Source organism: Rhodococcus sp. JS3073 (assembly GCF_026810085.1).
GTDB lineage: Bacteria > Actinomycetota > Actinomycetes > Mycobacteriales > Mycobacteriaceae > Rhodococcus_F > Rhodococcus_F wratislaviensis.
The window spans coordinates 172552-229747 of sequence record NZ_CP113951.1 but is presented as its reverse complement, the minus strand read 5'-3'; the positions used below and the strand labels follow the sequence as shown (position 1 = coordinate 229747).

General features: G+C 64.3%; 55 protein-coding genes and 3 pseudogenes (2 of these 58 running past the window's edge). 32 read left to right on the top strand and 26 right to left on the bottom strand.

Annotation, left to right across the window (positions count from 1 at the left end; all coding sequences use genetic code 11):
• The 6 genes in view from OYT95_RS01080 to OYT95_RS01055 are tightly spaced (each overlapping or abutting the next) and all read left to right on the top strand, a layout consistent with a single transcriptional unit that may run on beyond the window.
• On the top strand, positions 1-931 hold the 3' portion of the coding sequence (locus tag OYT95_RS01080) for a KamA family radical SAM protein (protein ID WP_268790660.1). 530 nt of this gene lie to the left of the window's left edge; only the last 931 of its 1461 coding nucleotides appear in the window; its start codon lies off the left edge, out of view; it ends in the stop codon at positions 929-931.
• Positions 928-1296, top strand: a complete 369-nt coding sequence (locus OYT95_RS01075) for a cupin domain-containing protein (RefSeq protein ID WP_037239283.1) — start codon at positions 928-930, stop codon at positions 1294-1296. Before OYT95_RS01080 ends, OYT95_RS01075 begins: the two co-directional genes overlap by 4 nt.
• A complete protein-coding gene (locus OYT95_RS01070) occupies positions 1293-2393 on the top strand; it encodes a MupA/Atu3671 family FMN-dependent luciferase-like monooxygenase (RefSeq protein WP_268790658.1) in 1101 nt (366 codons plus the stop codon). Before OYT95_RS01075 ends, OYT95_RS01070 begins: the two co-directional genes overlap by 4 nt.
• Entirely contained in the window at positions 2377-3720 is a 1344-nt protein-coding gene (locus OYT95_RS01065; RefSeq protein ID WP_112302356.1) for a lysine N(6)-hydroxylase/L-ornithine N(5)-oxygenase family protein, read from the top strand. Before OYT95_RS01070 ends, OYT95_RS01065 begins: the two co-directional genes overlap by 17 nt.
• A complete protein-coding gene (locus OYT95_RS01060) occupies positions 3717-5222 on the top strand; it encodes a class I tRNA ligase family protein (RefSeq protein ID WP_268790657.1) in 1506 nt (501 codons plus the stop codon). The genes OYT95_RS01065 and OYT95_RS01060 overlap by 4 nt, the downstream gene beginning before the upstream one ends.
• On the top strand, positions 5219-6439 hold the full coding sequence (locus OYT95_RS01055; RefSeq protein WP_268790656.1) for a saccharopine dehydrogenase family protein: 1221 nt from the start codon (positions 5219-5221) through the stop codon (positions 6437-6439). The genes OYT95_RS01060 and OYT95_RS01055 overlap by 4 nt, the downstream gene beginning before the upstream one ends.
• On the opposite strand, the gene OYT95_RS01050 is transcribed toward OYT95_RS01055, so the two are convergent.
• Positions 6377-7069, bottom strand: a complete 693-nt coding sequence (locus OYT95_RS01050; RefSeq protein ID WP_442972540.1) for a thioesterase II family protein — start codon at positions 7067-7069, stop codon at positions 6377-6379. The genes OYT95_RS01055 and OYT95_RS01050 overlap by 63 nt on opposite strands.
• A 58-nt stretch (positions 7070-7127) precedes the next feature.
• On the opposite strand from OYT95_RS01050, the gene OYT95_RS01045 reads away from it, so the two are divergent.
• Positions 7128-8351 carry an ATP-grasp domain-containing protein gene (locus tag OYT95_RS01045; protein ID WP_255221687.1) on the top strand — a complete coding sequence of 408 codons (1224 nt, stop codon included), beginning with the start codon at positions 7128-7130 and terminating at the stop codon, positions 8349-8351.
• Entirely contained in the window at positions 8352-9710 is a 1359-nt protein-coding gene (locus OYT95_RS01040) for a GNAT family N-acetyltransferase (protein WP_268790655.1), read from the top strand.
• A 398-nt stretch (positions 9711-10108) separates the two neighbouring features.
• Here the strand turns inward: OYT95_RS01040 and OYT95_RS01035 are convergent, their stop codons facing one another.
• Both OYT95_RS01035 and OYT95_RS01030 read right to left on the bottom strand, forming a co-directional pair.
• The gene (locus OYT95_RS01035; protein WP_268790654.1) at positions 10109-10429 is read right to left on the bottom strand and encodes a hypothetical protein; all 321 of its coding nucleotides are present in this window, start codon (positions 10427-10429) and stop codon (positions 10109-10111) included.
• A 9-nt stretch (positions 10430-10438) separates the two neighbouring features.
• Positions 10439-13942 (bottom strand): serine/threonine-protein kinase, encoded by a 3504-nt coding sequence (locus OYT95_RS01030; RefSeq protein ID WP_268790653.1) that lies wholly within the window; start codon positions 13940-13942, stop codon positions 10439-10441.
• A 456-nt stretch (positions 13943-14398) separates the two neighbouring features.
• Here OYT95_RS01030 and OYT95_RS01025 point away from each other — a divergent pair, with 456 nt between their 5' ends.
• The 7 genes and pseudogenes from OYT95_RS01025 (at position 14399) to OYT95_RS00995 (ending at position 20299) form a co-directional block, all read left to right on the top strand.
• The gene (locus OYT95_RS01025) at positions 14399-14797 is read left to right on the top strand and encodes a hypothetical protein (RefSeq protein ID WP_037239253.1); all 399 of its coding nucleotides are present in this window, start codon (positions 14399-14401) and stop codon (positions 14795-14797) included.
• Between the two features lie 352 nt (positions 14798-15149).
• A pseudogene (locus OYT95_RS01020) lies at positions 15150-15347 on the top strand (TerD family protein); the annotation flags it as partial.
• Positions 15348-15421: 74 nt separating this feature from the next.
• Entirely contained in the window at positions 15422-15877 is a 456-nt protein-coding gene (locus OYT95_RS01015) for a helix-turn-helix domain-containing protein (RefSeq protein ID WP_442972539.1), read from the top strand.
• A gap of 7 nt (positions 15878-15884) precedes the next feature.
• Positions 15885-17075, top strand: a complete 1191-nt coding sequence (locus OYT95_RS01010) for a PIN domain-containing protein (protein WP_268790651.1) — start codon at positions 15885-15887, stop codon at positions 17073-17075.
• A gap of 485 nt (positions 17076-17560) precedes the next feature.
• On the top strand, positions 17561-17734 hold the full coding sequence (locus OYT95_RS01005; RefSeq protein WP_156046727.1) for a hypothetical protein: 174 nt from the start codon (positions 17561-17563) through the stop codon (positions 17732-17734).
• 1366 nt (positions 17735-19100) lie between these two features.
• On the top strand, positions 19101-19244 hold the full coding sequence (locus OYT95_RS01000) for a hypothetical protein (RefSeq protein WP_268790650.1): 144 nt from the start codon (positions 19101-19103) through the stop codon (positions 19242-19244).
• A complete protein-coding gene (locus OYT95_RS00995) occupies positions 19232-20299 on the top strand; it encodes a DUF2207 family protein (RefSeq protein WP_268790649.1) in 1068 nt (355 codons plus the stop codon). Before OYT95_RS01000 ends, OYT95_RS00995 begins: the two co-directional genes overlap by 13 nt.
• Here the strand turns inward: OYT95_RS00995 and OYT95_RS00990 are convergent.
• Positions 20293-20499 (bottom strand): hypothetical protein, encoded by a 207-nt coding sequence (locus tag OYT95_RS00990; RefSeq protein ID WP_037239242.1) that lies wholly within the window; start codon positions 20497-20499, stop codon positions 20293-20295. The two genes, OYT95_RS00995 and OYT95_RS00990, sit on opposite strands and share 7 nt — an antisense overlap.
• Before the next feature lie 581 nt (positions 20500-21080).
• On the opposite strand from OYT95_RS00990, the gene OYT95_RS00985 reads away from it, so the two are divergent.
• The 7 genes from OYT95_RS00985 to OYT95_RS00955 all read left to right on the top strand — a co-directional run bounded on the left by OYT95_RS00985 (position 21081) and on the right by OYT95_RS00955 (position 25224).
• Positions 21081-21494 (top strand): hypothetical protein, encoded by a 414-nt coding sequence (locus OYT95_RS00985; RefSeq protein WP_037239240.1) that lies wholly within the window; start codon positions 21081-21083, stop codon positions 21492-21494.
• 104 nt (positions 21495-21598) lie between these two features.
• Positions 21599-22054: a hypothetical protein gene (locus OYT95_RS00980; protein WP_037239238.1), complete on the top strand. Its 456-nt coding sequence runs from the start codon at positions 21599-21601 to the stop codon at positions 22052-22054.
• The gene (locus tag OYT95_RS00975) at positions 22051-22695 is read left to right on the top strand and encodes a hypothetical protein (protein ID WP_268790648.1); all 645 of its coding nucleotides are present in this window, start codon (positions 22051-22053) and stop codon (positions 22693-22695) included. Before OYT95_RS00980 ends, OYT95_RS00975 begins: the two co-directional genes overlap by 4 nt.
• Before the next feature lie 10 nt (positions 22696-22705).
• On the top strand, positions 22706-23239 hold the full coding sequence (locus OYT95_RS00970) for a hypothetical protein (protein ID WP_037239232.1): 534 nt from the start codon (positions 22706-22708) through the stop codon (positions 23237-23239).
• Positions 23240-23291: 52 nt separating this feature from the next.
• Entirely contained in the window at positions 23292-23996 is a 705-nt protein-coding gene (locus tag OYT95_RS00965) for a hypothetical protein (protein WP_268790647.1), read from the top strand.
• Positions 23996-24643 carry a hypothetical protein gene (locus OYT95_RS00960; RefSeq protein ID WP_268790646.1) on the top strand — a complete coding sequence of 216 codons (648 nt, stop codon included), beginning with the start codon at positions 23996-23998 and terminating at the stop codon, positions 24641-24643. Before OYT95_RS00965 ends, OYT95_RS00960 begins: the two co-directional genes overlap by 1 nt.
• Before the next feature lie 56 nt (positions 24644-24699).
• Positions 24700-25224 carry a hypothetical protein gene (locus tag OYT95_RS00955; protein ID WP_037239225.1) on the top strand — a complete coding sequence of 175 codons (525 nt, stop codon included), beginning with the start codon at positions 24700-24702 and terminating at the stop codon, positions 25222-25224.
• Between the two features lie 92 nt (positions 25225-25316).
• Here the strand turns inward: OYT95_RS00955 and OYT95_RS00950 are convergent, their stop codons facing one another.
• Positions 25317-26201, bottom strand: coding sequence for a phytanoyl-CoA dioxygenase family protein (locus tag OYT95_RS00950; protein WP_268790645.1), 885 nt, complete (start codon positions 26199-26201; stop codon positions 25317-25319).
• 633 nt (positions 26202-26834) lie between these two features.
• Here OYT95_RS00950 and OYT95_RS00945 point away from each other — a divergent pair.
• Complete coding sequence (locus OYT95_RS00945) at positions 26835-27212, top strand: hypothetical protein (RefSeq protein WP_268790644.1); 378 nt, start codon at positions 26835-26837, stop codon at positions 27210-27212.
• A gap of 619 nt (positions 27213-27831) precedes the next feature.
• On the opposite strand, the gene OYT95_RS00940 is transcribed toward OYT95_RS00945, so the two are convergent.
• From OYT95_RS00940 to OYT95_RS00870, 15 genes are all read right to left on the bottom strand, one after another.
• A complete protein-coding gene (locus OYT95_RS00940; protein WP_268790643.1) occupies positions 27832-28740 on the bottom strand; it encodes a helix-turn-helix domain-containing protein in 909 nt (302 codons plus the stop codon).
• Positions 28741-28877: 137 nt separating this feature from the next.
• Positions 28878-30305, bottom strand: coding sequence for an FAD-dependent oxidoreductase (locus OYT95_RS00935; RefSeq protein ID WP_268790642.1), 1428 nt, complete (start codon positions 30303-30305; stop codon positions 28878-28880).
• A complete protein-coding gene (gshB, locus tag OYT95_RS00930) occupies positions 30302-31351 on the bottom strand; it encodes a glutathione synthase (RefSeq protein WP_156046726.1) in 1050 nt (349 codons plus the stop codon). Before gshB (OYT95_RS00930) ends, OYT95_RS00935 begins: the two co-directional genes overlap by 4 nt.
• A complete protein-coding gene (locus OYT95_RS00925; RefSeq protein ID WP_268790641.1) occupies positions 31348-32730 on the bottom strand; it encodes an aldehyde dehydrogenase family protein in 1383 nt (460 codons plus the stop codon). Before OYT95_RS00925 ends, gshB (OYT95_RS00930) begins: the two co-directional genes overlap by 4 nt.
• A gap of 35 nt (positions 32731-32765) precedes the next feature.
• A complete protein-coding gene (gene isoF, locus OYT95_RS00920) occupies positions 32766-33803 on the bottom strand; it encodes an isoprene monooxygenase reductase (RefSeq protein WP_268790640.1) in 1038 nt (345 codons plus the stop codon).
• Positions 33804-33814: 11 nt separating this feature from the next.
• Positions 33815-34837, bottom strand: coding sequence for an isoprene monooxygenase oxygenase subunit beta (gene isoE, locus OYT95_RS00915; protein ID WP_037239215.1), 1023 nt, complete (start codon positions 34835-34837; stop codon positions 33815-33817).
• Positions 34834-35166: an isoprene monooxygenase effector protein gene (gene isoD / locus OYT95_RS00910; RefSeq protein ID WP_052033556.1), complete on the bottom strand. Its 333-nt coding sequence runs from the start codon at positions 35164-35166 to the stop codon at positions 34834-34836. Before isoD ends, isoE begins: the two co-directional genes overlap by 4 nt.
• Positions 35167-35184: 18 nt before the next feature.
• A complete protein-coding gene (gene isoC / locus OYT95_RS00905; protein ID WP_268790639.1) occupies positions 35185-35529 on the bottom strand; it encodes an isoprene monooxygenase ferredoxin in 345 nt (114 codons plus the stop codon).
• Positions 35522-35806, bottom strand: coding sequence for an isoprene monooxygenase oxygenase subunit gamma (isoB, locus tag OYT95_RS00900; protein ID WP_037239209.1), 285 nt, complete (start codon positions 35804-35806; stop codon positions 35522-35524). Before isoB ends, isoC begins: the two co-directional genes overlap by 8 nt.
• A 35-nt stretch (positions 35807-35841) precedes the next feature.
• Positions 35842-37365: an isoprene monooxygenase oxygenase subunit alpha gene (gene isoA, locus OYT95_RS00895; RefSeq protein ID WP_037239206.1), complete on the bottom strand. Its 1524-nt coding sequence runs from the start codon at positions 37363-37365 to the stop codon at positions 35842-35844.
• 61 nt (positions 37366-37426) lie between these two features.
• A complete protein-coding gene (gene tadD, locus OYT95_RS00890; protein ID WP_268792322.1) occupies positions 37427-38782 on the bottom strand; it encodes a non-phosphorylative glyceraldehyde 3-phosphate dehydrogenase TadD in 1356 nt (451 codons plus the stop codon).
• A 77-nt stretch (positions 38783-38859) separates the two neighbouring features.
• Positions 38860-39561: a glutathione S-transferase family protein gene (locus tag OYT95_RS00885; protein ID WP_037239200.1), complete on the bottom strand. Its 702-nt coding sequence runs from the start codon at positions 39559-39561 to the stop codon at positions 38860-38862.
• A gap of 34 nt (positions 39562-39595) precedes the next feature.
• A complete protein-coding gene (gene isoI / locus OYT95_RS00880; RefSeq protein WP_037239197.1) occupies positions 39596-40312 on the bottom strand; it encodes an iIsoprene-epoxide--glutathione S-transferase in 717 nt (238 codons plus the stop codon).
• Positions 40313-40377: 65 nt separating this feature from the next.
• On the bottom strand, positions 40378-41058 hold the full coding sequence (gene isoH / locus OYT95_RS00875) for a 1-hydroxy-2-glutathionyl-2-methyl-3-butene dehydrogenase (RefSeq protein ID WP_268790634.1): 681 nt from the start codon (positions 41056-41058) through the stop codon (positions 40378-40380).
• 16 nt (positions 41059-41074) lie between these two features.
• The gene (locus OYT95_RS00870) at positions 41075-42292 is read right to left on the bottom strand and encodes a CaiB/BaiF CoA transferase family protein (protein WP_268790638.1); all 1218 of its coding nucleotides are present in this window, start codon (positions 42290-42292) and stop codon (positions 41075-41077) included.
• Between the two features lie 171 nt (positions 42293-42463).
• Between OYT95_RS00870 and OYT95_RS00865 the strand changes: the two genes are divergently transcribed.
• Complete coding sequence (locus OYT95_RS00865) at positions 42464-43684, top strand: glutamate-cysteine ligase family protein (RefSeq protein ID WP_255221819.1); 1221 nt, start codon at positions 42464-42466, stop codon at positions 43682-43684.
• 401 nt (positions 43685-44085) lie between these two features.
• Here the strand turns inward: OYT95_RS00865 and OYT95_RS00860 are convergent, their stop codons facing one another.
• From OYT95_RS00860 to OYT95_RS00850, 3 genes and pseudogenes are all read right to left on the bottom strand, one after another.
• The gene (locus OYT95_RS00860) at positions 44086-44529 is read right to left on the bottom strand and encodes a MarR family winged helix-turn-helix transcriptional regulator (protein WP_268790637.1); all 444 of its coding nucleotides are present in this window, start codon (positions 44527-44529) and stop codon (positions 44086-44088) included.
• 522 nt (positions 44530-45051) lie between these two features.
• Positions 45052-45484, bottom strand: a pseudogene (locus OYT95_RS00855) (hypothetical protein).
• Positions 45481-46504: pseudogene (locus tag OYT95_RS00850) on the bottom strand (acetyl-CoA C-acyltransferase). Before OYT95_RS00850 ends, OYT95_RS00855 begins: the two co-directional pseudogenes overlap by 4 nt.
• Positions 46505-47137: 633 nt before the next feature.
• Between OYT95_RS00850 and OYT95_RS00845 the strand changes: the two are divergent.
• The 8 genes from OYT95_RS00845 to OYT95_RS00810 all read left to right on the top strand — a co-directional run bounded on the left by OYT95_RS00845 (position 47138) and on the right by OYT95_RS00810 (position 55627).
• Positions 47138-47674, top strand: a complete 537-nt coding sequence (locus OYT95_RS00845; RefSeq protein WP_268790636.1) for a MarR family winged helix-turn-helix transcriptional regulator — start codon at positions 47138-47140, stop codon at positions 47672-47674.
• Positions 47675-48177: 503 nt separating this feature from the next.
• Positions 48178-49395 carry a CaiB/BaiF CoA transferase family protein gene (locus OYT95_RS00840; RefSeq protein WP_268790635.1) on the top strand — a complete coding sequence of 406 codons (1218 nt, stop codon included), beginning with the start codon at positions 48178-48180 and terminating at the stop codon, positions 49393-49395.
• A gap of 14 nt (positions 49396-49409) precedes the next feature.
• Positions 49410-50090 (top strand): 1-hydroxy-2-glutathionyl-2-methyl-3-butene dehydrogenase, encoded by a 681-nt coding sequence (gene isoH, locus OYT95_RS00835; protein ID WP_268790634.1) that lies wholly within the window; start codon positions 49410-49412, stop codon positions 50088-50090.
• A 55-nt stretch (positions 50091-50145) separates the two neighbouring features.
• Complete coding sequence (gene isoI / locus OYT95_RS00830; protein WP_268790633.1) at positions 50146-50862, top strand: iIsoprene-epoxide--glutathione S-transferase; 717 nt, start codon at positions 50146-50148, stop codon at positions 50860-50862.
• 18 nt (positions 50863-50880) lie between these two features.
• On the top strand, positions 50881-51597 hold the full coding sequence (locus OYT95_RS00825) for a glutathione S-transferase family protein (protein WP_268790632.1): 717 nt from the start codon (positions 50881-50883) through the stop codon (positions 51595-51597).
• Positions 51594-53027 carry a non-phosphorylative glyceraldehyde 3-phosphate dehydrogenase TadD gene (gene tadD, locus OYT95_RS00820; protein ID WP_268792321.1) on the top strand — a complete coding sequence of 478 codons (1434 nt, stop codon included), beginning with the start codon at positions 51594-51596 and terminating at the stop codon, positions 53025-53027. Before OYT95_RS00825 ends, tadD (OYT95_RS00820) begins: the two co-directional genes overlap by 4 nt.
• Before the next feature lie 144 nt (positions 53028-53171).
• Entirely contained in the window at positions 53172-54206 is a 1035-nt protein-coding gene (gshB, locus tag OYT95_RS00815) for a glutathione synthase (RefSeq protein ID WP_268790631.1), read from the top strand.
• On the top strand, positions 54206-55627 hold the full coding sequence (locus OYT95_RS00810; protein ID WP_268792320.1) for an FAD-dependent oxidoreductase: 1422 nt from the start codon (positions 54206-54208) through the stop codon (positions 55625-55627). The genes gshB (OYT95_RS00815) and OYT95_RS00810 overlap by 1 nt, the downstream gene beginning before the upstream one ends.
• Positions 55628-55687: 60 nt before the next feature.
• Here OYT95_RS00810 and OYT95_RS00805 read toward each other — a convergent pair whose 3' ends face one another.
• From OYT95_RS00805 to OYT95_RS00795, 3 genes are all read right to left on the bottom strand, one after another.
• Positions 55688-56059 carry a YybH family protein gene (locus OYT95_RS00805; RefSeq protein WP_268790630.1) on the bottom strand — a complete coding sequence of 124 codons (372 nt, stop codon included), beginning with the start codon at positions 56057-56059 and terminating at the stop codon, positions 55688-55690.
• A 19-nt stretch (positions 56060-56078) separates the two neighbouring features.
• Positions 56079-56792 carry an SDR family NAD(P)-dependent oxidoreductase gene (locus OYT95_RS00800; protein WP_268790629.1) on the bottom strand — a complete coding sequence of 238 codons (714 nt, stop codon included), beginning with the start codon at positions 56790-56792 and terminating at the stop codon, positions 56079-56081.
• 179 nt (positions 56793-56971) lie between these two features.
• Positions 56972-57196, bottom strand: the 3' end of a protein-coding gene (locus OYT95_RS00795; protein ID WP_268790628.1) for a LysR family transcriptional regulator. Its footprint extends 687 nt past the window's final position; 225 of the gene's 912 nt are visible here — the last part of the coding sequence; the start codon falls outside the window, past its right edge; it ends in the stop codon at positions 56972-56974.

The window sequence follows — 57196 nt, the reverse complement described above, 5'->3', positions numbered from 1 at the left end:
GCTTCTGGTATTTCCATCCCAGGGTCAGACGTGTCACTCGTACTGCGCGTACTGCTTTCGTTGGGCGCAATTCGTCGGTGATGCGGACCTGAAGTTCGCAGCACCGGGTCCCGGTCAGATGACCGATTACCTCCGTGGCCACCGGGAGGTCACCGACGTGCTGCTCACCGGCGGCGATCCGCTGATCATGTCGACTCCGGTGCTGGCCCGGTGGGTCACGCCGTTGTTGGCGCCTGATCTGGAGCATGTGACGAACATCCGCCTCGGCACCAAGGCTTTGGTGCAGTGGCCGTACCGCGTCACGTCCGGACCTGATGCCGACGAGCTGCTGCGGCTGATCGAGGCGTGCGCTACCGCGGGAAAGAGCGTCGCGATCATGCTGCACGTCTCGCACCCACGCGAGCTCGAAAGCGAGGCGGCAGCGGCCGCCGTAGCAAGGCTGCGTTCAGCGGGGGCCATAGTCCGAGCGCAGGCGCCGATTATTCGCCACGTGAACGACTCACCGCACGCGTGGGCAACGATGTGGCGGCACATGGTGCGGCTCGGCATCCAGCCCTACTACACCTTCGTCGAGCGCGACACCGGCGCGAGCTCGTTCTTCGAGGTTCCGCTAGCCCGTGCGCTGACCATTTTCCTGCAGGCGCAGCGTGCTGTTTCCGGTCTGGCTCGCACTGCTCGTGGCCCGGTCATGTCAGCGACCCCCGGCAAGATCGCCATAGATGGCGAGACGGTCGTGAACGGCGAGCGGTTGTTCGTACTGCGTCTGTTGCAGGCACGTGATGAAGCGCTGGCCGGCACGCTTTTCTTCGCCGGACACAGCGAGAGCGCCGTCTGGATCGACCAATTGACCCCTGCTCTGTCCCCGTCATGGCCGTGGGAATCATCTCGCGATCGCACCCGACCCGAACCCATTGAAGGAGTTAGTCGATGACCACAGACTCGGTCACCCAGGGCATCGTCCACAGTGTCAACGGAAGACTGCCGGAGCTGGCATTCGAGAACAGGCCTTCGGGCGCGAAACTCGGAATCTTCGATCTGCCGAAGATCGAGGCCTCCGTAGCGCCATTCACGCTGGCACACATCCGTGTGCCCGCGGGCGTCACCACCGTCGAGGATCACCATGAGGTGCGGGAGATTTGGCTTGTGCAGTCCGGGTCGGGGATTCTGACCCTGGACGGCGTCCGGTCGAGGGTGCGGGCCGGCGACACGTTGTACTACGAGAGCTATCGACGCCACCAACTGCACAACGACGGCGACATTCCGGTCGAGATCGTGTCGATCTGGTGGCGTCCGTGAACGCCAGGCCAAGCTTGAGCGTGATGTTCTTCGCCGGTTCGGTGCCGGCGGACCGCACCGACCGCTACCGCTTGGTTCACGACGCCGCTGCGGCCGCCGACCGTCTCGGCTACGAGGCGATCTGGTTGCCCGAACGTCATTTCGACGTCTTCGGCGGGCTGTTCCCGAACCCGTCCGTTCTGGCCGCCGCACTTGCGGGCACAACGACGCGGTGTCACCTGCGCGCCGGGAGTGTCGTTGCGCCGTTGCATGATCCGATAAGGATCGCCGAGGAATGGTCGGTGGTGGACAATCTGTCCGGTGGTGGCCGCGTCGGGCTGTCGATCGGTTCCGGATGGAATACGAACGACTTCGTGTTGGCGCCCGACCGGTACGAGACCAGGGTGGCCGATTCGCGGGCCTCCATAGCAGAGCTTCGCGCGCTGTGGTCCGGACGGCGGGTCGCCCGGCGTAACGGCTCGGGCCGGACGGTCGAGGTGGCTATCCAGCCGCCACCACTTTCCAGTGAGCTGCCACTGTGGTTGACCGCCTCGGGAAATCCCGACACGTTCATTGCGGCAGGACGATTGGGAACCAATCTGCTGACGCACCTGCTGGGCCAGGACCTGGGCGAGCTGGCCGGCAAGATCAAACTTTACCGTGACGCGCGAGCGACGGCCGGCCACGACCCCGGCTCCGGCCGGGTCACCCTGATGCTGCATACGCTGGCAACGGCCGACGACGCGCAGGCGTGGACGGCAGCTCGCGCACCGTTGCGGTCGTACCTGCGATCGGCGCTGGAGCTGGAGCTGCGTGCGTCGGCTGGTGGTGGCCGGGTGAGCGGCGGCAGACGACTTGCGTTGCCCGCGTTGTCCGAGGCGGTTGTGGAGGAATTGCTCGACGAACGCACGCGCCGCTTCTTCGACGACGCCAGCTTGCTCGGCGCCGTGCCCAAGTGCCTGGCAATGCTCGAGGCGGTCGCCGCCGCCGGAGTGGACGAGGTCGCCTGCCTGATCGACTTCGGTCCTTCGAGGCAGTTCGTACTGGACAGCCTGAATCGTCTCGCACCGCTTGCCCGTCCCGAAGTCGAGGGAGCAGTCAATGTTGGAACACCTTGATCTGGTTGGTATCGGTGCAGGTCCGTCCAATCTGAGCGTCGCAGCGCTTTCCGCGCCGATCGGTCGGCTGCGGTGCAAGTTCTTGGACCGGCAACCGACACAACGTTGGTACCCCGGTCTGATGCTGTCCGCCGCGGTGCTGCAGGTTTCGCACCTGAAGGACCTCGTAACCTTGGTCGATCCGACGAGTCGCTACACCTTCCTGAACTTCCTCGCGCGCACGGGTCGGCTCCACCGCTTCGCCAGTTTGCATACCCCGCTGATCGCTCGCCGAGAATACGAGAGCTATCTGCGCTGGGTCAGCGACCAGTTGGATGAGGTGCAGTTCGGGTGTGCGGTCGAGGAAGTAACATTCGACGGGCAGGCGTTCAGGGTGGAATCCACCCGAGGTGCGTATGCGGCACAACACCTGTCGATCGGGGTCGGCCCGCGGCCGTACGTGCCGGAGGTCGCCACCGGCAAGCTCGGTGAGGATGTGTTCCACTCATCTGACTTCGGCTACCACACCGATTCGCTCGCTGGCCGCGACGTCGTGGTAGTCGGTGGTGGGCAGAGCGGCGCCGAGGTGGTGGAACACCTTCTGCAGCTCTCTGGCCGGGATGCCGTCGGCTCGCTCACCTGGGCGAGCAGGCGGATCGGGTTCCAGCCGCTCGACGAGTCGCCGTTCACCAACGAGTGGTTCCACCCGGACTATGTTCGGTATTTCCACGGCCTATCGCAGAGCCGTCGTAGCCAGTTGCTCAATGCCCAGCAGCTCGCCAGCGACGGCATTTCGAAGGGGCTGCTGGAATCGATCTACCGCAGGCTGTATCACAACGATTTCGTCGATTCGGATCGCATTCGGACCACCCTACTGCCTGGCCGTGAAGTGACCGGACTCTGCCGTGGGCCGGGTGGCAGGGGCTGGCGGATGAGCCTGACGCACATCGATACCGGCGAAATCGATTCGGTCGGTGCCGATATCGTGGTCCTCGCCACCGGGTACCATTTCCCCCTTCCCGAGTTCCTCCACCCCCTCGGGGGTCGTATCGCGCGTACCAATTGCGGCCTGCCACAGCTTGCAGCGGACTACTCGGTTTCATGGGCGGGCCCAGCCGGAAACAAGATGTTCTTCCTCAACGCCGGAAAGCTCAGTCACGGCATCGCGGATCCCAATCTCAGCCTCGCCTCGTGGCGTGCGGCCACTGTATTGAACACGATCACCGAGACCCCGTTGTATCCCGATCTGCGTAGCTCGACGTGTTCATGGGACGTCGCGGATCGTGCTGCCACCCATCCGCCGGTGGATTCCGGCGTCGACCTGCTGACGGAAAGTAGCCGACCATGACCCAGCACCTCATCGTGCCGAGCAATCCCACGCCGAACGGGGACCTGCACATCGGGCACATCGCTGGACCGTACATCGGTGCGGACGCACTACGGCGTGCTGCCATCGCCCGGGGTGAAGACGCCGCTGTCCTGCTCGGCACCGCCTGGCAGCAAACGCATGTGCTGTTGGCCGCCCGCCGGCAGGGTCGCGATGTCCTTGCTGTCGCGAGCGAGTTCGCCGCCCAGATCGAGGAGTCCTTCGCCGCAGCCGATATCGGGTACGACGTGATGCTTCGACACGAGGACATGCCGTCGATCGAGCAGATGACCCGGCGCGCATGGTCGACGCTGCGCGAGCTCGGCATGATCGTGGTGCGGGATTCCGTCGCACACTACTGCTCGCCATGCCGAGCGTGGCGCTTCCAGGGACTCGTTGCCGGTCGCTGCCCGCGTTGCGGGTCGTCTGACGCGTACGGCATCGACTGTGAACAGTGCGGTCTGTACCACGACGACGCCGAACTGCTCGACGCCGTGTGCACCGTGTGCCACGAGCCGACAGAACTTCGGCCCCTGCGCCGTGCGTTCCTCGAGCTGGAACCACAGCGTGCCTGGTTCGAGCAATACCTGGGCAGCATCACACTCGGCGACCCGGTCCGCGAATACGCGGAGTCCGTGCTGTCGGAGGCGCTGCCGTCCGTTGCCGTCACGGTACTCGGCGGACCGGGCATCCCGGCCTTGGACGAGGAGTTGCCAGGTCAGACCATCTACCCGGCATTCGAGTTGGCACCCCGCTATGTCGTCATGACTGCGCGACACCGCGCTGGTAGTGCCTACGAACCCGCACGCACCAGGACCACCATGGTGTTCGGTGTCGACAACGCGTTCGAGCGAGTATTCCTTTTCCCCGCAGTGCTGCGCGGGCTGACCGAAACGCACGCTCCCTTTCCGGACGTCATGCACTCGACCTACTTCTACATGCTCGACGGGGCCAAATTCTCCACGTCCCGCCGACACATCGTCGGCGTCGCAGAACTTGTCGGAGTGGCGGGAGCCGATGCGGCCCGCCTGTACCTCGCTGCGAACCGGCCCGAGCGTTCGCCGACCAACTTCACCCGATCGGCATTCGAGGAGTCGGCAGAGGTCTCCGCGGTACGTCGGCTGCGAGCGTGGGCGGATACCGGCGAGGTTCCACCCGGTGATGCGGATACCGGCGAGGTTCCACCTGGTGATGAGGACTCTTCCAGAGATCCCTGCATCGAGCTCGAGCACGCGGCCTCCGAACTTGCCGATGCGCTGCGGCCCGAGAGCCTGTCCTGCCAGAACGCGGCTCGGGCGGTGCTCACCCTGACCGGGTTGGCCGGGGCATCCCACGGTGACAGGTTTCGGGACGCGGTCCTGAAGGTCCTGGTCAATGGGGCAGTGCTTGTCCCGGACACCGCGGCCCGGTTGGCCAGCGCCTTCGCGGTGCCGCGAACGCGCTTCGATGGTGCCGCACAGCGCACGAGTGGAGGACGAGGATGAGCGATCCCGTCAGGTGCGCGCTGATCGGCTGTGGTCCGATGGGCGCCGCCGCTGCCCGCGAGCTGGTGCTTTCCTGGCCCCGCCAGGGGGAGCCGTTGCAGCTGACTCTGGTCGACCGCGACGCGAGACGGCTGCGTGCGCTCGCAGCGGCCCTACCGGCATCGGCCGGCGTTGCGGTCGAAGCGCACCACGGCGACGCGGCACACCATCCCACCCAGCAACTACTCGCGGAGCAAACGGTGTTGGCCACCGCCCTGTCGTGGGTCGATGCCGCACCGGCGCTCGATCTCACGCTGGAGCACGGACTTCGGCTGGTGGGTATCGGTCGCCCTCCAGCAGATCCCCGAACAGAACTGGCTGGTCGCGCATCGGTATCCGGTGCTTCGATCGTTGTCGGCGCCGGTCTCGAGCCCGGTTTGACCGAAATCCTCGCGCGGCGATTGGCACGTGACCTCGATGTGGGCGGAACCGTGCACTCATACTGTGGCGGGGTCCCACGGGCACCGCGACCGCCGATGCATCACGTGTCCTGGTACGGCACGCGCATGACGATCGACGCGCGACCGACCTACCAGTTTCGCGGCGGCGTGCTCCGTCAGGTCGAACGATTCAGTGGGGTCGAAATGGTCGACGTCCCCGGCCTCGGCTCGCTGGAAGCGTTCCACGACGGTCTGTCGCCCTACGTCGGCGCCGATGCCGTGCTCGGCTCGCTGGCCGATTACACGGCCAAAACGCTGCGGTGGCGGGGCTATGCCGATCGTGTCCGGCTACTCGCCGAGATTGGCCTGCTAGGGGAGCTGCCGGTCCAGACCATCGACGGCCCGGTCCGTCCCCGCGCGCTGCTCGACGCCATACTCGCTCCGCACATTTCCCCTCAGCTCGGGGACACCGACGTCACCGTGCTGGCCGTCCAGTCGAGCGGAACTTCGGGCGGAACGCCCTCGAACAGGTCGACCGTGACTATCGCCGAGACCGACGCCGTCACCGGCGTCACCGGTATGGGACGACTGACCGGGGCGGTGCACGCCGCTGCGATTCGGGCAGCATGCGGCCTGGGAGCAGGTGTTCACTACGCCCACGAAGTTCTGGTCGACGGGAAGGCGGATGCACTTCTCGAGCGATTCCTCGCGACGGGGATATCGGTGACAGAACACTCAGACGCGTGGCTGACCCGATCGCAGCCGGGACACGGCGGCACGGAGGACCGCGATGAGTGAATCCGTCGGATCGCTTGCCGCGAAGTGGCCGCCCGGCAGCGTGAGGTGGGTATGAGAGGCCGAGGTGGCCGCCGACCACCGACGAACTGCGGCGGCGTCGACCACCACATCGTCGATGTAGCTCAGCGCTGTCACCGGCGCGGACACCCGGACACCATCCCACGAGTAGCTTGCGCTCAGCTCGAAATCGGCGCGCAGCAACGGAATCAGCATGTCCTGAACGGACTGGTCGAGTGCATGCGCGCCCCACGACTGGACCGTGGCCAGCAATTCGGCATCGGTCTGGTGGGTGAGTTCTCCTGCAATTCCAGCGCACTGCGGACCCTGCCGCGCGGACACCACCAGCTCGACGTCCACCGCGTCGTCGGCGAGCAGTCGGGCGGCCTCGAACGCCACCGTAGCCCCGATGCTGTGACCGAAAAGGACAACCTGAGGTTGCTCGAGAGCGAGAACCCTGCCTGCCACGTCCGCCGCGGCCGCGGTGAGCGACGTCGCAAGCGGTTCGTTCATGCGCTCCTCATGACCCGGCCGCGACAACGGCACCACGCGCGCCCCGTCCACAGCGCGCGGCCACCGGCGAAAGAACGACCGGCCGGCACCGGACGGCGGCACGCACACCACCACTGCCATGCACACTCCGAACAACGACAAGGGGACTAGCAATATGGTACGTCGAACGATCGTCTTCATGGGCACTCGGCGTGTCCCTCTGGAAGTGCAGGCAGCACTGCTCTCCGCACACGCTGCCGGGTATCGAGTTGCCCTGGTCACCGGGTCGGTTCCGCCGATGTGCAAGAACCTGGTCGACGATGTCGAAATCGTCGACATCTTCGACCGCCCAGCAACCCTGCAGGCAGCCATGGCACTCGCGGCCCGCAGCGGGGCAGAGGGCGTCGTGTCCTGGACCGACATCGGTGTCGAGCTGGCCGCCGCGTTGGCAGAGCGATGCGGATGGCCGGGTCCTGGCACCGAGGCAGCGCACCGGGCTCGCAACAAACACTCGATGAGGTCCGCGATGGCCGATCAGGCGCAGTTCATTCCACGGTTTCGGCATGTCCGTTCCCTGCCGGACCTGCAGTCGGCATACGAGGAGATCGGCACACCTGCGGTGCTCAAGCCGGCGGGTGGAAGCGGCAGCAGGTCCATACTTCACGTCGAGGACGGGGCCGACCTCACCGCGTTGTACGCGCACGCGTCCCGGCTGACCACCACGGACATTTCTCGGTTGTTTGCCGACTACGAAGGCGAATTCGTCTACGAGGAGCGTTTGGGCGGCACCGAGCACAGTGTCGAGGGTTTGGTCAGTGACGGGAAAGTGCATATCGCGGGGATCACGGACAAATGGGTGACCGAGCCGTACTACGTCGAGTACGAGCAGGTGCACCCCACCGCTCTGCCGGCAGCCGCGCAGCGCAGCGTGCACGACCTCACTGAAGCCGTGGTCAAGGCGATCGGCCTGAACTGGTGTGCGTTCCATCTCGAATGTCGCGTCCTTCCCGACGGGAGTGCCAAGCTGCTCGAGATCGCCGCCCGGCCGGCCGGTGGTTACATCACATCCCACCTGATTCCGTTCGCCACCGGAATTCCCTTCCACGAAAACCTGGTTCGAGTGGCAACCGGACAACAGCCAGACATGATTCCGACTCGGAATCGGTACGCGGGCAGCCGCGGCGTACTCAGCCCGGCGCGGGGCCGCTTCGGCGGCTTCGACGGTCTGGCCGAGGTTCTCAACATCTTTGGAATCGAGCACTTCGTCTTCGAGCGTGAAATTGGTGGGAACATCGTGCTCCCGCCCGGTGACGCACTGAGCGCCGTGCTCGGTTACGCGATCGCCCGATCGGTCAGCTACGACGATGTCCGCGACGTTCTGCGGCGCGCGGTGGCGCTGTCCCGGCCGCGAGTGGAGACCTAGATGCGCGCCAACGGATTACCACCGGTCGAGCGGATCGAGCTCGGGGCCGGGTTGACCGGGCGGGTAGTCGCCACGGTCGACCTACTCGTGCAGGAGGGTTTGGCAGCGTCGAACGGGGAGGCGGCGTGGACCTCGCCTGAATGGTGGCGCTTTGTGGAGGCCGATCCCGACCACGAATCGCTGTATCTGGTCATCGACGGTGCGGACAGCCGACCGGTCGCCGCAGCACCGGCGTTGATCGTTCGGGACACCCGAGGCCTGCTGTTCTACAACGGTCCGCGGATCATCGGTGATCTGTCCGCGATCGGCTCGGTCTCCCATCTCGCGCCGGACGAGCAGGCAGCGCTGCCCTGGTTGACCGCTGGGGTCGAGGCGGCGCGGCCGGCACTTTACCCGTCGCTGACGGTCGGCACGTTCGGATCGAGCCTCGGACTGCGGCCCTTTGCACCCGGTCGCATGACGCTCCCCGTTTCAACTGTCGTCCCGGCGCTGGCCAGACTGGCAGAGGTGGTCGCCGAACTCGTCGGCTGCCGAAGCCATGCACTGCTGTACCTCGATCCGGAGGAGGACGCCGCTTTGGCGTCTGACGCCGTCGTCGCCGGACTCTGTCGTTCGGTGTTCGGCGGTGAAGGCGTTCTCGACGTGCCACACGGCGGCTTCGACGACTACCTCTCGATGCTGCCCAGTTCGCGGCGGAGGACCATCCGTCGCGAAATCCGGGCATACGCCGAGTTCGGTGCTCGAACCGAAGTCGGTTATGGCCCAGGGGCGCTCACCGACGACCATGTCCGATTGCGGTCGGCATTGCGGGAAAAATATGGTCACACGGCCGGACAAACATGGGCGCGTAAGGAGTTCGACACTCTCCGCGAAACTGTGGGCGAGCGGCTCGTCGTGTTCAGCGCACGCGGGACCGAACAGATCCTCGGATACTTGATGGCGTTCCGGTTCGGCGATGTGTTGTATACGCGTGCTGCCGGCTTCGACTACGAGGCATCTTCAGGTGCATACTGCTACTTCAACGTCGTCTACTACGACGTCATCAAATGGGCCCAGCGCAATGGCGTGCGTCGAATCCACTACGGACTCGGAACCACGGCTGCGAAGGTCTGGCGAGGATGTACGCTGCGGCCGCGCTGGGCCTACTTCGGCCTCGGGCCCGGCGCTACGCCAGACACGAGCGATATGATCGCAATCCAGAACGCAACAGCATCACGGTTGCTTGCCAGTCTCGGGGCCGAGTTGGAGTACGGGAGCATGGCAGGGGCGGAGCGGGATGAGACCCTCCCCGCCGATGCCGCAAGTTCCGCGACGATGTCGTCCGCGTGGCCCACAACCGTGAACTGGTGGAGCCTCTGAAGCAGATCGCGGCCGATTTCGGGATCAGCGAGTCCTGCCTGCCCATCTGGTTGTAGGTGCCGTCCTCAGGCGTTACCTGCCATCGCGATGAGTCCACTGTCGACCCGAACACCGAGGTACCTGCCCGTCTCGGGACTCCGCGGTAGATAGGGCCGGGTCAGGTACGAGTGTCTGGTCTAGAATGTAAGGCTGCCTCAAAAGGGAGATCGCGAAACAAGTTTGGCGCACCACACGGAGACGCGATGTTGACCGCCACTTGGTGGTGGGGCGGAGGCATTCCGTGCATGCCGTATTCCGCCAACATGCCAAAATTGTCGAGTGCACCCTCCCACTGCCCGTGGGCCGCAGCCGCGAAGGGCGAACGCCCTTAATCTAATTCAGTTATGACCAGTAATTCATCATATCTCCGGTGGCCACTTCCAGCCGCGGAGAGCGTAGTACTTCTCGCGGGGCTCGCCGGTCCAACCGTTGATGCCTTTCCGCGGAAGCCACCAGGCGTGGATCAGCAGCACGATCGCGACCAGCACTCCGAGCAGCACGAAGAACCAGAATCGCCCGGCCGTGGCGGAAAGGAGGACCGACAGCCCGCAAAACACGGCGATCTTCCCGATCCGCCGCCACGTCGGGGTGTGTTCCTCCCAGTGTCCCCACACGATGGTGCCCACGGCCGTGATCCCGCAGATCACGGCGATTTCAAACCAGTAGGGCCAGCTGCTCATCGTCCACCTTCAAAGCGTGTGTGGCACCGCGGCAGCCGTTGCCGCCTGCAGGAAGGCCGCCGGTACCGCCGCCCATTCCGGCCGCCAGTGCCCCTCGCGCTGATCGGCGTGTAACGCCGCCAGCAGCGCGGCGAGGCGCGGACCTCCGTCTGGCAGGAAACGCGCGAGTCGCAGCGCGGCGCAGCGCGCGGCGATCTCGGCGAGCAGCGCCTTCGCCTCGTCGACGCGGTCCGCCGCGGCCAGACACCCCACCGACAACCGCTGGGCCAGCAGCAGTGAATACCTGCGTTCGGTGCCATCGTGGTGATCCACCCATTCTTGGGCCCAGAGGCAGGCGAGCTCGGGATCGTGCCCGTGCAGCAGCCGGATCCCGGTGTCCTCCTCGATCTGCGCGATGATCGCATCGATGCCGGCGACCGGCCGTCGGCGCTGCGCATACTGCACCGGCGGCGGCCCTGTCAGATCCGCCCCGAGATCGAGCCCCAACCGAATTCGCTCGTTTTCGACCGTAGCCCGCAGCCGTGACAGCGACATGGCCTCGGCAACCCGCATGCCCTCGTTGAGCCGGATGGACGCCTCGGCCGGGTCGCCTCGCAGCACCTTGATGCGGGCGCCGAGCGCATAGCGCGCGAGCTTGAAATCGACCGGCCCTGGCTCGCCACCGAGGGTGTAGCCCTCGTCGAGCAGCCGCTCGGCCTCGTCGAGTTCGCCTCGGTGGTAGGATAATTCGCCGAGTACTGACCCTGTCAGCCGGGCCGCGAGCGAGTGCCGACCGGCGGTTCGGCGGGCCGTACGGACCGCCTTGCGCACCCGATTCTCGGCGGCGTCGAGTTCGAGCTGTTCCATCTCGGCGAGACCCAACCAGCACTGCCCGTGCACGAGGAGGTAGGGGCCGGTGTTGCGCTCGTAATATGGCAGCGCCCACTCCTGCAGGCGGTGGGCCTCAGCGAAGTCGCTGCGGGTGCTCGCGGTGAACGTCGCGAGGTTCGCGGCGGTCGAAACAACCCACGGCGGCAATGCATCCGGTTGTGCCAGGGCGGCCGCGACAAGCTTGTCAACCGGGTCGGTGTGATCCGCGCGCGACTCGACCACCGCCTCCACCACGGCGGCATCGACCCGAAGTTCGGCGACTTCCGATCCTTCCAGCACGCTGTGTGCGAGCGCTGCGTCCACCATAGCGAGCGCCTGCCGCGCGGCGTCGGTGCGGTGCATCAGAATGTCTGCCCAGGCGAGGAGCAGCTGCAACCGTGGTCGCCCCACAACCAATCTCGGCGGGAGTTTCCCCACTAGCCCGAGCAGTGTGGTCACCTGTGAGTGGTCGATCAGGTAGACGCCGCCGTCCTCGACCAGTTCGACGGCGTGCCGTTGATCGTCGGCGGCCAGTGCGTGATCGACCGCGTCGCTGAGCATTCGATGCGTGGCGAACCATTCGCATGCGGTGCGGTGCAGCTCCTGAATCTTCTCCGGTCGATCTCGCTGCAGTCGTTGCCGAAGGAAGTCTGCGAACAGTGGTTGGTAGGCGAACCATTGGCCCTCGTCGTCGACGCGGCGTAGAAATAGATCGCGCTCCTCGACCTCGGCCAGCATTTCCTGACCGCGCGATACGCCGGAAAGTGCGGAGGCCAGTTCGCCGCAGATCCGCTCGGTGACCGACGTCGCCAGCAGGAAGTCGAGCATTGCGGGATCGAGGGAGGCGAGCACATTCTCGGTCAGGAATTCACCGATGGCATGGTGTCGGCCGGACAGATGCGCGATCAGCAGGGTGGGATCGTCGCAGTCACGCAGCGACACCGACGCCAGCTGAAGTGCCGCCGCCCACCCGCCGGTCGATTCGGTCAGATCCTCCACGTCGCCGCGATCAAGGTCCAGTCCCGCCAGGTCGACGAGGAAGCGTCTCGACTCGCCTTGGTCGAATCGCAATGCAGTGGAGTCGATCTCGACCAGCTCGTCGTGCACCCGCATGCGGCTCAGAGGAAGACCGGACTGGGTTCGGCTGGCGACAACGATTTGCGCATGGTGGCAGCCGTTTTCGAGCAGGAACGCCAACGCCGATCGGGTGTCGGCGCTGCTGACCTTGTTCCAATCGTCGATGACCACGGCGACCTGCTCGCCTCGCTTGTGGATCTCGTTGATCAGCGACGTGAGCACGTAGCGTTCCGCATCGTCGCCGTGCTCCTCCAGTGCCGCCCCGAGCTCGCGGGCCAACCCGGGACGCACCACCCGGATCGCCTCGATCAGGTGCGCGAGGAACCAGACGACGGTGTTGTCGTCGTGATCGACGGTGAGCCACGCGACCGCAACGCCCTCGGCGGCGAGGGCGTCCGCCCACTGGGCGGCCAGCGCACTCTTGCCGAATCCGGTCGGCGCGTGGATCACGACGAGCCGCCGCCGCTGCCCGGCCCGCAACTGGTCCAGCAGGCGTAGGCGCGGTACCAGCTGCCCAGCCCGCTCCGGTGGGCTGAATCTGGTCGCTGCGGCGGGTGGAGTGATCGCCGCCGTGGACGACCGCCACGCGGCGGTCCGTACATAGGTTGGGGTGAGGCGAGGCCGCGGCACACCCTGCTGCGGGCCGCTGTGCTGTCCGGTTCCCCGCACCGACGGTCCGGGCCCCGCCGAGATCGGGACCGGCATCTCGTCGACCGCCAACCCGTGGTGGCCCTGCAGGTCGCGGAGCAGTTCGCCCAGGTCGGCCGCGGTCGGCGGCCGGGTGGCAGGATCACGAGACATTGCGTGCTCGAGCACCTCGCACACATCCGCCGGGATGCCCTCGGCACGAAGATCGGGGACGGGGTGCCGCGCGATTCGCAGGAACTGCGCAACCACCTCCTCCCCGCTGCGACGCTCGAAGACTGCGTGACCGGTGATGGCACAGAACAGGGTGGCGCCGAGGCCGTAGACGTCCGCGGCGGGGTTCGGCGCGTCACCCTGCAGCACCTCCGGCGCGGTGAAAGCCGGCGAGCCGGTCACCGCGCCGGTGGTCGTTTCGAATCCGCCGGCGATGCGTGCAATGCCGAAGTCGGTCAGCTGCGGCTCGCCGTAGTCGGTGAGCAGAATGTTTCCTGGCTTCACGTCGCGGTGCAGCATTCCGGAACGGTGCGCGGTCTCGAGCGCGCCGGCGACCTTGACGCCGATGTGCGTTGCGGACTGCCAGTCGACAGGGCCGGACTGGTGAATGTGCGCGTCGAGCGATCCACGGGGGTGGTATTGCATCACCAGGTACGGTCGGCCGGAGTCGGTGGCGCCGACGCCGAAGATGCTGACGATGTGCGGGTGTCCGGACAGCTTGCCCATCGCACGTTGCTCGCGCAGAAACCGTTCGAGGTTGTCCGTCTCCAGGTCGGCGGTGAGCACCTTGACCGCGACCATCCGATCGAGGAAAGGCTGTCTGCAGCGGTAGACGACGCCGAAGCCGCCATGACCGATTTCGTGCATTGCTTCGAATCCGGCGTCGGCGAGCTCCGCTGCTATCCGCGTTGTCAGGTCACGTTTCGTGGCCAGTGGATCAACGGCCATGGTTGGCCCCTGCATCGCCCCTCGGTGCCCGTCATCGGGCGGTCGTGGGTGTTCCCGAACAACCTCGAGCATAGCCCGATCGGCAGTCCTCGTTCGGTGGGCGCGCGAAGCTCGATGTCCTTGCCCGCCGGTGCAGCTTCGACATGGAGAAGAGTCCACGAGATCATCGAACAGCGCGGTAGTGAAACGAGCTGGTTCGGTGACGTCGTCCGGTCCAAGACCGGGGCTTTCCGGTCGGGATCTGACGACGGCCCCGAGGCGGGAAACCCGGCAACATCCGCCGCCCCGAGTCGGCGAATGAGTGTTCGGCGCCGAACCGGACCGCACTGAGTGCATCATCAATGACTCGACGGGAAGCATCGGCCGCACCTGGCTTCGACACGACGGTGGTCGGTGGCTACCGCGCAGGTGCCTCGACGGCGCCACGTGGTTGCGCGTGGCGATACTGTTCTCATCATGATTGCGCGCGTCGACGTTTCGCTGTTGCTGGCGTCCGCCCGGATCGGCGTCGGCGTGTTGCTCATCGCGGCGCCGACCGTCGTGTTGCCTCGCGAGGACGCCGGCAACGGTACGAACGCCGTGCTGATGCGGACGGTCGGGGTTCGCGACCTCGTCCTCGGTGGGGGTGCGGTTCTGGCCTGGACGCGGGGCAGGCCCGACGAATTCCGCCGCTGGGCGTCGGCCGGGCTCGCCAGTGACACCGGTGACCTCCTGGTGGGGATCTGCGGCGCCCGCCTGGTCGGACGGTCCGGTGCGATCAAGGCCGTCGCGGTAGTGGCTCCGTGGGTGGCTGCCGGCGCTGTCGGCCATGTCAGAGGATCGCACCGACAGGATCGGGCCCCGCGGTCTCGATAGACACTCCGCACATTCGTGGGCTGCGGGCCTTCTGTCCCTGGGACACCGCGATCTCCACCCGCACATCGGATGGCTGGCGTATCGAGAGTTTGACCCAGCACGTCAGCTGGTCCGACGGCGAATAGACGCCGTCATGGAAGCCACGGGGCCGCTTCCAGACGCAGATGAGAACGATGACCTCGACCGCGGCGAGCATGGGCAACCGACAGGGTGTGCGTGCCCGACCTCGTTCCCGCGGTTGTCTTCGGACTCGACAGCGACTGGCGTGTCGGGATCAATCCCGGTAGCACGAGTGTGATCGACGAATCGATGCAGCTGGCCGAAGGCCAGACCCTGAACGCCGTCGAGCACCGTGGTTGCGGTGGAGCAGGTCGATGTGGTGCTCGGGTGGACCGAGTCGGAGGTCGAGGTCGACGCTTCGGCTTTGCTGCTGGACTCCGGCGGCAAGGTTCGCTCGGATGAGGATTTCGTGTTCTACAACCAGCCCGAGTCGACGGACGGGTCGATCCGGTTCCTGGGTACGAGCGGCACCGAGGAAGGTGGGCATGCACCAGATGGGCGGAAGCGAGCCTCAGATCGGCGGATTGACATTGCGTGTTCGTTTTTTTCGTTTTATGGTGGGGTATGGGTGCTCTGATGAACCACACGGTGTTGCCGCCGGGCGCCGACGATCGGGATCTTCTCGCCGCGCTGAAGGCTGTTCTCGCTGGTCATGAGGATGTGTCGATCTCGACCCCGGACGGTTCGGTGCCGTTGCCGGACAGTGTTCGGGGGTTGCTCGTCGACGCGGTCACAGCATTGGATCGGGGGCAGGCGGTGACGGTGGAGCCGCATCGCACCGTGCTGACGACGCAGGAGGCCGCGGAACTGCTGGGCATAACGCGGCCGACCCTCGTGCGATTGCTGGAGGCGGGGAAGATCCCGTACACCTCACCGGGCCGGCATCGGCGGGTGGAGTTGGCGGACGTGCTCGAATTCCAGCAACGTGAACGCGGGCGCCGCGGCCAGGTGTTCGAGGAGATGGCGCACGAAGAAATCCCGGACCCCGCCGCCGCGGACAGCTTCGTGTCGACCCGCTGATCCGAACATGGCTGCCTTTCGGGTGGTTCTCGATGCGTGCGTCCTGCTTCCCCGGACCCTGACCAATCTGCTGCTCACCCTCGCCGATGCCGAGTTGTTCCGGCCGGTGTGGACGCCGGATCTGCTCGAGGAGGTCGAGCGCAACCTGTCCGGCGAGCGGTTCGGTAAGTCGCCGGAACAGGCAGCGCGGCGAGTGCAGCAGATGCGCAGGGTATTTCCCCTCGCGGAGGAGGAGTCACGCGGATACCGGGAACTGATCCCCGCGATGGCCAACGATCCGAAGGACCGGCACGTCCTGGCTGCGGCCGTACGGTCAGGTGCAGCACTGATCGTGACCGCCAACCTGAAAGACTTCCCTCCAGCGGCCCTCGACCCGTTCGACATCGAGGCAATCGACCCCGACGAATTCCTCTGCGATCAACTCGATCTGGACCCGGAAGCGGTGTTCGAGTGCATACACGTATTGGTCGCCCGCAATACACTCCCGCCGCGCACGGTGGGGGAGATGCTCGAGTCACTCGAGCCGCTGACCCCGCGGTTCGTCGACGCCCTCCGGGCAGAGCTTGTCGCACCGGACGAAGATCCTGCCGCCGGTGCGGCACCGGCGGCGTCGTCCCTTCCGGAGCTGACCGACGAGCAGATCGACTCCTTGCCGCCCGAGGTGCGGCAGACGTACCGGCAGCTTCGTGCGATGGATCCGGTCGAACGGGTGCGGTTCCTCGGGCATGCGGAGTTGGTGAGTGCGGTGTGGGCGTTCCTGACACCGGTGTGCGTGGACGGGGATCTGTGGTCGGTATGGCCGAATGTGGATCCCGAGTTCCGGGTGGTGCTCGCGCAGAAGTGGGTGCAGGACAACCACTATCAGATGACCGTTGACGGGTGGGATGGTCACGCGGTCGCGGCGGCCCTCGCGGGACCGACGCCGGATCATCCGCTGTGGGTGCATTTCGAGCGCGTGCATGTGCGGTCATTCCGCACGATGCTTCCTGATCCGGCGACGTGGGGAATCAGTTCAGCCGCAAGGATGGTCGCCCCAGGAGTCGAGGCGCTGTACGTGCTCGATGTCTCGACGCTCGAGGGCGGCCTGTGGCAGCCGAACGATCCCCGGTACGTGTGCCCGGTCCTCATGCGCTTCGTCGACGGGCGATGGCTGGTGCGAAACCTGGGATCGGAGGAGAACCCTGCCATTCCGAACTGAAATCGGAACACGAAGCGTAAGTTCGGCACCGCACCGCCAGGCTCACCCTCCTACGATGAGGGTAACCGGCCTCCGCGCGCCTACGACCGGTCCGAGTATCAAGGGTAGCTGCTGTCCGAAGGTGTCAGCGGCATCGGCGCGGTACCGACGAGGACGGGATCCTGGTCTGGCTCCGGAGAGTCGGGCACAATGTGACGGTCACAGCGAACCGAAACACCGGGAGGGAACAATGTGGGAATTGCCAATTGAAGGCGGCATACCGTGGCTGGTCTGGCTCGCCGACCTTGTGATCAACGGCTCCTGACGCCGCTGCAGGTCGACAACACGGGGGTTTGTCGACCTGCAGCGATGACATTCGTCGGGCTGTCTCCGTTCCTGGTGTTGTTGCACGCCGCGTTCACGTCACCGTGAGATGGGCTTTGGTGTTGGTGCTCTCCGCCCGCAGAGCGGTACTGGCGCAAGGGTGCGCACTGCCTCTCGGGTCGGTGCGATCGCAGCCACCGTCGCCGGTGTGGGCAGCGGGGCAGCGTTCGGGTACTCCACCGACTCCTGCAACGTTCGTGTGCGTCATCGTGGTGGTGGCCACCGTGATGACGGTAGCTACTGCCCTCGCCCGCGTGCTGAGCCTGGTCCCGGGTGTGCACGCCGGCACCCGCTGATCGCACCCCTACCACCACGCCGTCCTGGCCGCGGGAACATGTCAGCTCGGATTCTCAGCGACAGTTATCCCCTTTGCAACATCGGATGTCTCAGCGGCACCGACTTACTCTGCCCCGTCCTGCAGGTGACCACCGCTGACCGGCCCGGTGAAAATTCCGGTGGCCGGGAGTTGGTGGAGCAACATCAGTGGTGTGCCACACAGTGAGCAGGAACGGGTATTCTGGGAGCTCGGCAGGTCGGGGCCAAATCCCAGGCGGGAGTGTCAACGATGCGCTGTACGAGAACTCGCCGATTGTGTGTGGCATGGACTATTGCATTTGTGGCCGGTTGTTCGCTCCCGTTCGGATCGGCTGCTGTTGCGGGGGCGGAACCGCCGCCGTCAGCGGTGACTACGGCGTTTGCGGTGCCTGCGACGTTTGTCTCGGGATGCTTCAGTCTGCTCGTGTGCGCTGTGCCGCCGGTAGTGTCGGTGACACCGTCGGCATCGATACAGGCGCTTGGCGTAGTGACGTTCACGGCTGAACAGTCGCCCGTGATGACCACGCTGGACTGTATTGACCTGGCGGTGAACTGGCGAAATCTGTCCACTGGCGCTGCCGGTACCACTGTGCTTCGTGGCGTGACGCCAATGGGTTTCAGCCGACCGATCGCTGCGGTGGATTGGTGCCGGTATACCCCGGTCCGGGTGGTTACCGGTAGCGGTACGGTCGCCGCGTTTGCGGATGTTGTTGCGTCCGTCGATCCCAATCGGTTCCAACTGTCCGTCGCTCCGGGATTCGGAAGCGTCGGGGTTCCCTAGCGGTAACCGGGTGCCGGCCGGTCAAATCCCGTGAGGTGCATGACGTCGTCGCGTGATTCCTCGCTTGGTTGTTATGCGGTCAGAGCCGCCCGTATCACCGACCTCATTGTCGACGGGCTGCGCTCGACTGCTTCTTCAGGCTGACTCGTCGAGTGGTCGAGTCGCGCCGCGGTGCTCGCCGTCCAGTGTGGATGGCGCACCGGCCGAGACGTGGAATGTGGCGGTTCGGCCCCCAGTTGCGGGTACCATCCTTGGCTGGGCGCGGGATGCAGACGTGGTCCGCCCATCCGTTGATCCTGTGGCCGGCATCTTCGGCGTGCCGGGTGTTGTCCGGGCCGATTGCGATGCTGCGCTGCTGCCTCGCGGCGGGGGCTCTTCAGGGACGGTCGCGGTGGCGGGATGCACCGTGCGCGGGGAACGTCGTCCCCCGCGGGGGTGAGGTGCCGGGCACCTGGGGGATCGGTTGGTAATCCAATGTCGTCTGGTTGTGGGATGTGGATGTGTCGAGGATTGCGGTATCCACAACGTTCCCGGCAGCGAGGTAGGGCGAATGTACGACAACGGCGATGAGTACGAACCCGATTCTGGCGCAGAGGAACGCGAGCCTGCTTCTGGCGGAGAGGAACGCACCGAGGCTCACGATCGCGCGGTGGGTGCGTCGAGAATGCGTGCTGGTGTTGCCGTCGTTGTCGGTGGCGTGGCAGTTGTAGGACTGCTGTGGCCGTTGGTGTGGGGGCCGGCATCAACTGTGCGTGGGCCTGCTGCTGTCGTCGGCGACTCGTGGGTGCTCGCCGCGGTCGCCGCGGGGCTTTCGGTCGTGGGGTGGGGCGCGGGTATTGTGTGGTCGCGAAGTGCCCGTGAGGAACTCGGCGAGGTGCCGGTGCGGTATGGACCCTTTCCTGGTCTGGGGCCTGCACAGACCGAGTATGTGGTGAGGAAGTGGATCGGTGACAGCGCGCCGACGGCGACACTGCTCCATCTGGCCGAGCGGTCCGTGGTCCGGCTGGTATTCGTCGAGGACGAGCGCTGGCGGATCGAGGGGATCGGTACACCGGATCGATGGGCGCGGATCGACCCGGTCTCGCGGGCGTTGGCCGATGTCCTCGGAATCCATACGCCGGGGGCGGTTTTCGTTGCCGACGGCTCGGTGAAGTCGGGATATGCGGTGAAGGAGGGCATGCGCGTGATGTCCGATGCGTGCCGGGCGTGGGCGGCGCAGGACGGTCTGCTCGCGATCTCGGTCAGGACGTGGATCGGACGGACGATGGCATCCCTGTGCATGGTACTGGCCGTGTTCGGGTTCCTCGGTGTGGTCGGTCCGACGATCGTCGGTGTTCCATTCGCTGCGTTCGTCATCGGCTCTGTGGGGGTGTTCGCGCCCGGTACGGGTCTTCGGCACACACGGGAGGGGCTGCAGGTCTGGGCCCGAACAGCCGGTTTCGAGCGGGTGCTGTCGGGTCGATCGAGCACGATCGGGTCCGCCGCGATCGGTGAATGCTTCCTCGCCGCGGTTCCCTACGCGTTCGTCTTCGGTGACGCCAACCGCTGGGCGGTGCGGTATCGCCGCGCGACGGGACGGGTTGCCCCTCACCCCGGCTGGTACCCGTCGACCTCGTTGAACGACGACGCCGTGGGTTTGTACGCACAGGTCGGTTTCAACAGCCTCGACGCCACGTTGTGTATGGCCCGGTATCGGCTCGAGGCGGCCGGGAGCCGACCGGATACCGTTGGAGACCATCACGTCGGAGCGATGGGCGGTTACTGAGTGCGAACGCCCGGCGCCCCCGACTCGTCGCCCGCGATGGAGATCATCGAGACCGCGAACCGCATGTAGGTGGCCAGTGAGGCGGAGCCCTCGGCAGCGGAGATCATCGCGCCGGCACTGAGCGTGAGCCAGACCGTCGCCGCGATAATCAGGGTGATGGTGCGTGTTCGGGCGAGGGTGGTGCGTTTGTCGGCCAGCACAGGTCCCCCCCCACGTGCGGGAGCGCCCCTTGGGGCAACTCCCCGTTCTTCACGCCGAGTCGACGGTCATGCACGGCGTCTTCGCGAACCGATTCCGCGTCCGGGCGCTGTGTCCGGGCTTGGTCGCCGACTACATCTGCGTGCTTATGTCGGATTACACACCTGGTGATGCGTTCGCGGGCCCGCGGTGGTGATTCACGTGCGAATGCGAAACGAATCAGCAGGATCCCACCGACAATTGGTGAGCGATCAGCTGCTCGGCATGCCGCAGACTGCATCCTGCCACACGTGTCACCGCGCGGAGACGTCGATCAGGCTCATGGCACGGTTCCCGACCCGCGGGGCAGTCCGGTGCGAGCCCGTCGGGGCGCTCAGCAGGGACCTTTCATGTCGCAAAAGCCGACAGAAATCAGTAATTGACGAGTGAAAAATCAATGCCTACGGTAATTCCGGATGTGAGCGGTATCACGCGGCAACTGTAGTGGCGTGCCGTGCGCCAAATGCCGACGCTGTCTCCAATCCAGTGAAATATGCATCTGCACAGTCTATTTGAGACACATAACTGAACGGGAGTCGAACCGATGAGCGACAAGCTGAAGTTTTTCTCGCAGGAATGGTGTGAACGGGCGCTCGAAGCCGTCAACGCGAACACGGAGGTGTACAAGGGTTTCAAGGACCCCGATTCGTTCACCAACCGCATGGAATTCGGCACCATCGGTAAGGACGATGTGGCCTGCCATATCGAATGGGAGAAGGCCAAGATCGTCTCCTGGACCATCCGTAAGTTCGACGAGAGCGACCTGTGGTTGAAGATCAACGGGACACTCGAAACGTGGCAGCGCGCGGCCGTGGGCGACGCCGAGGGCGGAAAACTGCTGCTGGCCGGAAAGGTCAAGTTCGCCAAGGGCCCGATGTCGGCGGCCATCGAGAACGCCGGAGCTTTCAACAACTTCCTGTTGTCGTGGGGACAGGTGCCCACGGACTGGGACGTGTAACCAAAGAACCAACGGCCCGTGTGGGACTTGCGTGCTCGCCAGGCAAGTCCCGCGCAGGGCCGATATGACACATCGCCGACCCCTGCTGTGAAAGGCCATGATCGATGACCACCGTTGAATCCAGCACATACCCGGTCACCCTGTACGACGGAGAGGGCGCGAACGGCGTCGCGAGTATCGTCGGGATGCTGCTCGGGCAGAACGTCGAGAACTATCCCTCCCGAGTCAAGTTCGCGCGAAAGATACCTCGGCCGGTGTCGATCTACAGTACCGACACCGACAGCGCCTGCACGATCGTGTTCGGCACCGACGAGGCAATTGTCTACAACGACATCGTGGGTCGGCCGAGCGTCACCATCAAGGCCAGTGTGGATCAGATTCTCGATGTTTCGCAGTTGTCGATGAAGGCGGGCGGGCTGATCCCGGTGGGCTTCTTCACCACCCGCGGAATGACGGTGCTGGGTGGAATTCTCACCCACAAGCTCGTCGTGAAGGGTCTTCTCACGCACACACTGACGGCATTGCGCACCATTGCACTGGTTTCGGTCGTCGAGTCATGACGGCCATTTCGGGGCGGAGCCGGCACACCCTCGTTACGGAGGCCGCCACGCCGATCGGTTTCGGTCAGATCCCACCGGACGGGTTCGCCGATCCACCGCAACGAGCCTCGACCGGAACGAATGTGGCGCGAGTGCTACTCGTGCTCGCGCTGATTCCGATAGGTGCGTTGTACCTGTACCCCCGGATCTACGACCTGACGGCTACGCCATACCGTCTCGACCAAGCGGTGGTGTCCGCCGACAACTACAACCCGGCCCTGGATCAGATTGTCGAGCACGAGAAGGTCACGCTGGCCGCGTTCGACGCGCTCGACAAGATGAAGGCATCGCTGGCGAGTGTCCTGAGCACCGATGCGGCAGTGACCGCCGAACTCAACACCCTCACCGGGCAGATCACCGGCGACGTGCAGAAGACCCTCGACCTCGCCGGCGCGAACGTGACCGATCTCGTTGCCTCACTCGACACGTTGACGACGCACATCAGCTCACTCCAAGCGCCCGTCGACGGCGCCACCGCGGCCGTCGCCGCCGACCGTGCCACCTTGGACGCCATTCTCACCGACGCACGATCGACGGCAGAGAAGGTCCACCGCACCCGCCTGTCGGCGGAAGAATCCGCCAACGACCTGTCTGGAAAGTAGGGAAAGTACCTTGATCTTCTTCGGACGTCGTGGCGGGCCTTCGCGGATGGTTCTGTCGATCGTCGCGGTGGGTGTTCTCGGCCTGCTTGCCTTCGTGGTGTTCAACCTGAACACCCGACTCGACAACCAGCAGCGCGCCAACGAAACGAGCATCACAGCCTCCCAGGGCATCGTCGACGTCAATGACCGACTGACAGGTCAGCTCCAGCAGCTCACCGAGCTCACTCACACCGCGCAGACCGCTCTCGATGCCACGATCGCGCTCGGACCGTTGCTGACCGCACTGGATGAAGCGATCACCCCGGCAGCGCAGATGCTTGCCAGCAGCACCGACGGGGCGCAGCTGACCAACGAGCAACTGACCAACATCCAGGGCATTCTCGGCGAGGTCCAGAACACCGTGCTCCCACTGGTGGCATCGGCGGAAGCGTTCGGCGACCAGGGACGCCAATTGCTGGCCATCGTCGAGGGCCTCGTCAGCGACCTGCACGGTTCGGTCGCGGCCGCGCAGACCATCAACCAGATGCTTCCGCTCCCGGGCTGAACCCACCTTCTCTGCTCCAACTGATTTGTACCTACTCTCGACTGGACGTGACATGCAACAGGGCACCGACCTACCGCTAGAGGCATACCCCCGCCGAGACCTGGCCGGACTTCAGCGATTCGATGTTCCGGCATCGGCGCTGCCCTACCGAAGGGGTGTAGTGCCCCGCCGCCTGGACATACCGAATGCTGGGACACCCAGTTCCACTGGATTCGCCGTAGTAACCGAATGGATGGGCCGCCTCGCCGCGGTCCTGGCCGTCGTCCTGTTCGGGCTGGTGTTCGCGGCCATCCACAAGGGTCAGCTCGTGCAGGGCAGCGCGCGCACAATTGTGGACAACTTCCGGCTGACCAACGAATACTTCGCCCAACGGGCAGATCTCACCGCCCCGGCGACGGCACACAAACAACTCGATGAGCTGGCGGGAGTGTTGGCCCAGCTCGACACCGCAACCGCCGCCGACATCGATCACTTGGCTGCGCTGCTACCGGACGCACGTGCGTTGCTCGCCGCCGGCCGAGGTGACACACAGATCGCCGGCCAGCTCGAGACCGTCGCCACCACGCTGCAGGGTTCGGCGGCTTCGCTGCATCAGATTTCGGCGGACGCGAACACCACCGTGAGCGAGGTGAACGACGAGCTCACGACCGCGATCGATCTCGTGAACGCACTCAATGCGGAGCTGACGCGGACGACGAACAAACTCACGCTGGTTCCCGAACAGGGAGCCTTCATTCCTGCACCCGGAGGGAACTGATGATCACCAAAAGGGCATGGCTGGGGGTAGTGCTCGGTCTGGGGCTGGCGCCGGCAGTGCTGCTCTGCGCCGCCAACGGGTTCCTTCCCGGACTCGAGGATGTGGTCGACCCACTGGGACGACCGTCGCAGCTGAGCCTCGAGGTCATCGATTCCGCCGGCCAGTTCGACACACTGACCTCGATACTCGTCCCGAAACATGCCCGGCTGGCCGCCGATATCCAGGCGTTGGGCCCGCTGGCACATGACCTGGAAGGCCTGACCGACAAGGCAGGAGAGCTGACGGGTCAGGCCAAGTCACTCAATGCCTCCACTGGCACAGTCAGCACGATCGCCACACCGTCGCCCGACCTCGTCGCGAACGTGACCGACCGCGCCAATCAAGCGAGCCCAACGGTGGCGCGACTATCGACGGCCGTCGGCTCGGTCACCGCGCAACTGGAGGCCATCAATCAGGGACTGACCACGATCGAAGGCACCTTGGGTGCGCTCGGGCCCAAGGCCACCGCCATCGCCGCGACCCTGGCGAACGTCGAGGAGGAAGCCCGGCACATTCAGGAACTCGGACCGCTGCTCGCGGTAGTCGGGCCCCCGGTCAATTCCCTGAACCTCCCCCCTCTCGGCGTCGCGACCACGCCCACCCCATAACACTCGGGACGGGTCAGGCAGTGACCAGGAAACGAGTGAAAGGCAGAAAATACACCATGTTTCGGCTCTCCTGGGCGATTGCCCTGGCATTCACCATCGCGCTCTTGTGCGGCATTCTGATCGTCACACGAGACTTGAGCATCACCAACGACACCTTCAAAGATGGTGTCGCGCAGGCAAAAATCGTTGACAGCACCACCAATGACGCGCTCGCCGGGGCGAAGGAATTGCCTCCAGCCAACGAGTCAATCAACCAGGGGCTGCCCGAGGTCGTCGGGGTGCTCGACTCCCTCACCCGAGCAGACCACACCCTCGGGGAACTCGGCACACAACTGCAGGCTCTTGGTGACGCTCTGCAGTCCGCGGACGCCCCCCTCGGCGGCATCATCGACGCGGGCGCGTCTGCAACCGATCAAGCCAACGCCGCCGCCGTCCCCGCCGAACAGATCGCGCACACCCTCGCCGACGCGGATGCGAAAGTTCGAGCACTGGCTCCCTTGCTGGACCAATCACTCGCCCTCGGGCAGACGATCGACCAGAAACTGCGGATCGCACTGATCCTGCCGGTCATCGGCAACTGACACGACACTAGTACGGGCGAGCCGACGGGGGGTCGCCGCAGGCGGGTGTCGGTGTTTCCCGGGGAACGGCCGATGGTGCCGGCGTCGTCTCCTCAGTTGTGAACAGGGGTTTCGTGCCACACCACGGGGAACATGTCGCCGCCGATCGGGGTGCCGGGGGTCATCGGCGGGACGGAGAACCTGCCGATACCGGGAATGTGGTCGAAGCTGGTACCCGGTCTCGGATCCCAGACGACCTGGTCGCCGGCGAAGATCGTGGTGACGGCACGGCGAGGTCGACTGGAATGGTTGGCGCGCGATCCGTGGACGGTCTTCGGGTGGTGCAGTAACGCATCGCCCGGCTCGGCCTCGCCGATGAACCAGTGGTACCGGTCGTAGTCGGCGTCGAAATCGGGTAGTTCGGGGAAGGGGGAACGTCGATAGACCGCAGCGACGTCAGGATTGCCGCTGAAACTGCGGGGCCGGAACACCGGACCCAGGTGTGAACCCTTCAGATAGTGGATCGCCCCGCTATCGAGGGTGACTGTGTCGAGCGGCACCCAGATACGGAAGTACTGATCGCCATCGATAGGGAGGTAGGCATAGTCCTGGTGGAAGGGCGCACCGTGGCCCGATCCCGGTTCCTGAGCGAACACCTGGTCGTAGAAGAACCGTAACGACTGTGCCGAAGGATGCATCTGGCGGGCGATGTGCTTGGTCGGCCCTCGCCGTGCCCAGTTGTCGAACGCGGAGTCGATGAAACGCGGAAACGCTTGGGAGAAGAAGCGGGGTTGCCCTGCGGAGGTGTAGTTCTGGGACGTACTGTGCACGTCCGTCATCATCCGATCCACGGCGTTCCGGAGGTAGTCGATCCACGCGGGAGGGATCACGGCTTCGAGGCGGATAACTCCGTTGGCAGCGAACTCCGCCCGTTCCTCGTCGGTGATCTCGCGGGTCAGCTGCTCTGTGGGGTGCTCGAAGTGGTGGTCGGTGGTCATTGGATTTCCTTTGCAAGGTGGCTGCGAGGCAGTGAGCTGGGTCATCGTGGAATCTGCCGGCCTTCGGCTGGGCCGACGGTGTCGCCGAGCCGTGACAACCGTGTTCCGGAACTACCGCAGGATCCAGAACTTGCTGCGGCGCTGGCTCCGGTGCGACTCGGTCATCGGCTGGTGAGCATCGCTGCAACTCCTACCGCTATTGCGATCACGATCACCGAATAGAGGATGAGATCCCATAGTCGGCATGATCGTGGCTCGTCACGGCCGATGCCTGTCGGAACCAGATCTGATTCTCGTTTCATCTGTACGCACCTCATGACTGTCGACTGAGCGGGCCCGGATCCCTGGCGGCGCCGGCCGTCCGGGTGGGGTAACCTCCTCGAGAAAACCTTTCACGACTAAGAAAGAGTATCCGGTGAATAATTGACTAGCCATCTTTTCACCCCTATGATTATGTGATCCACAACACAAGTTGGGATCGGGTGCAACCCCGACGAGGCGATCGGACGTACAGAAGAGGCGCGACCAATGGACGCGACGGACGAATTTTTCAGCTGGACCTCACGGCGAACCGTCATCGGTTCGTGTTCTCGAGCGTCGTCGGCGACGGGACTGCCGCGGGCGCAAAGTGATATGGCCGACGATCTACCGCAACGCGGCCTCGACGTCAGGCTCGTGGTGTCCGGTCGCCACTGCCGATTGATCACCTTCACTCAGGGTGGGATCGACTACGTCGTAGTGGCCATTGGCTCGGTACGAGGACGACGCGACGTGCCCATCCGGGCAGTCGACGAGGAGTCCTTGCTGATAGACGCGAGCCGCAGCGCGACGTCCGCGGAAATACTGATCGGGATTCCGATCGATCCGAGGACGGCCGATCCCGTGCGGTGCCGCGAACGTGTGCTGTCCTCCCAGCTCTGCCAGGGCGGCCCGATCCGGCAGATGCTCGGTGTCACGGGTGTTCACTCCGTTCTCGTGCCGGTCCTGGCGCCCGCGAACCATGCGGCGTAGCCGTATGTCCGCAACCGTAGGGACCCACGGGAATCCCCGCGGTACGCGTGCAGTGGCGATCGTGCCAAGAGGCACACAGATGGTCTCAATCGAGACAGAAAGCAGACTTCCTTGTTCTTCTTGGAGAAGTTCTTCACCGCGATTCTCACTCTGAGCGGCGCCTCATTCGGTGGCTGGCCGCTGTGCGAAGACGACGATCCAGACGACTCGTGCTGGGACCAGGAGCGATCGAGTTGACGTTGCGGTGCAACGGGCTCCGACGTGCGCACAGTGGCCGCCGCCGAGCAATCGGTAGTTGATCACGATCCTGCCGCATGCGCCCCGAAGGGAAGAGAGTTCCAGGGTGTCGGCAGAGTCGGGGACAACCGCCTCCGGCCTCGGCAGGATTTCATGCGAAGGCCCCCACGGTCGCAGGTGACGGAGGACGACGACGGACGTTCAGCTCGACCGAACCACCGGAGGCTCTGGTAGATAGATCGTGCAGCGAGCGTGTGCAGCTCCGCAGCAACCCGTTCCGTTCGGAAGACTGCCGGGATTCAGTGCCGCACAGTGTGCGTCGTCTGAGATGAGTAGCGGTGTGACATCGACGGTCCGATGTCACACACCGGGCGTTCGCGTATCACTTGCCTGCAGGGGAGTGCACCACTTCTGGCGTTCGCGCGTGGGTGGGGTCGTGACGGTCGACGGCCTCCAGCGCAGCGCCGAAACACTTCCCGTTCGCATATTCGCGGGGTGTGACCGCGTACCGGCGCTTGAACTCGGTAATGAAGTGGGAGGCGCTCGAATAGCCGACGGCGCGTGCAACTTCGCTGACACTGATGCCGGATTCGGTGATGAGCATGCGTCGAGCAGCGGCCAGCCGCTCGGATTTGAGGAACTGGTAGGGGCTCACGCCGATCGTGGCACGGAAGGTGTGCGCAAACGCCGACTCGCTCATCTGGACCTCCCGCGCGATGTCACTCACACTCATCGATTCAGTGAGGTGAGACCTGATGTATTCGATCGCCGCCCGCGTAGGATCGATGTCGGACTCGCGTGAGGCAACTTCGAGCGGATCCTGGCAGCTGACGATCTGCAGAAGGCGATACACGATCTCCTGCAAACAGATCGGTGCGAGCACTCGCTCGTCCAACTCGCCATCGAGGGCGCGCAGGAACCGGAGAACCGTGTGGAGTAGTCGTGCATCGACACGGAAGGTGCCGCTGCACTGGTTGCGACCCGCACGACCGCGCCGGGTGATCGGCACGGCCGCGGCATCGCTGACCAGGACATCCGTCGAGATGCGGCGAATGATCGCCGCGTCGATATGAAGAAACATCGCAAGGAAAGGATGGTCGGCGGAGGCTGCGTCTACTTCGATCGCGGGACACGAGCGGTCCGTGAAGACGATTCCCTCGAGTGGGCCGCAATCGTGAGTAATGCGATCGATGTCCACGGACAGTCGCCCCTGGGCGACGAGACCGAAGGTGACGCCTTGGGCCGGCTCCCACGAATACGGACCCGGCTCGTCGAACCGATAGACGGTCACGCCTGACCGCGCCTGCCGAGCCCCGATCCCACCCGTCCAACAGTTCAGTTCGGCGACGAGGTCCTCCGTTGGCGTCGGCTCGGTCACACTGTCCGCAACTGCGCCTTCCGTCCCGAAGCGGTGCTGGTTCGGCGCGGTCACATCCGATCCGACAATCGGCGGGCGGCGAGCTGAATCGCCTCCCACACCGTGGCGAATGGTGGGGCATACGAGAGATCCATCGCGGCAAGATCGTCGACGCTCATCTCGCCCCACAGCACTGCGGCGGCAGTGTCGATCCTCTTGGCTGACTGCGCCCCGCCCACGATCTGCACACCGAGCAACCGGCGCGTACGACGGTCGGCGATGATCTTGGTGGCGATCGGTGATCGCTCAGGCATATACCCACTCGCCGTGCCGCCGAGGGTGACCAGAGACTCCACGTCGTACCCAGCCTCGGCCGCCTCCCGAGTGCCGAGGCCTGTACGAGCAACCTCCACATGCGTGCCGGCGGAGACGAACCGGGTGATGGCGGTGCCCAGGACACCTGGAAACTCGTGCGATCCGCCAACCGTGTTGTACCCGCAGATACGACCCTGCTTGTTCGCGTGGGTGCCCAGGGGTGCAAGGACGTACTTCCTCCGGATTCGATCGATGACCTCGCAGCAATCCCCGGCCGCCCATACGCCCTCGGCGACCTCTTGCCGTTCGTTGGGTAAGTAGCCGCCGCGTTCACCGATAGGCAACCCGGCGGCCACGCCGAGTTCGGTGGACGGGCGCACACCGAGTCCGAGGACTACGACGTCGGTGGGGTAGACCTGCCCGTTGCTGCCGGTGAGCGACCGAACGTGGCCGTCGACGCTGTCGATGTCGATATCGGCGACCGTGGTGTTCGTGACGACGTCGACTCCGCCGGCTCGGACGGTCTCGCACACCCTTTCACTCATATCGCTGTCGAGGTTGCTCATCACAGCACTGCGCGTCAGGAGTGTGGTGCTGAACCCGCGTTGCACCATCGCTTCCGCCATTTCGACGCCGATGTACCCGCCGCCGACCACCACCGCGCGGCGGCGGACGGCTAATTCACCGCGTGACCGGCGAGAGACGAGATCGAGCCAGTGCCGGGCATGATCGAGATCCTTGACCGGGTGGACGCCTCCCACCAGTTCACCCCCGTCGGTCACCGCCCACTCCGGGATGATCGGATGGGCACCGGTGGCGAGGACGAGCTTGTCGAATCGGACGAACTCCTCACCCCCGGCGTTGTGGGCGTAGGCGACCGTGCGAGTGTTCAGGTCGATCTTCGTTGCGGTGACGTTCATCCGGAGGTCCACTCCCGTCGCCCGATGCTTCTCGGGCGTGCGAGCGCTCAATTCGTCGGTCGTGCCGACCGTCCCGGACACCAGGTACGGGATGCCGCAGGCAGAATACGAGGTGTCGGACGTTTTCTCGAGTGCAATCACGTCGATGTCGCGTCCCGCAGATTTCGCGCTGCGCAGCGCCTGATGGGCCGCGCTCATACCCGCGGCGTCGGCGCCGATGACGACGATCTGCTCGCGCTGTTTCGGTGGGACCGCCGTGCTCATCGCATCTCCGTCATGTTCGTGCACCGGGCAACCGCCCATTCGATCGTGTCGGCTGCCAGGCGCGTACCGCTGAGCGCATCGATCTCGCGGATTCCTGTCGGGCTGGTTACGTTCACTTCGGTGAGCCTGTCTCCGATGATGTCGATTCCGACGAACACGAGTCCGCGCCTGACGAGCTCGGGTCCGAGGGTGGTGCAGATTTGACGGTCATGGGCGGTCACGGTGTCGCGCACGACGCGCGCACCGGTGGCCATGTTGCACCGGAATTCATCGCCGGCGCCGCCGGTGTCGACGATGCGGCGGACGGACCCGATCGGCTTTCCGTCGAGAACGATCACGCGACGGTCGCCCGCCGTCGCAGCCTCCGGTATGAACTGTTGGACGACCACGTGCTGGTCACCACGGATGGTGGCGGTGTCGAGAATGGAGTGCAGGTTCGGGTCGTGCGGTCGCAGGAGCATGATGCCCCGACCGGCCATGCCGTCGGTGGGTTTGAGAACTGCTGTGCCCCAAGAACGTACAGCTGCGATGATCTCATCTCTGTCTGCGGAGACGAGGGTGGGGGGACCCAGCTCGGGCATCCGCAGGGCGAATAACTTCTCGTTCGCGTCGCGGAGCCCGGCAGGGGAATTGATCAGCAGCGTCTTGGTGGGATCGACCAGGTCGAGGATGAAGGTGGCGCGCAGATAGTTGCCGTCGACCGGAGGGTCGGTCCGCATGAAGATCGCCGCTGCCTCGTCGAGCGGGAGTCGGCGGGGTGCGCCGCTGGTGTACCAATCGGTGTCGGCGATCCACTTGTTCTCGCTCAAGACCGCTGGGCGTAGCGACACCTCCCGGCAACGGGCGAATGCGCGCCCTCGGTCGATGCCGAGGTCACCGACGGTCGTGGTCAGCACGCGATGGCCGGCCAACTGCGCTTCCTCCATCAACGCGATGGTGGTGTCGTGCGCGGGTGCCAGTCCGGCGAGGGGATCGGTGACGAACACGAAGTCCAGCCGAAGCCCGGACCGGGCCTGCGGATCGCTGAGCACCGGCGGCCCGCTCATGACGCCATCTCGCCGGTTGTGCGATGGGCCGACTCCCCTGTCCACGCGGCCGGTACCAGGCCGCTGTACATGGCGCTCTGCGGTCCCTGTTCGCGGGCGGCGACCCCGAACCGGGTGCGCTCGTCGGATGAGTCGTCCCCCCAGATCGATGCGTAGCCGTCGCAATGGCGTCGAGCGTCGAATACCCTGTCGAGGTCGGTGAGGGTGTTCCACTGGACGACGGTGAGCACGGGTCCCAGTGGTTCACGTGAGTGAGCCAGTGCCTTTGCCGCGGCCTTCGACGTCGCGTCGCCGAGGTCGACGACCGTGGTGGGCAACCGCCACCCCATTCGATGCCTGATGTCATCAGGAATCGTTCCCCCCAGCAGTACCCGTCCGCCGTCGGCGTCCAACTGGTCGATCCGGTCGAAGGCCCGCCGCCGGATGGGCTCGGTGGGGAGGGGAGCGGCACGATTCTTGAAGAGGGTCAGCTGGCCGAGAATCGCGGCGATGGCCTTCTTGGCGACGTCGCGGTGCACGGCGACTGTGTGCAGACCCAATGGTCCGCCGGCGTTGTGGACCCGAACGCCGTCGGCAATCTCGGAGGCCATCGGTGCGAACTTGTCTTCCCCGAGTCCGGGGTAGATGATCGCGGCGTTGCCGCCGCCGGTCAGGGTTCGCAGGGGCACCTGTGTCCGACGTCCCGCCCGGCTTGCGCGGCTCACGGTGGACTCGTTCGCCCGCACGTGGAGTGCCTGGAGCGCGGTGCTACTGATGAGTGCGGCGCCCACATCCACTCCGGTGCCCTGCACGATATTGAGAACGCCGGCGGGAAATCCCAGCTGATCTGCGATGAACGCGACCGCCACCGGTGACAAGGGACCGCGCAGCGACGGCTTGACCACCACGGTGTTTCCGGCTGCCAGTGCCGGGAAGACATTCAGCAGCATCTCCGAGAACGGTGCCCCCCAGGACAATACGTGCCCGGAGACTCCTGCGGGTGTGGGCCGTGGGTGCAGGACCTCCCGGGTGAGGACCGCGCGCGCGATCCTCAATGTCGATTCGATACCGGCGAGGGAATCGTCGTATCCGAGACCTGTCTCGACCGACTGCAGGCGTGCCAGTTCAGGTGCCGCCTCCGCGAGCCGGTGCAGCAACAGCGCCAACAGCTGGTCGCGGGTGTGTAGCTCGGACCAGGGCCCCGACAGTGCGTCACCGGCGGCTGAGATGGCCCGATCGACGTCGAATCGAGACGAGAGGGGAACAACCGCGGTGACCGTGCTGTCGGAGGGGTTCCGGATCTCGTACTCGTAAGGCGCGGCCGGAAACACCCACCTTCCGTCGATGAGGTTACGTGCATAGTGCTCATCGGTCGGTAGTTCGATGGTTTCCAGCAACATGATGGATCCTTCCGAGTTCGAGAGGGGTGCTGCGTTCAGGCGATGAAACGGTCGAAGAACAGTCGGTCCGCGGAGGCCCCGCGCTCGCGCACCAGCGCTCGCAATGCCGCGTCGACCATTCCGGCAGGGCCGGCGAGATAGATATCGTGATCACTGAGATCGGTCCAGTCGTCGGCAACGTGGTCGATCACCCGGCCCACCCGGGAATCGTCGAACACGGCCCATCCCGCGGGCTCGGTGCCGGCGAAGTCGGGATCCTCGACCGAGACGGCCACACGGGCACCCAATTCGTTCAAGCGGGCGAGCCGATCGAGGAGAACGATGTCCCCGGCCATACGTGCACCGATGTACAGATCCACCCGCCGTCCCCGGTTCTCGACGAGAAGTTCCTCGGTGATCGCGAGGATCGGTGCCAGCCCGGTGCCGCCCGCGATACACACCGCCGGACGCTCGGACCCCGGTTGTGCGTATGCACGCCCATAGGGTCCTTCGACCAGGATTTCATCGCCCACCTGGACTTTGTCGAAGAGCCAACTCGATGCGGCGCCGCCGGGCTTGGCGCGGATGATGAATTCCACGGTGGTGGAGCCGGCACCGTCGGCCGGGTGCGCCATCGAGTAGGCCCGCCGAACCCCGTCCGGTGATTCCAGGAGCATGAACTGCCCTGGCAGGAAGTCGATGGGTGACCTGAAGTCGAGGGTGAAGAGAGCGGTGTCGGGGGTCAGCTCTACCCGGCCCAGGAGTCGAGATGTCACACGCTCGGGCACTGCCTCTCGGCTCACCGTCGGTCCGTCGAGTATCGGTGCCTTGACTGTGCAGTCGGCAGTGGGAACAGATTGGCACATCAGGATCCGATTGCCGCGGCGGCGATCACGTTCGGAGAGCCCGGCGGCGTCGGGCCAGAGGGTCTTCACCTCCCCGTCCACGAGTTGTGCGCGGCAACTGCCGCATCCACCGCTGGCGCATTCGTAGGGCAGGGCCAGTCCGGCCCGGAGGCCGGCCCGAAGAAGTGTCTCTTCGGGCCCGCACGTCACCGGTCCCTCGTACCCAGTGAAGTTCACTGTGACAGTCATGGTCTCAGATCTCAATCGGTTCCGGCCCGCAGACCGACGGAGTCGAGGAACGAGTGCCAGTCCTGGCGGACAGCGGCGGCAATCTCGTCCGCGGACGCTCCACTCGGTGACGCGACGATCCGGGCGCCGGCCTCGATCATCTCGTTCCCGCGTGCGGACCATTCGCTCACATGACCTTGAAGCACATCCAGATTGCCGGGGTCAGCCGCGACGAGGAATTCGACCAGCGCTACCGACCAACGCTGACTACGCAGGCTGTCACGCCAGAGATTCTCCAGAATCAGCGAGTCCAATCGCACTCCCACACGAGCGGTTTGGCGCCGGAGCTGGACGAGGAAGAGCTGATCGGCAATCGCCTTGGTCACCAGATTTGTGGCGACGAATGCTCGGTCCCAATCGAATTCCACCAGGGCCCATTCGAATGCGGCCCGAATGGGCTGCCAATCGGGGCGCTCGGTCCAGAATTCCTTCTCCGCGGTACCGAATCCGCGTTCGGGATGCGTCAACTGCAGCTGGGTCGTGCGGTACGCGGTGAGCTGCACCCGGCGGAGCTGGTCCGCGGTCTGGAAAGCGGCACAGTTGGCGACATAGCTGCTGATTGCGAGCTGCTGAACGTAGGCGGACAGCATCTGCTGGCTGTGCGCGACGTACCGCGTCGGGGTCAGGGCCCGCACGAGCAGGGTCAGTGCCTCATCCGAGAGCGTCTCGTCGGAGCCGTCGCCGTCGAACTGGGCGATCAATCCCTCGACGTACGTCTCCTGATCGTCCTGGTCGGCAACATAACTGCCGTAGGTGACGGTATCGGGATCTCTGAAGCTGTCCCAGTCGGCGACTGTCAACTTCATCGAGTCGCGGTGCTCGCGCAGCCACACGTTTCCGTGAACGTCGGGTCCCATTTCGAGTGGCACGGGTCCGGTGGTGTGGTTCATGTTGTGCGTGAGCACTTCGTACTCGGTGGGCCGTCGCCCGAGGTTGCCGAACGCACTCCACGTCTTGAGCCCGCGCGAACGGGACCGCGGTGTCTTGCTGGTCATGACTTCTCCTGTCCCGAGTTCTCGAAGAACCAGACGTATTCATCGGTGCGAGTCTTGAGGCGCCCCTTGAACGAGGGCATGTCGATCTCGAGCGCGGCCAACTGATAACTCTGGCCGAAGTGCTTTTCCAAGCTCGACTGCGTCAGGCGGCACGCTCCGCGTGTGTGGATGCGGACGTAGTCCTCGCGGTCGAGTACCAGCACATCCTGCCCTGGGTTGTCCTCTTCGATCGCATCGATCACCGCCTCCGCAAGGTTGCCGGCCCGGATGACCGGACCCACAAGGTCGGGGGACGACTCGTCTGAGGCATCCATGTCGACAATGGTCATGAGTGTGAACTCCTACGGTCAGTGATTCGCCTGGACCGGCGACTTGAGGCGAACTTGAATGACACCGTCCACGATTCGGACGTCGTGCTTGTGCAGACAGGTGTCCCGGGGATTGACCCCGGCACCGGTCAGCGCGTCGAACTGCCACTCGTGTGCGCGGCAGGTGACGACGCCGTTCTCGAATTCCCCCTCGACCAGGGAGATGCTCTGGTGCGGGCAGATTCCGTCGTACGCGCGGACCTCACCGTTCACCTTCACCAAGAGCACTTCGTCGTCTCCGACGTCGAACGATTCCATCTCGTCGTCCCACAGTTCGTCCTCGGCGAGCAGGTCGACGAAGTCGTTGCCGGTCTCGTCAACCATTGGAACCCACCTGCTCTCGGAAGCGAACGTCGACCCATTGCAGCGGTGGGACCGTGCGGGTGCCGAGCAGTTCGCCGAGGGTGGCGTCGGAAGTCATCACGGTGCCGTCCACCAGCACGTCGTATCCGGGGCTCACCTCGGGTTTCGGGACCCGCCGGCCCACCGAGTGCACCGCGACCTTGCGGGCGATCTGATCCCAGGTGTCGTCGGTGTCCACGGCCACGAGGTGTGGGACGAAATCGCCGACGAAACGGCCGGTGATGGGGAAGGGTGCCATATCAGTTCTCCTTGCCGATCGAGTGAAGTCCGAGATCAGATCGAGATCGGTTCGCGTTCAACGGATTCCTCCACCGGTGTGGCCTGTGACGGGAGATAGTCCTTCGCCCAGGCGTAGTCGTACACGTCGTCTCCCATCACGTCCGGGGTCAGGCCCATGTAGAGCAGCCCACCGGCGAGGTCGGCCGGGAGAATCTGGCCGTCGATGAATCGATCGATGAAGTTCTGGTGGCCGGCGTAGCGCTCGGGGTCCTGCTCGAAGCACCACTTGGAAATCTCCGAATCGAAGTGGTAGAGCCGACCCTTGTAGGTCAGGCTGTGGTCGGCGAGATCGTGCCGGGAGAACGCCGATCCCAACGGGAGCTGGGTGAGGTTGCACAGCGCCGGCAATGTGTCCGGCAGGGTGTCCTCGATCCGATCATCGTTGACGTTCTTGATGATCTCGTCCCACATCACACCCCAGTTCTCCTCCCAGGTGGGGTACTTCTCGCGCAGCCATTCCCGTTCGTCCTTCGAGACGCCGGCATTCGGCTTCCAGAACAGTGTCGGGCGCCAGAACCAGGTTCCCAGGTGCATGGCGTGATGGCCGTTCTCGAGCGAGTACAGGAACTGGTCCCAGTACCAGGGCTTCTTCAGTCCGTAGTCCTCGAGGATCCGTTCGTGGTGGTTGACGATCCACTCGAGCATGAACTCCTTGAAGCTCATCTTGCGCTGATCGAGGGGCGTGTAGTAATCCATCGCCGGTCCGGTCAACGTCTGGAACAGGCGGGTGGACCGCCAGAAGGCGACATCGAGTGCCTTCTGTGCGCGGGCGGGGTCGTGCTCCATCATGATGGACAGGGTGGGGAAGCCCTGCTGGGCGTGTCGTGCCTCGTCGGTTTGGATGGAGGACAACAGGTTCGACCAGTTGATGTCGCCGGCAGCCATGGCGTCGGCGGCCAATGCGACGAACTGGACGTTGGTGAATCCGTGTTCGACGGTCAGGCTCGTCGCCAGCGCGGCTTCGACGCAGTCGGCGTTGAGCATCGCATCGTCGAAGAAGTTTTTCACCGCCAGGACACCCCACTCCTTGGTGTGGAACGCCTTCTGCGACCAATCGAAACGCGGATCCTGCTTGAGCAGATCGTGGGAGAAGCGCAGATCGAGCTGGGCGTGGCGGGTCTCGTCGAGCATCCCGAAGACCCCGAGATTGCGCCAGCGCGGGGTCGGCGCGAACCGGCAGAATCGGCTCTGCATGGTCACTGCCATGTGCTCGACCATGCAGGTGGTGCCCATGTGCAGATGCGACGCGGCGACGTGCGCGGGATCGAGCTTCTCGTAGGTGCCGGAACGCACCAGGGCGCTGCTGACAGCCTTGACGCCTGACTCCTTCTCACGCTGGATTCGGACATAGTCGCGGTACGAGACCCGGAACGGTTCGTCCCACTTGTCCCAGGCCTCCTTCGGTACGTCCCCCGCGCCGCTCCAACTCGTCGGGAACGCCACCGCCGGATCGACATAGCTCAGTTCCCAGTCGAGGTCTCGCGAGATGTCGTACCAATCGTCCCGGTTCAGTAACATATTGTGCGCCTTCCATTGTGGCGGTATGGGCGGTGGTCTTCTGGATTGTTCGGTGCCGCGGTCATCGCTTGACCCGCAGCACTCGGTAGTTGGTGTATTCGAGGACGCCGTGGATGGACTGCTCGACTCCCAGGCCGGACTGCTTGACGCCGCCGAAGGGCACATCGGAGGAGAGCATCGGGTGCTGGTTCACCCAGACCGTGCCCGCTTCGACTCGTTCGGCGACCTCGATTGCTCGCCGTTCGTCGGAGGACCACACCGAGGCGCCGAGTGCGAGTTCGGAGTCGTTGGCGCGCGCGATGACATCGTCGAGGTCGGTGTAGGTCAGGATCGGCAGGACCGGGCCGAACTGTTCCTCGCGAACCAGGGGCACGGAGTCGTCGACCCCGCGCACCAAGGTGACCGGGTGGAAGTAGCCGGGGCCCTCGGGCACCTCGCCGCGGAAATAGACGTCGGCGCCGCGGTTGGCCGCATCATCGACATACCCGCGCACCTTGGCGAACTGGGCGGCATTCTGGACCGGGCCCATGTCGACCCCGTCGTCGAGCCCGTTGCCCACCTTCACCCCGTTGGCAACCTCGGCCAGAGCTTCTTCGATCACGGGGGCGAGGTGCTGGGGCACGTAGAGGCGCTTGAGGCCCGCGCAGACCTGTCCACAGTTCGACAGGGCGCCCCAGTACAGATCCGCCGCGATCGACGCCACGTCGACGTCGTCTAGGACTATGCCGGGATCGTTGCCACCGAGTTCGAGGGTCAGCCGCTTGAGGGTTGCGCCGGCGCCCGCCATGATCGACTTCCCGGCGCGTTCGGACCCGGTGAAGGTGATCTTGTCGATCCCGGGGTGAGCAGTCATCGCCCGGCCGAGATCGTCGCCGCCACTGAGCACCTGCAGCACACCCGGGGGGAGGATCTGTTGCGCGAGCTCACCCAGGCGCAAGGTGGCCACCGGGGTCAGGGGAGAGGGTTTGAGGATGATCGGGTTGCCGGTGATCAGGGCGGGACCGATCTTCCACAACGCCAGCAGGAGAGGATAGTTCCAGGCGGTGATGCCCCCGACGACCCCGACCGGTGCGCGGTGCACCTCGATCAGCTCGTCGTCGTTGTTGCGGATGACCTCGACGGGAATGGCCCAGCTGGCATACCGCTCGAGACCGCGCAGACCCGACTCGATCTCGCCGGCGGCCTTCGCCAACGGTTTCCCCTGTTCGAGGGTCACCAGACGGGCCAGTTCGTCGATGTTGGCGCGCACGTGGTCGACCAGGCGAAGGACGATGCCTTGCCTGAAGGGGAGGTCGTGCGTAGCCCAGTGCTTGGCGGCTCTCCGAGCTGCAGCGACCGCGGCGTCGAGGTGCTCGACTCCGGCGTCCGGAACCTCGATGAAGACCGACTCGGTGGCGGGGTTGATCACGGGGATCACGGCTGTGGTGGTTGTGATCTGTCCGTCGATGGTCAGCCCAGGTGGGGTGATGTTGGACAGGGAATCTGCGGTGATACTCATGATTGACTTCCTTCCGGGCGGAAGAGGGTCCTGAACTGTTCCGGGGTGTAGACGTGGTGTCGGGCCTTCTCCTCGCGCGGGTCGGAGATCCGGGCCTTGGCGGCAGGTCGGGCAGAAATGCGGTCGGCCCACGCTTTGACGTTGGGGTAGTCGGCGACATCGACCCCGTGTCCAGCGGCCACCCGAGTCCACGGGAAGGTCGCAATATCCGCGATGGAGTACTCGCCGGCGAGGTACTCGCGGTCACGAAGCCGGTCATCCATGACGCGGTAGAGGCGGGCCACCTCGCCCGCATACCGGTTTCGGGCGTACGGGTTGTCGATGCCCTGCTTCGGGGCATGCGAGACGAAGTGGGCGGCCTGCCCTGCCATCGGCCCCTGGTTGGCCACTTGCCAGAACAGCCAGCACAGCACTTCTTGGCGGGCGATCGGATCCCCGGGGAGGAGGCGACCGGTCTTCTCCGCCAGATAGAGCAGGATGGCACCGGATTCGAATATCGCCAAGCGTCGGCCACCGGGGCCATCGTGGTCCACGATGGCCGGCACTTTGCTGTTCGGATTGATCTCGACGTACTCCGATTCGAACTGGTCGCCCTCACTGATGTCGGTCCAGACGATCTGGTAATCCAGTCCCAACTCCTCCAGCGCGATGAGCACTTTCCGCACGTTGGGGCTTGTGTAGTAGTAGAGATCAATCATCGAACGATGCTCCAACGGAATCGATTACGGAGGGTCAGATGTCATACTGCTTGCGGATGCGGTCCATGTAGTCCACGAGGTTCTGCTTGGACTGGACGTAACCGGATCCGAGCCACTGCTGCGGCTGGTCGGCGATGTGCCGCAGCGTCGAGTACACCGAAGCGTCGATCGAATGCAGCTTGTCGCCGAGGAAGAAGGCCTTGTCGCCGAGAAAGTCGGACAGGGCATCGACGTCTGCCCGGAAGAACTCGACGACGACCTCCGCACTCCGCCGGCCCATGCCCTGTCCGTTGAACTCTTCGAGGATCCGGCCCCGGAACGCGTCCAGGCCTTCGCGCATCTCCGGCGTCACCTCGGCGCCTTGAACGATGTACGGGATGTAGGTTTCCCAACCGGTGTCCTCACGCCAGCGCGGCTGAATGATGCCGCTCCAGTACAGGTGCTCCTCGATCAACCGGTTGAAGGCGAGAGCCAAGGCAAGCTCTTGCTTGCTCAGGTCCGCGTCGAGTTTGTCGCCGTACTTGTCCTTCAGGTAGGCGATGATCGTGTTCGAGTCGCCGACCTTGGTTCCATCGCTGTCGACGATGTACGGAAGCTTGCCGTGGGGCGAGTCCTGGTCGAGGGTCGCCAGGTCCTGCGTCTTGTGCTCGAATTCGACACCCGCGAACTGCAGGTAGTTCACTACCTTCGTGACGTACGGGCTGATGTCCGGGATCCCCCAGGCGGGAACATATCCGTAGACGGTGATCATCGTGTGTGTCGTCCTTCTGTTCGATGGGATGGAGATTCAGTGGCATACAGGGTTCGATCGGTTGCTCACCACTGGAGGAATGTTCCGTCCGAGTGCTGGAACCGGCCCGAGTTCTCGGGTGTGAGGTTGTCGATGTTCTTGATCAGCCCGGCGGCGGCCTGCTCCGGGGTGATGTAGGTGTGCTCGCCGGGGAAGTCTTTGGTCAGGTCGGTGGCGACCATGCCCGGATGGAGCATCAGCACGCTGATCCCGTTCTCGGCCAGGTCGTGGTGCAGGTTCAGTCCGGCCATGTTGGCGGCGGCCTTGGAGATCCGGTAGCTGTACATGCCACCGGAGGTGTTGTCGCCGAGCGATCCGACCCGGCTGGTGACGATGCCGACCTTCGCGCCGGGCTGCAGGAGTGAGCGCAGTGCCTCCACGGTGCGCAGCGGTCCGAGGGTGTTGATCTCGATCTGTTTGCGGACCAGGTCGTAGTCGATCGACCCCAGCTCGTCGAGCCACATGACGCCGGCGACATGGATCAGGGCGTCCAGTTCGGTACCCGTTGTGGCGAGCCGGGTGGCGAGCGCCTCGACCGATTCCTGCGATGTGACATCGACGTTCGGCTCGACGGTGATGCCGTCGGCGGTGAGATCGGCGCCGTCGAACAGGCAGGCTGCGATGACGTTGTCGCCGCGCTCGTGTAACTGGCGGACGATCGAGTGCGCGATGCCCTTGTCGGCGCCGACGACCAATACTGTGGACACTGTCCAGCACTTCCTTTCAGGCTAGGACGCCGGCAGTGGCGTCCTGCTCGGTTCCGATGATGTTCTGTGCAGCGAGCGAGGCGATGTCGTCGGTGCTGTAGCCGATTTCTGCGAGGATTTCGGTGTTGTGCTGGCCGAGTAGCGGGGCGCCCTTGGGGGCGTCCGGAACGGTGCCGAGGAACCGGGCCGCCACCCGCGCCTGCCGCACGCGCCCGGCAGCGGGGTGCTCTGATTCGACGATGATCTCGGCGGCCTTAACCTGCGGGTGTTCGATAACCTCGGCCCGCGTGAGGATGGGCGCGGCCGGTACGTCGAACTCGTCGAGCAGCGCCAACCACTCGGCAGAGTTCTTGTCGAGCAGCGCAGATTGGATGAGTTCCAGACGCTCGTTGATGTGCTTCGACCGACCCACCGGGGTGGAGAAGCGCTCGTCCTCGATCCACTCCGGGTGCCCGAGTGCCTTGCACATGCTCTGCCACTCACCGTTGCTGTTGGTGGCGACGGTGATGTACCCGTCCGCGGTCTGGTAGATCAAGTCGATGAAGCTGCCGCCCTGCGACAGCGGGACGGGCTGATCCGGGAAGGTGTAGGCGCCCATGTCCGATGCCCACAGGAACGAGAGCACCGCCTCGAGCATCGACAACCGGATGTGCTGGCCCTCCCCGGTGCGTTCGCGGGCGAACAACGCAGCCGAAAGTGCCTGCGCGGCAACGACTGCGGTCAGCTTGTCGGGGAGGATCGTGCGGATCAGGCGGGGCCGTTCCTCGTCGGATCCGGCCTGGACGGTGGTCAGGCCGGTCAGAGCCTGGATCAGCGAATCGTAGACCCGCTGCCCGGAGGCCGGCCCGCGCTCGCCGAATCCGCTCATGGAGAGGTAGATCAGTTTCGAGTTGAGCGGGGCGAGATCGTCGTATCCGATGCCGAGTCGCTCGACGACACCCGGCCGGAAATTCTGCACGACGACGTCAGCGGTGGAGACCAGCTTCTTCAGTACCGCAACGCCTTCCGGCGTCTTCAGGTCGAGAGTCAGGGACCGCTTCGACCTGTTGACGTTGACGAACATCGCCGACATGTCGCCGGAGCGATTGGGCAGGGAACGAACGTGATCGCCCTTGCCGGGTACCTCCACTTTGATGACGTCGGCGCCCTGGTCGCCGAGGATGTCCGTGGCCCAGGGGCCCGACATCATCGAGCACAGGTCGACGATCTTGATTCCGGTCATGGGGCCGCTCATGAAGCGCACCTTTCGCCTGGTTGAAGAGTGCTTCGGAGAGTGTCACGAGACACGATCGAGGCTTGTTGTGACTTGCTTCACTCCATAGTATTGAGATATCTCTTGCTCGTCAATTGTTCCGACGTGAAATGTTTTCCGGCTATAGTATCGACGACGAAAGGACCAGGTGGCATGACTAGTTCTCGCCCTACGCTGACGATCCAGAGGGCATACGCCGTCGCCCGCGAAGCATTCGAACCCGGTGGGGCCGACCTCGTCGGCGTCGAGATCGAATGGCCAGTGCACAAGCGAGGCAGTCTCTTACGCCCGGAACCCGCCGACTTCCTGCCGATCATGAACCGCCCACTGCCGAACAGCAGTCGGATCACGATCGAGCCGGGCGGGCAGGTCGAACTGTCGGGTCCGCCGCTCGAATCGGGGCCGGCCACGCTACACGCCATCAACGAAGACGCCGTGATTCTCCACCATCGGCTACGAGCACATGGGCTGATTCCGACCGACCTCGCCGTGGACGACCGCCGTCCCCCGCACCGGATCCTCGACCTCCCGAGGTATCGGGCAATGGAGAGTTTCTATGCGCACCGCGGCCGGGAAGGGACCTGGATGATGACGAACACTGCATCGGTCCAGATCAACATCAGCCACCATCCCGACGGCCGGAACCTGCGCTGGGCACTGGCGAACAAGATGGGCCCGATCCTGGTCGCGGCCTTCGCGAATTCTCCCGGGATCGGCCCCGACGGGCAGCGCTGGCAATCGGTACGGCAAGCGATCTGGAATGGGATCGACCCCGGGCGAACGGCACCGGTCCCCGTGAGTGATCAACCCGGAACAGATTGGGCGCACTACGCTCTCGCGGCAGACGTGTTCTTCATTCGCGGCGGTGATCTGGGCACGAGCGTTTCGCCGGGGTTGACCTTCGCCGATTGGATGACAACAGGGCACCCGGCAGGCTGGCCGACCGAGGATGATCTGCGCTACCACCTGACGACACTGTTTCCGCCGATCCGGCCTCGCGGCTGGCTCGAGTTCCGAATGATCGATGCCTTGGAGCCGGATTGCCGCTCCGCCGCGGTCCTCGTCGCCTCGACCGCAATGGAAGACCGAATTGCCGCGGAACTGGTCGACCTGCTCCCGGATACGCAGGACCTCTGGGTGACGGCCGCACGTGACGGACTCAACGACCCGGTACTCCGGGACGCCGCACAGCTCCTGCTCGGCGTGGTCGAGCTGCACCTACGCCGGCACCCGACCCACTCGTCCGCCGCGGGAACCGTTTCGACCTACATCGATCGATACACCAAGCACGGACTGGCCCCCGCACACGTGCACGGGGACATCGAAACGGACGCGTTCCCACGGCTCGACGATGTGGTCGTGGCGGCACCGTGACCGATGCCTGCTGACTTACCGGCGAGTGCAGCTCGGGCACCATGGAGACCCGGCAGGGGTCCACCCCGTCCGGACTCCCGCACTCGACGACCGAATCGCCGAGAACTACCTGCTCGCGGCCAGGTGACCGACTATGCCCGCTTGGCGCCCGCCGCATTCGACGGCCTGATCCACAGGGGGCCGGACCGCGATTCACCCCTTGGGCGCGACCTCGTTCAACGCCGCCCGCGCGGCATCTCGGTCCCATCTCGCACTCGCGGAGGTCCAGCATCGATCTGGAAGGGGTACGAGTGGGGGAGTGCGACCCTGGCGTCCACTTTCACGCCTGGGCCCTGGCAGCCGGCAGCGTCGGGTGGACGTGCTGCGCCGAACCGCGCTCGGTTCAGGCCCTGAGGATTCGCTCAGTCGGTTTCCAGCCCCACTGCAGGATCCTCGAACTGAGCCAAGAGGATCTTGAGGAGCCGCCGAAGCTCCGCTTGGTCGTCGCCGGCCAAGATGTCCAGGAGCCGCGACTCGTGATCCATGATGTCGGAGACGACCTCGTCGACGAGCTTGACACCCTTCCTTGTCAATTGCACATCCACCCGACGACGGTCCTTCGGGTGGAAGCTCCGCTTGACCAGTCCGCTGCGCTCGAGCTTGTCCAGCCGGTTCGAGATCCCGCCGGGAGTAATCAGCGCCGCCTCGGAAAGGCGCCCGGCCGTCATCCGATACGGCTTTCCGGCACGCCGTAGCATCGCGAGCACATCGAGCGTGACCCGGTCGGTGCCGAGTTCGGCCAGGCGTTCGACGCGTTCGCGCTCCAAATGCCGTGCAATGCGCCAGATCCTGGTCACGATTCCCACGGAACTGACGTCAATGTCCGGGCGTTCACGCGCCCATGCCTGCTCAACCCGATCGACACCGTCGTCGCCGATCGCGTCCGAACCCGTCGTCGTAACCTCAGCAGTCATGTGATCCTCGAAGCCGCATGGATGCAGTCTACGACGAGAAAGAAGTTCACGGCTAAAAAATACACCAGAACAAGATTTGCGTGCTCGAAGCTACCCCTGATCGCCCACGCCCACGCCCACGCCTTCGCCGGTCGGCTCGCCGGTCGTGGCGCGGGCGAACCACCTCCCAGAGAAGCGCGGTGCGACGGGTTCGGCACGTCGATCGTCGAACGGCGCCCAGGTCCTCCCCGTACCAGTCCGTCCTCGCCTCAGGCCCCGACGGAAGTGGGCGCGACAGCGGCGAGCGCGGACGCTTCGTGCGCGGCCCGAACCTGCGAATGCGCATACGTCGTCATCAGGTCCCCTGACCCACACAGCACCATCGTCGGGATCCGGGCGAGCGCCGTGCATCCTGCCGTTTCGTCCAGTTCCGGACTACACGTTCGCACGCTTTCCCGACAACGGCGATGGCCGTGGGGACGGTACTCCAGGTGCCCTGCGCAGGGCATCGTCCATACGAATGGTCTCACCGTTGAGGTAGTCGTGTTCGACGATCATCTGGGCGGGTTGGGCGGGTTGGGCGTATTCGGCGGGCTGACCGAGGCGTGAGGGGGAGGGGACGCCCGCTTCGAGGCGCTTGCTCGTCGACGGTGTCGGTCTTGGCGATGGCGTCGGCGGCGAGGCGCATGACGTTGAACGTGCCGAGGAGGGTCACGCCGTCGGGGACGTTGTCGCCGGCGCGCTCGATGGACTGCTGCAGGTCGAGTCCGAACACGGTGGTTCGGGCGTCGGCGAGACGCTTGGCGGTGGCGGCGCCGAGCCCGGAGGCTGCTCCGGTGACCTTTGCGGCGGTCTCTTGAATATTCAAGTTCGAACCTTTCGCTGGGAGGTAAGTCTCCACTTCGTCGGGACCCGGATAATCAGGGCGTCGCCCTGCCCGCCTCCACCACACAGTGCAGCAGCTCCGACACCACCGCCGCGGCGCTGCAACTCCAGAGCCAGATGCAGGGTGATCCGCGCCCCGGACATTCCGAGGGGATGGCCCAGCGCAATTGCTCCGCCGTTGACGTTGATCCGCGTCGGGTCCAACCCGAGTTCGCGAGTCGAGGCGATTCCCACCGCCGCGAAGGCCTCGTTGATCTCCACCAGATCCAACTCTTCCGGAGAGATTCCTTCCCTCGCGCATGCCTTGGTGATCGCCCGGGCGGGCTGTGACTGCAAGGTCGAGTCGGGACCTGCAACGACGCCGTGGGCCCCGATCTCGGCAATCCAGGGCAGTCGGAGTTCCTGCGCCTTGGCCTTACTCATCACCACGACCGCGGCCGCGCCATCGGAAATCTGTGACGCGGACCCGGCAGTGATCGTCCCTTCCACGCTGAACGCCGGCCTCCTCGTTCTTCATCTCGGCCCGATTCCCCATCGGCTGATCTGTGAAGATGTCGTGCAGCCCGTCGAATGCCATGGAATCGCGGACCGTCACGTCGCCGTACTTGAAACCCGCTCGCGCGTTCTCCAGCAAATGCGGAACCTGTGACATGGATTCTCGGCCACCCGCGACGATCACCTCGAACTCCCCGGCACGGATCAACTGATCGGCCAACGCGATCGCGTCGATGCCCGACAAACAGACCTTGTTGACGGTCAGCGCCGACACGTCCAACGGAATGCCGGCCGCGACCGCCGCCTGCCTGGCCGGAATCTGCCCGGCGCCTGCCGTGAGCACCTGACCCATGATCACGTACTCGACCAGCGCAGCGGGGACTCCGGATTTGTCCAGGGCTCCCCGAATCGCCACGCCACCGAGATCGGAACCCGACAGATCCCGCATAGCCCCTATGAACCGACCCATAGGGGTCCGGGCACCGGCAACGATCACCGAAGTAGTCATCAGCTGTCCTAACTTGCTCACCGCGGACCATCCTCAGGATGTCGGCGAACGCTGGAGGGAAGGCAATCGTGTGTCGCGAGAGCGCACCTCAACAGACGGCGGAACGATGGGTAGATCGTGAACTAGACACGCCATGGAAGCAAGTCCTGCACACGAACCAACCGAAGTTCATTCCTGTGCCACTCCCACGTAAAGTATAGTCCCACAAAGTATTTGGTCACGATATCCGGAATGTGCGGGACGACGTCGACTCGTGGAGTGTAGAGGGCGTCGACGCTGAGAAACGGCGCAACGACGGCAATGGCCACCGAGACCCGACCATGCAACAGTCGGGCCCGGCGAACACGGAACGCGCAATTCCGCGGCAGGATCCCGGCATTCGATCACTCGAGGTGGCATTGGCGAGCGGGCCAAATTGAGGGAACGTGCACCACGTGGCCCGGCAATTCGATACCGACGCCGTATGCCTGCCTGCATTGATCAACGCCCCAATGCTGCCGAAATGTGTTGACATCTGGTCGGACCGCGACTGTGCTGTTGGCAGTCTCGGGCGTACACGTTAAACTTTCGGACGAAACTACTTAGCAGTGAATAGTCCCGAGCTAATCAATTCAAGTGACAATGGGGTATGGGATGGGCGTCGAAGCACCATCGATTCGGGACGTGGCCGGAGACGATGGCGTCGATCGCATCGAGCAGGCGTGGGTACGTGAACGGCCGGATATCAACGTCAGTTCGGTGGGTATCGTGTCGAGGATTTGGCGCATTGCGCGATACCTGGAGCGTGAACGCAGTCAACGCCTGGTAGAGCTGGGAACCGATCCTGCGACGCTCGACCTCTTGGCAATGCTGCGGCGGTCCGGCAAGCCGTATCGGATGACGGCAGGGCAACTCACCGAGGCTGCGCTGATAACCCCGGCTGGTATCTCGAACCGCCTGGACAAACTCGAACGCAGTGGTCTGCTCAAGCGGAGCTTTCACCCACACGACCGTCGTCGAGTCGACGTTCAATTGACCAAAAAGGGAGTCCAACTCATCGACGAGGTCGCCTCCGACATCCTGGGTCGCGAGTCGCAACTCCTCGCGTTTGTGAGCAAAGACGATGACACCGAACTTCGCAGGCTTCTCAAACTCCTCCTCGCCCACTTCGAGGACCCGGGTCCCGGTTAGCTGAGACCGAAGAGCTCGACGCCGGCCGTGCACCAGTTGGTGTACGCCGATGAATCCGGGTAACGCTCTCGAGCATGTGTGAGACTCGAGCTGTCGAAGTTGATGGTGCGCATCGAGTGGCGCTGCGCGGTAGCAGTGTTCGTGACTGGTGGACGAGTCGCGCCCCCGACATCTCGAAGTTCGCGGACTTGGGCGTTGAACGTCCTGGTGGCTTTGCCCCGGGGCCCCGAGTGTGATTGCGATGCGACCTGCTGATCGGAATTCGGCCTGACTACCACCTCGGGTGGGTGACCTCACGGCACCTCTGAGCACGGGGTTCGCTAAAAACAGGGCAGATAGATGCACATGCATCTATTCACTACTGAAAAAACATTTATTCAAACAATTGACTCATGAAAGAAAGCTCAATACTATTCGGTGAGGCAGGCCACACTGAGCAACGAGTTCTGGCTGTTGGCCTCGCGAACCCCCGGATCACTTCTCCCTACTGAAAGGTGCGCTTCATGAGCGGCCCCATGACCGGAATCAAGATCGTCGACCTGTGCTCGATGATGTCGGGCCCCTGGGCCACGGACATCCTCGGCGACCAGGGCGCCGACGTCATCAAAGTGGAGGTACCCGGCAAGGGCGATCACGTTCGTTCCCTGCCCAATCGCTCCGGCGACATGTCGGCGATGTTCGTCAACGTCAACAGGTCGAAGCGGTCCCTGACTCTCGACCTGAAGACGCCGGAAGGCGTTGCGGTACTGAAGAAGCTGGTCTCCACGGCCGACGTCGTCGTACAGAACTTCCGGCCGGGTGTCGTCGAGCGACTCGGCATCGGATACGACGACCTCGCCCCGCTCAACTCGAAACTGATCTACCTCTCCATGAGCGGATTCGGCGAGCGCGGGCCGGCCTCCGGGCAGCGGGTCTACGATTCGCTGATCCAGGCTCTGACCGGCCTGACCACCGTCCAGGCCGGATCCGACGAGGAACGGCCCCGCCTGATCCGCACGATCCTCCCCGACAAGCTCAGTGCCATTGTCGCCTCACAGGCGCTTTCGGCTGCGTTGTTCGCCCGCGAACGCACCGGGGAGGGCCAGCACATCCGGTTGTCGATGCTCGAGGCGGTGCTCTCGTTCCTGTGGGCATCGGACATGGGCGCCTACACCTTCCCGGATCAGCCCGTCCCGCTGTCGCAGGGCGGGAGCTTCATCGACTTGATCTACCAGACCGCGGACGGGTACATCACCGTCGCCACCAACAGCAACGGTGAGTGGCAGAGCATGTGCAAGGCACTCGGGCACCCGGAGTGGATCGAGGACGAGCGCTTCTCCACCCCGGTGGGTCGGTCGAAGCACATCAACGAGCGACTCGAGATGATCCAGGAAGTGCTCCTGACCAGGTCTTCAGCTGAATGGCTGAGTGTGCTCGACACCTTCGATGTGCCGGCCGCGCCCATTCTCACGCGGGCCGAGGTCATCGAACACCCGCAGGTCAAGGCCGCAGAGATCATCGTCGAATCAGAGCACCCCGTGGCCGGACGTGTGCGGCAGGCCCGCGTTCCCGCGCGGTTCCTCGGCACCGTTCCGGAAGCACCACGCGGAGCGCCGCTTCTCGGCCAGCACAACACCGAAATTCTTACCGAATCGGGTTTCACCGCTGAACAGATCGCCGAGCTTGCTGCCGCCAACATTATCGGATCCGAGCAGGGCGCCGTTGTCGGCGTCACCGCGTGAAAGGAATGAACACTATGTCAACAGTATTGGTCGTCGGTGCCGACAAGGGCATCGCGCACTCGATCGTCCGCCAGTTACACGAGCGCGGCGACAACGTCATCGCAGCCTGCCTGTTCGACGGCGCCGATCTCACCGCCGACGGCATCACCGTCGAGCCGAACGTCGATGTCACATCGCAGGAATCGGTCGAGGCGCTCGCCACCCGGCTCGCCACAACGGGTACCGAACTGGACGCCCTGATCCATGTCGCCGGCGTCATGTGGCTCGACGAGCTGGGGTCGATCGACTACGACCTGGTCCGCAAACAGATCGAGATCAACACCCTCGGACCGCTGCGCACCGTGGAGGCACTGCGCTCACTCCTGCAGCCCGGCGCGAAGGTCGGCATCGTCACCAGCCGGGTCGGATCGCTCGGCGACAACACCTCCGGTGGCATGTACAGCTACCGGATCTCCAAGGCCGCCGCCAACATGGCCGGACTGAACCTGCACCACGACCTGGCCGAGAACGGGATCAGCGTGCTGATGCTCCATCCGGGCATGGTCGCCACCGACCTGACCAAAGACTTCCCCGGCGAGCACACCTACATCACCCCGGAGCAGGCCGCCGCCGGGCTGATCAAGAACATCGACAACCTCACACCCGAGAACTCGGGCCGGTTCCAGCACTCGGACGGAACCTTCCTCCAGTGGTAGGGCGTCCTTCCAGACTGTACTGCACGTAATTTCATAGACAGAAATGCCGAGACACATGATCACCATTTACGGATACACGCCGGCCTTCGGAGTTCCGGACATCAGTCCCTACGTCACCAAGATCATCAACTATATGACGTTCACGGGGATCGAGTTCGAGCACAAGACGCAGGACCTGGCGACCCTCGACCAGGACTCGCCCCACGGCAAACTGCCGTACATCGTCGACAGCGATGGAACCAAGGTCGGCGACTCGAACACGATCATCGCCTACCTGAAGGACAAGTACGGCGACAAACTCGACGCGGGTCTGTGTGCCAAAGACCGGGCGTTGTCCCTGTCGTTCAGCCGATTGGTCGAAGAGCACCTCTACTGGAGCGGCATCATCCAGCCGCGCTATCGCGAAGATTCGGGGTGGGAGACGTACATCCCCTGCATCGTTGGCGGCGGTGAAGTGACCCCGGAGCTGCGGGGATTCCTTGACGCATTCCGTGCCCGGGTCGTCGAGGGCTTCGATGGCCAGGGGATGGGACGACGGAGTGCCGAAGTGGTCGTCGACTTCTTCCGAGCAGATGTCGATGCTCTCTCGGACTACCTCGGAGACAGCGACTACTTCCTTGGAAGCGAACTGCATTCCATTGACGCGACTGTGTACTCGATCATCCGGCACATCGCCGACCAACCACAGGACTGGCTGGGCGCCGGGTACGTGCAGACCAGACCGAACCTGATGTCGTACTTGGACCGCATCCGCAAGCAGTACGACATTTGACATCCGTAATCAACTCTGTTGGAGACTCGTTCGATGATTGATCTCTACTACTACACAAGCCCCAACGTGCGAAAAGTGCTCATCGCGCTCGAAGAGCTTTCGCTCGAATACCGGATCGTCTGGACCGACATCAAGGAAGGGGATCAGTTCGCCCCCGAGTATCTCGAGATCAACCCGAACGGCAAGGTCCCTGCGGTTGTAGATCACGATGGTCCCGGTGGTGAGCCCATCGCGATCTTCGAGACAGGGGCGATTCTGCAGTATCTTGCCGAAAAGACCGGAAGGCTGCTGCCCGCAGATCCCCGCGGCCGCCAGGAGGCGCTCTGCTGGCTGTTCTGGCAGGTGGCGAACCACGGTCCGATGGCCGGGCAGGCCGCGCACTTCGTCTCCCACGCACCCAAGCACGGGATCGACAATCCGTACGCGCGCAGTCGATATGTCGGTGAGGTCACCCGCCTGTACAAAGTTCTCGACAACCGGCTCCGTGATCGGGACTATCTTGCCGGCGAGTACTCGATAGCCGACATTTCAACGTACACCTGGACCAGAGTCGCCGGTGGGCACGGTATTACGGTCTCGGACTATCCGAATCTGAAGACGTGGTCGGATCGGATCGCGGCGCGTCCGGCCGCGAAGGTCAAGATTTCCGACTCACGCGAAGAAGCGGCGCGAAAGAACATCTACAACGCAGAGCAGTTCCAACGTCTGTTCCGACCCGAAGGATCCCCGGCATGAGCAACTCCCCAGCCCCGGTGGCCGACAAGGCGCCCGGTCTCACCATCGATGGACAGATCGTGACAACCTCGGTCGTCAACAGGGTGATCAACCCCGCGACCGGTGAAGTCTTCGCTGAAGTCCCTGACGCTGGTGTCGAGCATCTTGAAGCTGCTGTGGATGCCGCTCGGCGTGCGGCTCCCAGCTGGCGCGGTCTGGGCATCGCGGCGCGACAGGACATCGTTCGGAACGTTGTCGAGCTGGTTCGCACGAACATCGACGAACTCGCCATGCTGGTGACGCTGGAACAGGGAAAGCCCTTGGCCAAAGCTGCCGGCGAGATTGATTCCGGCCTTCGAGGCCTCGGTCGGTACGCGAGCACCGACATCCCGGTCGAGATCTTTCGGGACAACGATGACGAGTACATCGAGATTCACCGGGAGCCAGTCGGTGTGGTCGGTGCGATCACCGCATGGAATTACCCCTTGCTATTGGCGTTGTGGAAGATCGGGCCGGCACTTGTCACCGGAAACACCATAATCCTCAAGCCTTCCCCACTGACCCCTGTAGCGACCCTTCGGCTCGGTGAACTACTCCATCAGGCGCTTCCCGCGGGCGTTCTCCAGATTCTGAGTGGTGGAGACGACCTGGGGCGCGCAATGACAGCTCATCCGGGGATCAACAAGATCACCTTCACCGGCTCGGAGCGGGCCGGCAAATCGATCATGTCCGGCGCAGGTCCGACGTTGAAGAGGCTGACGCTCGAACTCGGCGGCAACGACGCGGGTATCGTCCTCGACGATGTGGATGTCGCGGCCATGGCAGACGACCTTTATTGGGCGGCACTGTCCAACTGTGGTGCCGTATGCGCCGGTCTCAAACGTCTCTACGTCCCTGCCCACCTCGCGTCCGCGATCGAGGAGGCACTCGCCGAAGTGGCCAAGACGATCGTCGTCGGCAACGGACTCGACGAGGGCGTCGACATGGGACCGATCCAGAACCGCACGCAGCTGGAAAAAGTCCGAGGCTATGTCGACGATGCGGTGCACCGCGGCGCCGATGTCTACTTCCGTGGCGAAGTCCCGGACGGTCCAGGGTACTTTCACCCTGTCACCCTTGTCCGCGGTGTCGACGACACGATTCCGCTCGTCAGGGAGGAACAGTTCGGACCTGTTCTGCCGATCCTGACCTACACCGACATCGACGACGCCGTCGAGCGCGCCAACAACTCGGATCTCGGTCTCGGCGCATCGGTGTGGTCTGCGGACGAACAACGTGCAGTGCAGGTAGCAAATCGCCTGGAAGCCGGTACTGCATGGGTCAATCAGCATCCAGTGCTGACATCGGATGTCCCATTCGGCGGAGTCAAGCAGTCCGGATTGGGTGTCGAACAGTCCATCCACGGGATCCTGGAATACACCAACTTCAGGGTGCTCCGGGTCAAGCGCTGACATATACGTACAGAGCTGTCGGCTCGCCGCAACGATGAACCACCCAGCGTGACCCACGAAGCGGAGGGGCCGACAGCTCCCTACACCCGTGCATCGACCGATCGTCCCCACGGTCGCCGACGCGCCCAGAAACAGGACGGATCCATGAGGCAACAATTCATCCAACCAGGAGCGGATACGGATACAGTCGGTTCACGGTTGACGTTCGTATTCATCACCGATCCGCTCAGTGAGCTGGCACCCGCCCACGACACCACGGTGGCGTTGATGGAAGCAGCTCAGGCTCTCGGGCATCGTGTTCTGGTGACCACCATCGCCGAACTAGGTGTGACTGCAGGGCGGGCAACGGCGCAGACCCGCGGCGTCACGCTGCAGCCTGCAGTGCTTGTCGGCGACAACTGGGTGATCGGAAAGAACTGGTTCGTCGCGAGCGAACCCGAGCAGATCTATCTCGACACCGTGGCAGCCGTATTCATGAGGACAGATCCTCCCGTGAATGCCGACTACCTTCGGGCGACATACATTCTCGACCTGGTCGATCCTGCGCAAACGCTCGTGCTGAACTCACCCAGCGGTCTGCGGGACGCAAACGAGAAGCTTTTCGCTCTTCGTTTTCCCGAGCTCGGCCCCCCGACGCTCATCTCTGCAGATCGCACCGAGATCATCGACTCGGTCCAGTCGTGGGGTAGGGCCGTTCTCAAACCAACGGACGGGATGGCCGGACGCGGGATCATGTTGCTCAGTCCTGGCGACCCCAATCTGCACTCGATCCTCGACACCGCGACCGAACGTGGAACCCAACACGTCGTTGTCCAGCAGTTCATCCCCGCGGTCACGGCGGGGGACCGACGTGTCATCGTTCTCGGAGGAACCCCAGTCGGAGCTGTCCGGCGGATTGCACAGGGAGACGAATTCCGCTGCAATATGGCAGCGGGTGCGAGCGTGGAAATCGACACAGTCACTGAGAACGATCGAAGAATCTGCAGAACCATCGGTCCCGAGCTCGTCAGGCGCGGACTCCATTTCGTCGGAATCGACATCATCGGAGAGTGGCTCACCGAAGTGAATGTAACCAGCCCCACCGGAATTCGCGAGATCGACGCACTCAGCGGGACGCACCTCGCAACGACCACCATATCGTCGGTCACGGCACTGTGCGCGAACGTGGAGGTCCGGTGATGATCACCCCAAATCGTACCGAACGCGTGGTCGTCGTCGGCGCGGACGCCGCTGGTATGAGCGCGGCACACCAAGCGCTCCGTTCGGCACGCGCCGACGGTCGGACGATCGAGGTAGTCGTGTTGGAACGAACCAGTGATACCTCCTACTCCGCATGCGGAATGCCCTATCTGATCTCGGGAACGGTAGCCAGCGAAGACGAACTGATCGCACGCACGCCAGAACGCCACCGAGAACTGGGTGTAGATCTTCGTCTCGATGCGCTGGTGACCGAGATCAACACGGAAAAGCGCACCGTCAGATACGCAAATAGCGCAGGCGTATCCGAGGCGGTGGACTTCGACAAACTCGTGCTCGCAACCGGAGCGCACCCCGTCATTCCGCCATGGGCGGTTGACGGCAACGGCGATCTGACCCCGGGCATTCTCCCCGTGAAGAACCTCGAGGATGCGCGTCAATGGCTCGGTCTTGTGGTGCCAGAGGAATCGTCGGACTCCGAATCGACCAGGACCACACGGCATGCGGTGGTCGTGGGTGCCGGCTACATCGGCGTCGAGATGGCGGAGGCCATGGTCGATCGAGGGTATGAGACTACGCTGATCACCCGCAGTTCGGTGATGAGTAACCTCGACGAGGATATGAGCGCACGCGTCCACAGCGCCCTCGTCGAAGGTGGCGTTCGCGTTGTTCCGGAGTGCACAGTCGTGAGCATCGGCAACGTTGACGGAAGAGTCCACTCCCTGACGGGGAGTAATGGGGAAACGTACCTCGCAGACGTCGTTGTCCTCGGGCTCGGTGTTCGGCCCGCCACTGAGCTGGGAGCCGCCGCAGGCATCTCGATCGGAGACTTTGGTGGATACCTGCCGGATGAGAACCAATCGGTGGCTGAAAATGTCTGGGCCGCTGGCGATTGCTGTGAGGTCATCGATAGGATCACGGGAACCCGTACGTTCGCTCCGCTAGGCACGCATGCGAACAAGCAGGGCAGAATCTGTGGATACAACGTCGTCGGCGGCAAGCAACAGTTTGCTGGCGTGTTGTCGACAGCCATAACCAGATTCACCAATCCAAGTGTGCACGTGGAAGTGGGACGGGCCGGGCTCTCCTCCGACGCGGCGATTGCTGCCGGATTCTCCCCTGAATCGCTTGTCACAGTGGGGGGAACTGCCAGCGGATACATGCCGGAGCGGTCACCAATCGCCACCAAGATCATTGCAGACCGGAGGAGTCGGCGACTTCTCGGTGTGCAGATCGTCGGAGGCCGGAATTCTGCCAAGCGTATCGACACTGCGGCTGCAGCGCTGTGGGGACAGATGACTGTCGACGACCTTGCCTCCATGGATCTGTCCTACGCGCCCCCATTTGCAACCGTGTGGGAAGCCGTTCAGCTCGCCGCAAGAAGGTTGGCAGACAGACTCTGAAACACCCGATGTCTTCAGCGACTACTCATTCGGTCGCTGATCGGGTCGACGCGGGCCGCCTCAGTCGAGTCGGGACACCTGGTAGTGGATGATCCGATCCCCGTCGAGCGATTGCCTGACCAGCACGCTCAGGTACACGGTCAGCGTCGGCCGGTCCGTGAAGGAGAAATCGACGTTCAGGTAGCCGAGCACGACATCGTCGGCGAGTCGACGGGTTTCGAGGATCCGGTACGCGGCGGTCATGCCCAGTGGTTGGGAGGCGTAGTAGTCGGCGACACCCTGGCGTCCGACGGTGTAGGGATGCAGGCCCTGGAAGATCGCGTCGGCGGTGAACTCGGCGGCGACGCGGTCGGGCTCGTGTGCGTCGACGGCGGCTTTCCATCGGTCGAGGACGCCGCGCAGGATCTCGTCGTGTGAAGCCGTGCTGTTCATGAGTGTCCGCCGCGTGCTCTCAGTGCCCGGCGCTTTGGCCGCCGTCGACGTGCAGGATCTCGCCGGTGACGAACCCGGCGTGCTCGAGGTAGAGGATCGCGTCGACGACCTCGTCGATCTCGCCCAGCCGGCCGACCGGGTGCAGGGCAGCGAGGGCCTCGTGCGTGTCGACCGGGTGCATCGGGGTGCGAATGATACCGAGGGCGACGGTGTTGACCCGGATTCCGCGGGTCGCGTACTCGATCGCCAGCGACTTGGTGACCGCGTTCAGACCACCTTTGGTCAGCGATGCGAGGGCCGAAGGCACCTGCGAGTTCGCGTGGTCCACCAGGGTGGTGGAGACGTTCACCAGATGGCCGCCGCTGCCCTGAGCGAGCATCGCGGCGACCGCGCTGCGGGAGATGTCGAAGAAGCCTCGCAGGTTCACCCCGGTCACCGCGTCGTAGTCCTCGTCGGTGTAGTCGGTGAACGGCTTGGCCACGAAGATTCCCGCATTGTTGACCAAGGTGTCGATCCGGCCGAACCGCGCCAGCGCCTGCTCCACGATGTGGGCGCCGGTTCCCGGCTGGGACAGGTCGCCGGGCACGGTCAGCACCTCGGGATCTTCGGATGCGCCGATGGAGCGGGAGGTCGCGACGACGGCGTAGCCGAGCTTGCGGTAGCCGGTGACCACGGCCGCGCCGATGCCCTGGGACGCGCCGGTGACGATGACGACTTTCTGCGTGGTGTTCATATGCCGAAGTACTCGCTTCCGAAATGAGGGTTTTTCACGAAGGCTCGATGACCGAATCCCGGGTATCCGACTCGGGCCACGGGTGTTTCGCTCACGAGTCGATGATCCGCGCGCGGCGAGTGCTGCGCCACGACCTGTTTACTCCCTCGTGGGAGGCGCAGCCTCCCACGACACCCCTGTTACCGGTGGGGGTCGTCCGCGGGCAGCCAGATTCCGCTGTCGTGGATGCCGAGATCGCCGACGTCCCGGGTGAGGGCGTCGGTGGCGGCGAGCACGACGGGGCGGATTTCGTTCCGGCGCCAGACGAGCGACCACGTCCAGATCACCGCCGGGTTGATCACCGGTCGTGCGGCGAGGTCGGGCGGCAGCGTCGTGGTCTGGCCCTTGGGAGAGTTGAGCACGGG

Coding starts and splice junctions, on each gene's coding strand:
- OYT95_RS00960 (WP_268790646.1), top strand. CDS start 23,996: ATGATCACCAAAAGGGCATGGCTGGGGGTAGTGCTCGGTCTGGGGCTG.
- isoF (WP_268790640.1), bottom strand. CDS start 33,803: ATGACTGTCACAGTGAACTTCACTGGGTACGAGGGACCGGTGACGTGC.
- OYT95_RS01045 (WP_255221687.1), top strand. CDS start 7,128: ATGGGCACTCGGCGTGTCCCTCTGGAAGTGCAGGCAGCACTGCTCTCC.
- OYT95_RS00985 (WP_037239240.1), top strand. CDS start 21,081: ATGAGCGACAAGCTGAAGTTTTTCTCGCAGGAATGGTGTGAACGGGCG.
- OYT95_RS00950 (WP_268790645.1), bottom strand. CDS start 26,201: ATGACCACCGACCACCACTTCGAGCACCCCACAGAGCAGCTGACCCGC.
- OYT95_RS00955 (WP_037239225.1), top strand. CDS start 24,700: ATGTTTCGGCTCTCCTGGGCGATTGCCCTGGCATTCACCATCGCGCTC.
- OYT95_RS01040 (WP_268790655.1), top strand. CDS start 8,352: ATGCGCGCCAACGGATTACCACCGGTCGAGCGGATCGAGCTCGGGGCC.
- OYT95_RS01015 (WP_442972539.1), top strand. CDS start 15,422: ATGGGTGCTCTGATGAACCACACGGTGTTGCCGCCGGGCGCCGACGAT.
- isoH (WP_268790634.1), top strand. CDS start 49,410: ATGTCAACAGTATTGGTCGTCGGTGCCGACAAGGGCATCGCGCACTCG.
- OYT95_RS01030 (WP_268790653.1), bottom strand. CDS start 13,942: ATGGCCGTTGATCCACTGGCCACGAAACGTGACCTGACAACGCGGATA.
- OYT95_RS01010 (WP_268790651.1), top strand. CDS start 15,885: ATGGCTGCCTTTCGGGTGGTTCTCGATGCGTGCGTCCTGCTTCCCCGG.
- OYT95_RS00865 (WP_255221819.1), top strand. CDS start 42,464: ATGACTAGTTCTCGCCCTACGCTGACGATCCAGAGGGCATACGCCGTC.
- isoI (WP_037239197.1), bottom strand. CDS start 40,312: ATGATCACCGTCTACGGATATGTTCCCGCCTGGGGGATCCCGGACATC.
- OYT95_RS00925 (WP_268790641.1), bottom strand. CDS start 32,730: ATGTTGCTGGAAACCATCGAACTACCGACCGATGAGCACTATGCACGT.
- gshB (WP_268790631.1), top strand. CDS start 53,172: ATGAGGCAACAATTCATCCAACCAGGAGCGGATACGGATACAGTCGGT.
- OYT95_RS01035 (WP_268790654.1), bottom strand. CDS start 10,429: ATGAGCAGCTGGCCCTACTGGTTTGAAATCGCCGTGATCTGCGGGATC.
- isoI (WP_268790633.1), top strand. CDS start 50,146: ATGATCACCATTTACGGATACACGCCGGCCTTCGGAGTTCCGGACATC.
- OYT95_RS00885 (WP_037239200.1), bottom strand. CDS start 39,561: ATGATTGATCTCTACTACTACACAAGCCCCAACGTGCGGAAAGTGCTC.
- OYT95_RS01075 (WP_037239283.1), top strand. CDS start 928: ATGACCACAGACTCGGTCACCCAGGGCATCGTCCACAGTGTCAACGGA.
- gshB (WP_156046726.1), bottom strand. CDS start 31,351: ATGAGCGGGCCGCCGGTGCTCAGCGATCCGCAGGCCCGGTCCGGGCTT.
- OYT95_RS00975 (WP_268790648.1), top strand. CDS start 22,051: ATGACGGCCATTTCGGGGCGGAGCCGGCACACCCTCGTTACGGAGGCC.
- OYT95_RS00870 (WP_268790638.1), bottom strand. CDS start 42,292: ATGAGCGGCCCCATGACCGGAATCAAGATCGTCGACCTGTGCTCGATG.
- OYT95_RS01060 (WP_268790657.1), top strand. CDS start 3,717: ATGACCCAGCACCTCATCGTGCCGAGCAATCCCACGCCGAACGGGGAC.
- isoE (WP_037239215.1), bottom strand. CDS start 34,837: ATGACCAGCAAGACACCGCGGTCCCGTTCGCGCGGGCTCAAGACGTGG.
- isoD (WP_052033556.1), bottom strand. CDS start 35,166: ATGACCATTGTCGACATGGATGCCTCAGACGAGTCGTCCCCCGACCTT.
- OYT95_RS00945 (WP_268790644.1), top strand. CDS start 26,835: ATGGCCGACGATCTACCGCAACGCGGCCTCGACGTCAGGCTCGTGGTG.
- OYT95_RS00845 (WP_268790636.1), top strand. CDS start 47,138: ATGGGCGTCGAAGCACCATCGATTCGGGACGTGGCCGGAGACGATGGC.
- isoC (WP_268790639.1), bottom strand. CDS start 35,529: ATGGTTGACGAGACCGGCAACGACTTCGTCGACCTGCTCGCCGAGGAC.
- OYT95_RS01065 (WP_112302356.1), top strand. CDS start 2,377: ATGTTGGAACACCTTGATCTGGTTGGTATCGGTGCAGGTCCGTCCAAT.
- OYT95_RS01000 (WP_268790650.1), top strand. CDS start 19,101: ATGAGTACGAACCCGATTCTGGCGCAGAGGAACGCGAGCCTGCTTCTG.
- OYT95_RS00805 (WP_268790630.1), bottom strand. CDS start 56,059: ATGAACAGCACGGCTTCACACGACGAGATCCTGCGCGGCGTCCTCGAC.
- OYT95_RS01055 (WP_268790656.1), top strand. CDS start 5,219: ATGAGCGATCCCGTCAGGTGCGCGCTGATCGGCTGTGGTCCGATGGGC.
- OYT95_RS00840 (WP_268790635.1), top strand. CDS start 48,178: ATGAGCGGCCCCATGACCGGAATCAAGATCGTCGACCTGTGCTCGATG.
- OYT95_RS01050 (WP_442972540.1), bottom strand. CDS start 7,069: ATGGCAGTGGTGGTGTGCGTGCCGCCGTCCGGTGCCGGCCGGTCGTTC.
- OYT95_RS00810 (WP_268792320.1), top strand. CDS start 54,206: ATGATCACCCCAAATCGTACCGAACGCGTGGTCGTCGTCGGCGCGGAC.
- OYT95_RS00965 (WP_268790647.1), top strand. CDS start 23,292: ATGCAACAGGGCACCGACCTACCGCTAGAGGCATACCCCCGCCGAGAC.
- OYT95_RS00935 (WP_268790642.1), bottom strand. CDS start 30,305: ATGAGCACGGCGGTCCCACCGAAACAGCGCGAGCAGATCGTCGTCATC.
- tadD (WP_268792321.1), top strand. CDS start 51,594: ATGAGCAACTCCCCAGCCCCGGTGGCCGACAAGGCGCCCGGTCTCACC.
- isoB (WP_037239209.1), bottom strand. CDS start 35,806: ATGGCACCCTTCCCCATCACCGGCCGTTTCGTCGGCGATTTCGTCCCA.
- isoA (WP_037239206.1), bottom strand. CDS start 37,365: ATGTTACTGAACCGGGACGATTGGTACGACATCTCGCGAGACCTCGAC.
- OYT95_RS01025 (WP_037239253.1), top strand. CDS start 14,399: ATGATTGCGCGCGTCGACGTTTCGCTGTTGCTGGCGTCCGCCCGGATC.
- OYT95_RS00980 (WP_037239238.1), top strand. CDS start 21,599: ATGACCACCGTTGAATCCAGCACATACCCGGTCACCCTGTACGACGGA.
- OYT95_RS00800 (WP_268790629.1), bottom strand. CDS start 56,792: ATGAACACCACGCAGAAAGTCGTCATCGTCACCGGCGCGTCCCAGGGC.